Annotated in this window: 52 protein-coding genes; 21 read left to right on the top strand and 31 right to left on the bottom strand. The window is 71.8% G+C overall.

Translation table 11 applies throughout. The features are described 5' to 3' along the window. Both VFV89_RS06260 and VFV89_RS06265 read right to left on the bottom strand, forming a co-directional pair. A partial coding sequence (locus VFV89_RS06260) for a glutamine amidotransferase (protein ID WP_329705055.1) occupies positions 1-696 on the bottom strand: 696 nt, incomplete at its 3' end. Between the two features lies 1 nt (position 697). Beyond that, complete coding sequence (locus tag VFV89_RS06265; protein WP_329705056.1) at positions 698-1855, bottom strand: CaiB/BaiF CoA-transferase family protein; 1158 nt, start codon at positions 1853-1855, stop codon at positions 698-700. 344 nt (positions 1856-2199) lie between these two features. Between VFV89_RS06265 and VFV89_RS06270 the strand changes: the two genes are divergently transcribed. Further along, positions 2200-3396 carry a MalY/PatB family protein gene (locus VFV89_RS06270; RefSeq protein ID WP_329705057.1) on the top strand — a complete coding sequence of 399 codons (1197 nt, stop codon included), beginning with the start codon at positions 2200-2202 and terminating at the stop codon, positions 3394-3396. Here VFV89_RS06270 and VFV89_RS06275 read toward each other — a convergent pair. From VFV89_RS06275 to VFV89_RS06310, 8 genes are all read right to left on the bottom strand, one after another. After that, positions 3338-5038: a hypothetical protein gene (locus VFV89_RS06275; RefSeq protein WP_329705058.1), complete on the bottom strand. Its 1701-nt coding sequence runs from the start codon at positions 5036-5038 to the stop codon at positions 3338-3340. The genes VFV89_RS06270 and VFV89_RS06275 overlap by 59 nt on opposite strands. 35 nt (positions 5039-5073) lie before the next feature. After that, on the bottom strand, positions 5074-5808 hold the full coding sequence (locus VFV89_RS06280) for an amino acid ABC transporter ATP-binding protein (protein WP_414690351.1): 735 nt from the start codon (positions 5806-5808) through the stop codon (positions 5074-5076). Positions 5809-5813: 5 nt separating this feature from the next. Continuing rightward, positions 5814-6665, bottom strand: a complete 852-nt coding sequence (locus VFV89_RS06285; protein WP_329705060.1) for an amino acid ABC transporter permease — start codon at positions 6663-6665, stop codon at positions 5814-5816. After that, positions 6662-7570, bottom strand: a complete 909-nt coding sequence (locus VFV89_RS06290; protein WP_329705061.1) for an ABC transporter substrate-binding protein — start codon at positions 7568-7570, stop codon at positions 6662-6664. Before VFV89_RS06290 ends, VFV89_RS06285 begins: the two co-directional genes overlap by 4 nt. 277 nt (positions 7571-7847) lie before the next feature. Then, positions 7848-9479, bottom strand: coding sequence for a hypothetical protein (locus VFV89_RS06295; RefSeq protein ID WP_329705062.1), 1632 nt, complete (start codon positions 9477-9479; stop codon positions 7848-7850). Further along, positions 9479-10399 (bottom strand): hypothetical protein, encoded by a 921-nt coding sequence (locus VFV89_RS06300; protein WP_329705063.1) that lies wholly within the window; start codon positions 10397-10399, stop codon positions 9479-9481. Before VFV89_RS06300 ends, VFV89_RS06295 begins: the two co-directional genes overlap by 1 nt. 14 nt (positions 10400-10413) lie before the next feature. Next, on the bottom strand, positions 10414-11475 hold the full coding sequence (locus tag VFV89_RS06305) for a sulfotransferase family protein (RefSeq protein WP_329705064.1): 1062 nt from the start codon (positions 11473-11475) through the stop codon (positions 10414-10416). A gap of 199 nt (positions 11476-11674) precedes the next feature. Then, positions 11675-13018, bottom strand: a complete 1344-nt coding sequence (locus VFV89_RS06310; protein ID WP_329705065.1) for a GH1 family beta-glucosidase — start codon at positions 13016-13018, stop codon at positions 11675-11677. Between the two features lie 40 nt (positions 13019-13058). Between VFV89_RS06310 and VFV89_RS06315 the strand changes: the two genes are divergently transcribed. Continuing rightward, positions 13059-13715 carry a pirin family protein gene (locus VFV89_RS06315; RefSeq protein ID WP_329705066.1) on the top strand — a complete coding sequence of 219 codons (657 nt, stop codon included), beginning with the start codon at positions 13059-13061 and terminating at the stop codon, positions 13713-13715. 2 nt (positions 13716-13717) lie between these two features. Here the strand turns inward: VFV89_RS06315 and VFV89_RS06320 are convergent, their stop codons facing one another. From VFV89_RS06320 to VFV89_RS06330, 3 genes are read right to left on the bottom strand one after another with little or no spacing between them, the layout of a single operon-like run. Then, a complete protein-coding gene (locus VFV89_RS06320) occupies positions 13718-13852 on the bottom strand; it encodes a hypothetical protein (protein ID WP_329705067.1) in 135 nt (44 codons plus the stop codon). A gap of 10 nt (positions 13853-13862) precedes the next feature. Further along, positions 13863-14768: a diacylglycerol/lipid kinase family protein gene (locus VFV89_RS06325; RefSeq protein WP_329705068.1), complete on the bottom strand. Its 906-nt coding sequence runs from the start codon at positions 14766-14768 to the stop codon at positions 13863-13865. Further along, a complete protein-coding gene (locus tag VFV89_RS06330) occupies positions 14765-16363 on the bottom strand; it encodes an FAD-binding oxidoreductase (RefSeq protein ID WP_329705069.1) in 1599 nt (532 codons plus the stop codon). Before VFV89_RS06330 ends, VFV89_RS06325 begins: the two co-directional genes overlap by 4 nt. Before the next feature lie 17 nt (positions 16364-16380). Between VFV89_RS06330 and VFV89_RS06335 the strand changes: the two genes are divergently transcribed. The 11 genes from VFV89_RS06335 to VFV89_RS06385 all read left to right on the top strand — a co-directional run bounded on the left by VFV89_RS06335 (position 16381) and on the right by VFV89_RS06385 (position 28866). Then, a complete protein-coding gene (locus VFV89_RS06335) occupies positions 16381-16989 on the top strand; it encodes a helix-turn-helix domain-containing protein (protein WP_329705070.1) in 609 nt (202 codons plus the stop codon). Then, complete coding sequence (locus VFV89_RS06340; RefSeq protein ID WP_329705071.1) at positions 16986-18581, top strand: glycerol-3-phosphate dehydrogenase/oxidase; 1596 nt, start codon at positions 16986-16988, stop codon at positions 18579-18581. The genes VFV89_RS06335 and VFV89_RS06340 overlap by 4 nt, the downstream gene beginning before the upstream one ends. Positions 18582-18717: 136 nt before the next feature. After that, the gene (locus VFV89_RS06345; RefSeq protein WP_329705072.1) at positions 18718-19776 is read left to right on the top strand and encodes a sigma-70 family RNA polymerase sigma factor; all 1059 of its coding nucleotides are present in this window, start codon (positions 18718-18720) and stop codon (positions 19774-19776) included. Positions 19777-19780: 4 nt separating this feature from the next. Beyond that, positions 19781-20407 carry a TIGR03086 family metal-binding protein gene (locus VFV89_RS06350; RefSeq protein WP_329705073.1) on the top strand — a complete coding sequence of 209 codons (627 nt, stop codon included), beginning with the start codon at positions 19781-19783 and terminating at the stop codon, positions 20405-20407. Between the two features lie 792 nt (positions 20408-21199). Next, entirely contained in the window at positions 21200-21388 is a 189-nt protein-coding gene (locus VFV89_RS24830; RefSeq protein WP_414690352.1) for a helix-turn-helix domain-containing protein, read from the top strand. Between the two features lie 71 nt (positions 21389-21459). After that, on the top strand, positions 21460-22698 hold the full coding sequence (locus tag VFV89_RS06360) for a low temperature requirement protein A (RefSeq protein ID WP_329705075.1): 1239 nt from the start codon (positions 21460-21462) through the stop codon (positions 22696-22698). Positions 22699-22835: 137 nt separating this feature from the next. Then, on the top strand, positions 22836-25097 hold the full coding sequence (locus tag VFV89_RS06365) for a GAF domain-containing protein (RefSeq protein ID WP_329705076.1): 2262 nt from the start codon (positions 22836-22838) through the stop codon (positions 25095-25097). Then, the gene (locus VFV89_RS06370) at positions 25094-25486 is read left to right on the top strand and encodes a response regulator (RefSeq protein WP_329705077.1); all 393 of its coding nucleotides are present in this window, start codon (positions 25094-25096) and stop codon (positions 25484-25486) included. The genes VFV89_RS06365 and VFV89_RS06370 overlap by 4 nt, the downstream gene beginning before the upstream one ends. A gap of 5 nt (positions 25487-25491) precedes the next feature. Further along, positions 25492-26619: an adenylate/guanylate cyclase domain-containing protein gene (locus VFV89_RS06375; protein ID WP_329705138.1), complete on the top strand. Its 1128-nt coding sequence runs from the start codon at positions 25492-25494 to the stop codon at positions 26617-26619. Continuing rightward, entirely contained in the window at positions 26616-28202 is a 1587-nt protein-coding gene (locus tag VFV89_RS06380) for a peptide ligase PGM1-related protein (protein ID WP_329705078.1), read from the top strand. The genes VFV89_RS06375 and VFV89_RS06380 overlap by 4 nt, the downstream gene beginning before the upstream one ends. A gap of 4 nt (positions 28203-28206) precedes the next feature. Next, complete coding sequence (locus VFV89_RS06385) at positions 28207-28866, top strand: histone deacetylase (RefSeq protein WP_329705079.1); 660 nt, start codon at positions 28207-28209, stop codon at positions 28864-28866. On the opposite strand, the gene VFV89_RS06390 is transcribed toward VFV89_RS06385, so the two are convergent. The 6 genes from VFV89_RS06390 to VFV89_RS06415 form a co-directional block, all read right to left on the bottom strand. Further along, positions 28867-30192: an MFS transporter gene (locus VFV89_RS06390; protein ID WP_329705080.1), complete on the bottom strand. Its 1326-nt coding sequence runs from the start codon at positions 30190-30192 to the stop codon at positions 28867-28869. It abuts the gene before it with no gap. A 70-nt stretch (positions 30193-30262) separates the two neighbouring features. Further along, the gene (locus VFV89_RS06395; RefSeq protein WP_329705081.1) at positions 30263-31240 is read right to left on the bottom strand and encodes a zinc-binding dehydrogenase; all 978 of its coding nucleotides are present in this window, start codon (positions 31238-31240) and stop codon (positions 30263-30265) included. A 42-nt stretch (positions 31241-31282) separates the two neighbouring features. Continuing rightward, a complete protein-coding gene (locus tag VFV89_RS06400; protein ID WP_329705082.1) occupies positions 31283-32251 on the bottom strand; it encodes a DUF2332 domain-containing protein in 969 nt (322 codons plus the stop codon). A 124-nt stretch (positions 32252-32375) separates the two neighbouring features. Continuing rightward, the gene (locus VFV89_RS06405) at positions 32376-33830 is read right to left on the bottom strand and encodes an NAD-dependent succinate-semialdehyde dehydrogenase (RefSeq protein ID WP_329705083.1); all 1455 of its coding nucleotides are present in this window, start codon (positions 33828-33830) and stop codon (positions 32376-32378) included. A gap of 205 nt (positions 33831-34035) precedes the next feature. Further along, positions 34036-35931 (bottom strand): penicillin-binding transpeptidase domain-containing protein, encoded by a 1896-nt coding sequence (locus tag VFV89_RS06410; protein WP_329705084.1) that lies wholly within the window; start codon positions 35929-35931, stop codon positions 34036-34038. 236 nt (positions 35932-36167) lie between these two features. Then, positions 36168-37820 (bottom strand): DEAD/DEAH box helicase, encoded by a 1653-nt coding sequence (locus VFV89_RS06415; RefSeq protein ID WP_329705085.1) that lies wholly within the window; start codon positions 37818-37820, stop codon positions 36168-36170. Positions 37821-37899: 79 nt separating this feature from the next. On the opposite strand from VFV89_RS06415, the gene VFV89_RS06420 reads away from it, so the two are divergent. Further along, the gene (locus VFV89_RS06420) at positions 37900-38757 is read left to right on the top strand and encodes a phosphotransferase (RefSeq protein ID WP_329705086.1); all 858 of its coding nucleotides are present in this window, start codon (positions 37900-37902) and stop codon (positions 38755-38757) included. 56 nt (positions 38758-38813) lie between these two features. Next, positions 38814-39617: an SDR family oxidoreductase gene (locus VFV89_RS06425; RefSeq protein ID WP_329705087.1), complete on the top strand. Its 804-nt coding sequence runs from the start codon at positions 38814-38816 to the stop codon at positions 39615-39617. 135 nt (positions 39618-39752) lie between these two features. Here VFV89_RS06425 and glmS read toward each other — a convergent pair whose 3' ends face one another. Continuing rightward, a complete protein-coding gene (gene glmS, locus VFV89_RS06430; protein WP_329705088.1) occupies positions 39753-41594 on the bottom strand; it encodes a glutamine--fructose-6-phosphate transaminase (isomerizing) in 1842 nt (613 codons plus the stop codon). Between the two features lie 14 nt (positions 41595-41608). Beyond that, on the bottom strand, positions 41609-41881 hold the full coding sequence (locus VFV89_RS06435; protein ID WP_414690350.1) for a hypothetical protein: 273 nt from the start codon (positions 41879-41881) through the stop codon (positions 41609-41611). 206 nt (positions 41882-42087) lie between these two features. Here VFV89_RS06435 and VFV89_RS06440 point away from each other — a divergent pair, with 206 nt between their 5' ends. Continuing rightward, the gene (locus VFV89_RS06440; RefSeq protein WP_329705089.1) at positions 42088-42660 is read left to right on the top strand and encodes a YceI family protein; all 573 of its coding nucleotides are present in this window, start codon (positions 42088-42090) and stop codon (positions 42658-42660) included. 81 nt (positions 42661-42741) lie between these two features. Then, positions 42742-43635, top strand: coding sequence for a GNAT family N-acetyltransferase (locus tag VFV89_RS06445; RefSeq protein WP_329705090.1), 894 nt, complete (start codon positions 42742-42744; stop codon positions 43633-43635). A 116-nt stretch (positions 43636-43751) separates the two neighbouring features. Here VFV89_RS06445 and VFV89_RS06450 read toward each other — a convergent pair whose 3' ends face one another. Continuing rightward, positions 43752-45098 (bottom strand): FAD-binding oxidoreductase, encoded by a 1347-nt coding sequence (locus VFV89_RS06450; RefSeq protein ID WP_329705091.1) that lies wholly within the window; start codon positions 45096-45098, stop codon positions 43752-43754. Between the two features lie 192 nt (positions 45099-45290). Between VFV89_RS06450 and VFV89_RS06455 the strand changes: the two genes are divergently transcribed. The 3 genes from VFV89_RS06455 to VFV89_RS06465 all read left to right on the top strand — a co-directional run bounded on the left by VFV89_RS06455 (position 45291) and on the right by VFV89_RS06465 (position 47209). Next, positions 45291-46052, top strand: coding sequence for a sensor histidine kinase (locus VFV89_RS06455; RefSeq protein WP_329705092.1), 762 nt, complete (start codon positions 45291-45293; stop codon positions 46050-46052). Beyond that, positions 46049-46717 (top strand): response regulator transcription factor, encoded by a 669-nt coding sequence (locus VFV89_RS06460; RefSeq protein WP_329705093.1) that lies wholly within the window; start codon positions 46049-46051, stop codon positions 46715-46717. Before VFV89_RS06455 ends, VFV89_RS06460 begins: the two co-directional genes overlap by 4 nt. 66 nt (positions 46718-46783) lie before the next feature. Continuing rightward, positions 46784-47209: a hypothetical protein gene (locus VFV89_RS06465; protein ID WP_329705094.1), complete on the top strand. Its 426-nt coding sequence runs from the start codon at positions 46784-46786 to the stop codon at positions 47207-47209. Here the strand turns inward: VFV89_RS06465 and VFV89_RS06470 are convergent. From VFV89_RS06470 to VFV89_RS06480, 3 genes are all read right to left on the bottom strand, one after another. Then, positions 47172-48404: an acyl-CoA dehydrogenase family protein gene (locus tag VFV89_RS06470; protein WP_329705095.1), complete on the bottom strand. Its 1233-nt coding sequence runs from the start codon at positions 48402-48404 to the stop codon at positions 47172-47174. The genes VFV89_RS06465 and VFV89_RS06470 overlap by 38 nt on opposite strands. A gap of 183 nt (positions 48405-48587) precedes the next feature. Then, positions 48588-50219, bottom strand: coding sequence for a monocarboxylate uptake permease MctP (mctP, locus tag VFV89_RS06475; RefSeq protein ID WP_329705096.1), 1632 nt, complete (start codon positions 50217-50219; stop codon positions 48588-48590). Next, positions 50216-50458 (bottom strand): DUF3311 domain-containing protein, encoded by a 243-nt coding sequence (locus VFV89_RS06480; RefSeq protein WP_329705097.1) that lies wholly within the window; start codon positions 50456-50458, stop codon positions 50216-50218. Before VFV89_RS06480 ends, mctP begins: the two co-directional genes overlap by 4 nt. Positions 50459-50555: 97 nt before the next feature. Between VFV89_RS06480 and VFV89_RS06485 the strand changes: the two genes are divergently transcribed. Continuing rightward, positions 50556-51371 (top strand): hypothetical protein, encoded by an 816-nt coding sequence (locus VFV89_RS06485; RefSeq protein ID WP_329705098.1) that lies wholly within the window; start codon positions 50556-50558, stop codon positions 51369-51371. A gap of 63 nt (positions 51372-51434) precedes the next feature. Here VFV89_RS06485 and VFV89_RS06490 read toward each other — a convergent pair whose 3' ends face one another. The 6 genes from VFV89_RS06490 to VFV89_RS06515 all read right to left on the bottom strand — a co-directional run bounded on the left by VFV89_RS06490 (position 51435) and on the right by VFV89_RS06515 (position 57655). Further along, positions 51435-51863 (bottom strand): DUF1707 domain-containing protein, encoded by a 429-nt coding sequence (locus VFV89_RS06490; RefSeq protein WP_329705099.1) that lies wholly within the window; start codon positions 51861-51863, stop codon positions 51435-51437. Further along, positions 51860-52555, bottom strand: a complete 696-nt coding sequence (locus VFV89_RS06495; RefSeq protein ID WP_329705100.1) for a PadR family transcriptional regulator — start codon at positions 52553-52555, stop codon at positions 51860-51862. The genes VFV89_RS06490 and VFV89_RS06495 overlap by 4 nt, the downstream gene beginning before the upstream one ends. Positions 52556-52778: 223 nt before the next feature. Next, complete coding sequence (locus VFV89_RS06500) at positions 52779-54722, bottom strand: M3 family metallopeptidase (protein ID WP_329705101.1); 1944 nt, start codon at positions 54720-54722, stop codon at positions 52779-52781. A 228-nt stretch (positions 54723-54950) separates the two neighbouring features. Next, a complete protein-coding gene (locus tag VFV89_RS06505; protein WP_329705102.1) occupies positions 54951-55955 on the bottom strand; it encodes a vWA domain-containing protein in 1005 nt (334 codons plus the stop codon). A 108-nt stretch (positions 55956-56063) separates the two neighbouring features. Continuing rightward, entirely contained in the window at positions 56064-57302 is a 1239-nt protein-coding gene (locus VFV89_RS06510) for an RNA polymerase sigma factor (protein ID WP_414690353.1), read from the bottom strand. Further along, complete coding sequence (locus tag VFV89_RS06515) at positions 57302-57655, bottom strand: YciI family protein (RefSeq protein WP_329705104.1); 354 nt, start codon at positions 57653-57655, stop codon at positions 57302-57304. The genes VFV89_RS06510 and VFV89_RS06515 overlap by 1 nt, the downstream gene beginning before the upstream one ends. Positions 57656-57671: the final 16 nt, after the last annotated feature.

The raw sequence follows: 57671 nt of genomic DNA on the forward strand, positions 1-57671 counted from the left end.
GGGCGGGTGCTCGACGTGGCTGCGACGCGCCATCGCCTGGATCCGCTCGGCCTCCTCGGGCGGGTCGAAGTAGCCGTGGTGGCGGTAGATGTCGATGCGCAGGCAGATGCCCTCGACGTCCAGCTCGGGGTGGAACTGCGTGGCGTAGACGTTGCGGCCGATCCGGAAGCCCTGGACCGGGCAGGTGGCGGACGACGCCAGCAGCACCGCTCCGCGGGGCAGCCGGGAGACCGCCTCCTTGTGGCCGAGCAGGGCGGTGAAGCTGGCCGGCAGTACGCCGAAGAGCTGGTCGGCGCGGCCCTCGGCGCTGAGCTCGATCGTCATGGGACCGATCGGCTCGGAGTACTCCCGGTCGACCACACCGCCCGCCAGGGTGCCCAGGGTGCCGATGCCGTAGCACGCGCCCAGGAACGGGAAGTCGGCCTCGACCACCTGCAGGGCCAGCTCGCGCAGCCGGGTCTCACCGCGGCGCTGGGCCTCGTCCTTCAGCGGGTCGGGGTCGCTGATGTTCCACGGCCCGCCGCCGAGCACGATCCCCGACCAGTCGTCGAGGGAGACCGGGCCGAGCTCGTCGCGCTCCAGCCGTACCCGGCGCACGTCGCGCTCGTCGAGGCCGGCGCACCGCAGGACCGCGGCGTACTCGTCGTCCGCCGGCTCGTCGTGCGCACGGATGCCGAGGAACAGGAAGGGCCTCATCTCACACCTGGACGGCCACGCCTCGCTCGATCAGCGAGTCGACGTCGGAGATCCCCCACGCGGTCAGCGCCTCGCGGGTGTGCGTGCCCGCCTCGGGAGACGGAGGGAGCCCGAGCGTGGGCGGGGTCCGCGAGAAGCGGGGCGCGGGCTGCGGCTGCACGACTCCCGCGTGCTCGACGAACGTACGCCGCGCGACGAGGTGCGGATGCCCGGCGGCCTCGCTCACCGGGATGACTCCGGCTACGCACGCGTCGGTGCCCTCGAACAGCTCGACCCACTCGGCCTGGGTCCGCTGCCTGAACGTGTCGGTGAGCAGCGCGCGCAGCTCGTCGTAGCGGTCCAGCTCGTCCTGCCCGGGAGCGGTGTCCTCGATCCCGAGCGTCTCCAGCAGCACCCGGTAGAACTGCGGCTCGAGTGCACCCACCGAGACGTGCCGCCCGTCCGAGGTCTCGTAGACGTCGTAGAACGGGACGCCACCGTCGAGCAGGTTGGCACCCCGGCGTTCCTGGTAGCCGCCACCGGCCAGGAACGCCGAGGTCATCGCGTTGAGGTGCGCGGTGCCGTCGACGATCGCCGCGTCCACGACCTGGCCCAGACCGGAGACACGGGCCTCGAGCAGCCCGGCGAGGATGCCGATGACGAGGTAGGTCGACCCGCCGCCGAAGTCACCGACCAGGTTCGCCGGGAACTGGGGCCGGTCCGGCGTCTGGCCCATCCCGAACAGCGCACCGGCCACCGAGATGTAGTTGATGTCGTGGCCGGCCGCCTGCGCCAGCGGGCCGCCCTGGCCCCAGCCGGTCATCCGGCCGTAGACCAGCCGCGGGTTGACCTCGTGGCACTGCTCGGGCCCGATGCCGAGCCGCTCGGCCACCCCAGGCCGCATCCCCTCGACCAGCACGTCCGCGCCGCCGGCCAGCTCGAGCACGACGGCTGCCGCCTCGGGCCGCTTCAGGTCGAGGGCCACGCTGGGCCGGCCCCGGTTGAGCACCATGGTGGCGCCGCCGGAGAGGAGCTGGCCGCCAGGCCGCTCGACCCGGACCACGTCGGCGCCGAGGTCGGCCAGGATCATGCACGCGTGCGGTCCGGGGCCGATGCCCGCGATCTCGACGACCCTGACCCCGCGCAGGGGACCGGTGCCGCCGCCCAGCTCGATAGTCATTCCGGGCAGCATGGCAGACGATCGAGAGGTCCCCCCGGGCGTGTCCGAAAGTGCGCGAATCACCCGGTTTGAGGATGGTTGCGCATCCTCCGATCGGATAGTTTCCTGCTGTGATTCTGGGGGGACACCGGCCGTCACGGCCTGCTGAGGACGAGTCGTCGAGACCGAAGGGCGCGCGTCCTTCGTCGCCGGGCAAGCGCTGACACACGCAAGCGCCGCCCACGAGCCGGTCAGTGCTCGTGCCGTCCGGCATGCCCGCCCGCCGTCCCGGGGGTGAGTGATCGGCCCTGGGTCCAGGTCCACCCCGGCATCGTGCGTCTCCGCGCTCACGGTTGGATGACCGAGTGAGCCTGATCCGTGACCTGACCGACGAGGAGGCCCGCGCCGCCCTCGTCCTCAAGTGGGGCGAGACCGAGCCCGGAGTGCTGCCGGCCTGGGTGGCCGAGATGGACTACGCGATCGCGGAGCCCATCACCTCGGCTCTGCGCGACGCGGTTGACCGGGGCGAGGTGGGGTACCCGGCCTTCGTCCGGTCCGGCGGCAAGCTGGGGGAGGCGTACGCCGGTTTCGCCCTCCGTCATTTCGAGGCCGACGTGCCGCCGGACCGGGTGCTCCCCACCGCGGACGTGACCGTGGGCGTGCGGATCGCGCTCGAGGTGCTGAGCGAGCGGGCACCCATGGTGCTGCCGCTGCCGGCCTATGACCCGCAGCACGGGCTCGGCCGGATCACCGGGCGCGAGCAGTGGGACCTGCCGGTCGAGCCGGACGCCGACCGCTACGTCGTCGACCTCGACGAGCTGGACCGGCTGTTCGCGCGCGGCGCGCGGACGCTGCTGCTCACCCAGCCGCACAACCCGGCCGGCCACGTGCACACCAGGGAGGAGCTCGAGGGGATCCGTGACGTGGTCGTGCGCCACGGCGCCCGGGTGGTGAGCGACGAGATCCACGCCCCGCTCGTGCTGCCGGGCGCCGAGTTCGTGTCCTACCTCTCCCTGGAGGGGACCGCGGACCACGCGGTCGCGGTCGTGGCGGCGTCGAAGGCGTTCAACATCCCCGGGCTGAAGTGCGCGCAGATCGTGACCGGCGACGACGCGACCCGGGACCGGCTGGTCGAGATCCCGATGGCGCAGAACGACTCGTGGGGGTCGCTCGGCGTGGTCGCTGCGGTGGCGGCCTACACCGAGGGTGACCCGTGGCTCGCGGCGCTGGTCGAGCGGCTCGACCAGCAGCGCATGCTGCTCGGGCGGCTGTTGACCGAGAACCTCCCGCAGGCGCGGATGCGGCCGCTCGAGGCGACGTACATGGCCTGGCTCGACCTCCGCGCCTACGGCCACGACGACCCGGCCGAGGTCCTTCTGCGCGGCGGCGTCCGGGTCTCGCCCGGGCAGGCCTACTGGCCCGGCCTCGGCGGCCACGTGCGGCTCAACATCGCCACCTCACCGGAGCGGCTCACCGAGATCGTCCGGCGGATGGCCGCGGCGCTCACCGGTGGTCGCGGTGGTGGTGATGATGGTGGTGCTTCGGGCGCGCCACCCGCTTGAACTTGTAGCGCGCCGGTGAGCGGTCCTGGTTGCCGGCGGCGTCGACCGCCCGCACCAGCAGCCGGTGCTTGCCGACCTTGACCGAGTGGCGGAACGGCGAGTGGCAGCTGCGCCACGGCAGGTTGTCGAGCCTGCACTGGAACTTCGTGCCCGGCTCGGTGGAGACGAACTTGAACTTCACCTTGGCCTTGTGGAACCGCTTGGGCGGCTTCTTGGTGAACGCCGTGTCGGGTGCCTTGGTGTCGACGGTGAAGCCGGTCGTCGGCGGGTTCGGCTCGACGTTGAAGACCGCGTCGGTGGCCCGGACGCTGAACGTGTGCGGCCCGTCGGGAAGCGGCGTGGTGGTCGTCGGGCTGCTGCACGGCTGGAACGCGCCGGCGTCGAGGCGACACTCGAACCGGGCGCCGTGCTCGCTCCGGAACTGGAAGACGGGCGTGTTGTCGTTGGTCGCGGCCGGTGGGCGGGCCACGAAGGTCGTGACCGGTGGCTTGATGTCGCGCAGTTCGTAGGCGCCGAGGTCGGGGATCGGCGAGCCGTTGCCGTCACCGTCGAAGGCGCGCCCATCACCATTGCGGTCGTCGTTGGTGCTGGTCAGCGGGTCGCCCTTGTCGACGACCGGGGAGCCGGAACGCAGCGCGAGGTCGCCCCCGCCGGGGCCGCTGGACACCGGGTCGATGAACGCCGGGTCGACGTCCAGGTTGGCGCCGCCGTTCTGCGTCACCGAGCCGCTGTTGCTCTCGTCGGTTGTCTGGAAGTCGGTGTGGTGGACATTGACCGAGGCTGCCGCCCCGGCGGCCGCCACGGACACCGCCGGCCCCCACACGATGGAGTTGACCAGGCTGACCGCGGCCGCGGCGCCCGACGAGGTCGCGAGGACGCCACGCGAGCCACCGGTGCCACCCACCACGGTCAGGTGCCGCGCGTCGACGGTGGAGCCGGCCTCCGCACGCAGCCCGGTCTGGCCGCTCGTGTCGAGGTTGAGCACGGTGTTGTCGATCGCCAGGGCACCGCCGCCCGCGACCACGCCGGTGCCCGACGTGCGCACCGTCGCCCGGGAGACCTGCGCAGGGCCCGAGGCCTGGTCGACGCCGGTGTTGCCGGAGCCGCGGTAGAGATTGACGATCGAGTTGGTCACCTTGGCGCCGGTCTCGAGGCCGATGCCGACCGCGGTCGACGCGGGCGCCGCCGGGTCGTCGGCGACGATCACGTTCTGCGCGATCGAGCCCGCGCCGCGCAGCGCGATTCCCTGGGCGCCGGAGCCGCTGACCTCGACCCGGACGTTGCGGATCGTGACGTTGGTGCCGCTGACGTACGGCGCGGCGGCGCCGCCCTTCAGCAGGGTGGCGTTGGGTCCGGCGCCGTTGTTGGACCCTTGGATCGTCAGCGACGACGCCGAGCCGTCGAACACGTACGGTCCGTCGGTGTAGGTCCCCGGACCGATCCTGATGACACTGTCCAGGCCGTCCATCTGCGCGATCGACACCGCGGCGGGGATGGTCGCGGGCCGCTCCTGGCAGTCCGGGTCGCCGGGTCTGTTGACGCAGATGATGTACGGGTCGGCCGCGTCTGCCGGGGAGGCCAGCAGCACGGGGAGGGCAGGGGCGACGAGGGCTCCGAGGAGGAGTGCCGGACGAGGGCGCACCCGTCGAATGTACGTCGCGCCGGAGCCGGACCGGCTCAACCCGACGGAGGAAGCACGCGGCGCAGGAACTGCCGGGTGCGCTCCTGCTCGGGAGCCACCAGCAGCTCCCCGGGTGGGCCGTGCTCGAGGATCCGGCCACCGTCGAGGAAGCAGACGCTGGTGGCGACCTCCCGGGCGAAGCTCATCTCGTGGGTGGCCAGCACCATCGTCGTCCCGGCCTCGGCGAGGTCGCGGACGATGGTCAGCACGTCGCCCACGAGCTCCGGGTCGAGGGCCGCGGTGATCTCGTCGAGGAGCAGCAGCTCGGGCTCGGTGCAGAGGGCGCGGACCAGCGCGACCCGCTGCTGCTGGCCGCCGGAGAGCCGGTCGGGGTGCTTGGCGATCTGGTCGGCGAGGCCGAACCGGGACAGCAGCTCGGTGGCCCGGGCGACCGCCTCGGAGCGGGGGACGCCGTGCACCCGTACCGGCGCCAGCACGCAGTTGTCGAGCACGGTCAGGTGCGGGAACAGGTTGAAGGCCTGGAAGACCATGCCGATCCGCCGGCGTACCGAACGCGGGTCGACCCGCGGGTCGGAGATCTCGGCGCCGTCGAACCGGATCACACCGTCGTCGATCTGCTCGAGGAGGTTGAGGCAGCGCAGCAGCGTCGACTTCCCCGACCCCGACGAGCCGATCAGGCAGATGACGTCGTGCCGGTCGACGGTCAGGTCGATGTCGGCGAGGACGACCTTCTCGCCGTACGCCTTGCGCAGGTCGGAGACCTCGAGCAGCGCGCTCACAGGGCACCAGCCCGCTCGCGCTCCATCCAGCGCCGCTGCAGCCAGTCGCAGAGCCGAGCCAGCGGCACGGTGCAGACGATGAAGAAGCCCGCGACCACGACCAGCGGGGTGTAGTTGAAGTTGTAGTTCCCGTAGTCGCGGGCGCTGAAGAGCGCGTCGAAGAGACCCACCGAGGAGACCAGCGCGGTGTCCTTCTGCAAGGAGACGAAGTCGTTGAGGAGTGGGGGTACGACGCGGCGTACCGCCTGTGGCACGACCACGAACCGCATCGCCTGCCCCCGGCTCAGCCCGAGCGCCGAGGCGCTGTTGAGCTGCGAGGGGTGGATCGAGTCGATGCCGGCACGGAACACCTCGGCGACGTAGGCCCCGTAGGAGACGACCAGCGCCACCCCGGCCCAGAACAGCAGGCTGTTCGGGACGCCCTGCAGCCTCAGTGCCGGGAAGCCGAAGGCGAAGAGCACCACCAGCAGGATCGTCGGGATGCCGCGGACGACGTCGGTGTAGCCCACCGCGGCCAGGCGCAGCGGCGTGAGCCACGGCGAGCGCGAGCTGCGGGCCAGGGCGACCGCCAGGCCGAGGACGAGGATGCACGGCTCGCAGATGAGGAACAGCTTCACGTTGATCCAGAAGCCCTCCAGGATCGCGTGGAAGGACGCGCGCGCATGATGACCGCTGAAGAAGAGCGCGTGCACGCTCGGCCAGCCCGGCGAGGCCAGGATCGCGGCGACGATGGCACCGAAGACCACGACGGTCACCGCCGTCGCGATCAGGGTCGACCTGATCCGCTGCGAGCGCCGCAGCGCCCGGCGTTCGAGCTCGTGCGCGCTCGGGGTCCAGCCGTCCGTCACTGCAGCACGGGCACGGCCTGGTAGTCGGCCAGCCACTGGGCCTGGAGGGCGTCGATGGTGCCGTCGGACGTCATCGCCGCCAGCGCCGAGTTGACGCAGGAGACCAGCGGGTTGCCCTTCGCGAACAGCATTCCGAACTGGTCGGGACCGATCTTCGGGTCGATGAACTGGCCGACCACAGTGCTGTTCTTGATCTCGGCTTCACTGATGAAGACCGCCGTCGGCAGGTCGGCGACGATCGCGTCGACCTGGCCGTTGACCAGCGCCTGCTTGGCGGCGTTGGTGTCCTCGAACACCATCGGGTCGGACACGATGTCGCGCGCCGCGGAGAGCGAGGTCGTCCCGGTCTGGGCACCCAGCTTGAACGAGGCCAGGTCGTCGACCGAGGTGGCCTTCGCGACGTCGGAGTCCTTCATGGCGATGATGCCCTGGCTGCCGTCGTAGTAGCTGTCGGAGAAGTCGACCACCTCGGCACGCTCCGGCGTGATCGTGATCTGGTTGATGTCGAAGTCGAAGTCCTTGTCCCCCGGCTTGTACGAGGTGTTGAACGGGACCTTCACCCACGTCACCTGGTCGGCACCGAAGCCGAGCCGCTTCGCCACCTCGTAGGCGACCGCCGACTCATAGCCCTTGCCGTTGGACGGGTCGTTGCCCTTGAACCACGGGTCGTAGGCCGGTGAGTCGGTGCCGACGGTCAGCTGCCCGGCGGTCTTGAGGTTCAGCTGGTCGGTCGCGCACGCGTCGACCGGCGAGGCCGAGGTGGTCGTGCCCGCGCTCTCGGTCGCGGTCGGCGCGCTCGAGGTCTCGTCGGTGGCGCTGCTGCCGCTGTCGTCGTCCTGCGGCGCACAGGCCACGAGCGGGACGAGGACGAGAGGCAGGACGGCCAGACCGGTACGCACGCGCATGAGCGAGATCGTAGGGCGCTCTCCGGCCCCCTGGCATGACCCGTCCACGGTATTCCTACTGAGCCGGTCTACTTACTGCGCGTGTCCCACCTACCAACGGCCGCTGCAACATCCGGGACCCGCGCGGCCACACCCTGACCCGGCAGAACTCTCGAGCACGACGCGCTGCCAGCGGGGGGAACCGGCAGGTCGACGCGCGACCGGGGTAGTCCGTGACAAATTGGCTGTGGAGAACGGTGTTCGGGCAGCCACTTCGTCACGGACTACCGCGATTGGGTCAGAGCTCCATCAGCCGACCGGGCCGGAAGCCGGGCCAGGTCTCGGCGGCCCTATCGCGCAGGTCGCCGAGGTCGGCCTGCCAGGTGTGGCCGGAGTCGGTGCGGCGCAGCATGTAGCCCAGGCCGTGCGACCGGTAGATCTCGCCGCCGGCGACCCGGACCGCGTGGATCAGCTGGGCGTCGACGTGGCGGCGTACGCGCCGGAAGCCGCCGACCTCGTGCAGCAGCCCGCGCTCGACCAGCATCGTGCCGCCGGCGACGAACCCGCGGTAGACCTCGCTGGGCGCGCCGAGCCGCACGGTCAGGTCCAACGGCTCGAGGTAGTAGACGTCGTCGGGCATGCCGACCAGCTCGGCGCCGCTGTAGGCGCGGGCCAGCAGCAGGTCGGCCGCGAAGTCCGGTGCGTACCAGTCGTCGTCGTCCATCTTGAGGACGACGTCGCCCCCGGCCGCGGCGGCGGCGGCGTGGAGGACGTCGCCGAAGAACGTCTCGGCCGGTTGCGGCACCAGCTGCACGAGTACGTCGCCGGCCAGCTCGCGGACCAGTCCGGCGTCCGGCTCGAAGCCGTGCGGCGCCAGCACCAGCTCCAGCTGCTCGACGCCGCGCTGCCGGGCCACATGCCCCAGCGCGTGCTCGAGCAGGTCGGGACGGCGGGTCGCCATCACCACTGAGACCGACGGCTGGTGGTGCACCCGGACACCGGTCAGCTCACCGAGCCGGCGTCGCCACGCGGTGACCGAGAACTCCGAGAGCGCCGCCCGGCGCAGCACGACGCTGTGCTCCTCCCGGGCCTGCGGCTCGGTGAGGTCCACCGGCGCGGTCAGCGCGGCGGCAACCCGCTCGCCGAGCAGCGCGGCCACCTCGGGGTCGAGCTGCGAGGCGGTGATCGGGACGCCGGCCATGGCGAGCCCGGCGATCGCGCGGGCCTCGGGCTGGGCGGGTGCCTGCGACGGCTCGGCGCGTACGCCGAGCGCCGGCCGGAGCCGCCGCACCATCGCCTCGGTCGGGCCGCGGCCCCAGTCCAGCTCGTCCAGCTCGACCACCTGGCCGGTCGCCGCCGGGTCGAAGCCCGTCGGGTTGAGGATCCGCTCGTCCAGCGGGCCGAGGGCGAGCGGACCCGACCGATCGCGCTGGGTGACGACCAGCGGCTCGCGGCCGGTGATGTCGACGTCGGCCTCGTCACGGCTCTCCACCCAGTCGACGAGCAGCACGTCGCGGGGGACCTTGTCGCTGGTGAAGAAGTCGGTGACCAGGCCCCGGTCGCCGACCCGGTCCGGCCAGACCGACTGCCGGCCCAGCTCGAGGACCACCCGGTTGACCGGGGCCGGCGACTCGAAGCGCAGCACGGTCAGCCACCCGCCGTCGACGGCCCGGGATCGGATCAGCTGCAGCGCCGGCCACTCCGGCCGGGGCGTGAACGACAGCGCCGAGGTGGCCTCGTCGAGCCAGACGGCGAGCGCCGCCGTACGGACGCCGGGCCGGATCCGCAGCGCCCGGAGCTCGCCCCGGTCGCGCACGGTGACCGCCACGCGGTCGTAGCGCCCGGCGTCCACGTGGCCGTCCGGACCGATCACGGCCTGCGACCGTGGGGCCTCGTCGAGGAAGGCGTTGAGCGCCGGGCCGGGACCCATCAGGTCTCCTGGAGCTCGAGCCGCAGCGTGAGCGGTCGTGGTTCGAGCTGCATCCAGTGCTTGGTCACGTGGTCGACGACGTGCACGCCGGCGGGCGCCTCGATCCGCTTCAGCCCCTCGATCTCGTGGCCGCGGCCCTCGTGGAGCGCCTTCATGACCTCCATCTCGCGGGCCTTGCGCGGCGTGCGGACCGGGTCGAACGCGGTGTCGCTCCAGTGCGCGAACTCGTCCTGGTCGAGCCACTTCAGCTCGACGCACATGCCCTCCGGCGCGACGATCCGCTCGCTGGTCGCCGGGAACTCACGGACCTCCCACTCGAAGGCCTTCACGAAGGTGAACTCCGGCCCCATCGGGTAGATCCACGGTTCGAGGAACCGGTAGCCGAGGTCGAGCCACGCCACCGACTCGCTCTCCACCGACATCGGGTGGCGCGGGATCGCGACCACGGCGTTGGAGTCCTCGAGCTGCCACGACAGGTCGCGCAGCAGCTCGACGCCCTCGGCGGTGAGGACCATGTCGCCGTCCCACTTCATCGAGTACGACGTGCGCACGTGCGAGAACGACCAGTTGTAGAAGTAGGTCAGCGAGTGGACCGAGTCGGGCGGGGTGTTCAGGTGCTCGGTGCCCGCGCGCGCCACCGTGAACGGGTAGCGCTCGAGCGTGAACCGGTCCGTCGCCCGGTGCTCGTCCGCCACCTGCTGGGCGAGCTCGGCGGTGCCGTCGCCGGAGCCGTTGTCCACGAGGACGACGTGGTCGACGGCGTCGAACATCGGCGGCAGCACCCAGGGCAGGTTGCGCGCCTCGTTCTTGACCCGGAAGACGCAGGTCAGCCCGGGCGTGAGCGGCCCGTCCTCCCAGGCCCAGTGGATCGGGAAGTCGGCGGGGTCGGCCCCACCGCCGGTCGAGCTCGTCGAGACCACCGCAGCGTCCGCGCCTACTTGCCCAGCGTCCTGCGGATCCGACGCTTCGCCCGGACCGTGAAGGCACTCGGGTGCGGCGGCCGCTCGGCGAGCGCCTGCTCCCGGCCCTGCTCCTGTCCCTGGCGCCGGGCGGCGATCACGCTCGACTGCGCCACGGCCTCGGCCTCGTCGTAGAACGCGACGTACGCCTCGCGCACCTCGTCGAGCAGCGCGTGCACGTCGGGGGTGTCCCCGCCGGGCTCGGCGAGCTTGCTCAACCCCGTCCACGTCTCCTCGGCCAGCTCGCGGAGCCGGGCCGGGACCTGGACGTCGTCCCACGTGGTCTCCACCCGCTTGAGGTCGGGGTCGATGAACTGGTGCACGGCACGGATGGTGTTGGCGCTGGCACCCTTGACCGCCTCGAGGTCGAGCTCCTGGCCGAGGCGGAACACCGGGACCGTCCAGTCCGTCAGCAGGTCGTCGTACCGCACGAAGGCCCGCCTGCCGGACCGGGTGGCGCGCTCGGTGTGCAGCATCATGTTCACCCAGGCCGCGGTCCGCTGGACCTCGCTGAACGCGCTGCCGGTCTGGCCGGGTGCGTAGTAGCGCTTCTTGCTGCCGACCACCTCGGTGACGTGGCGGAGCATCGTGACGTACGACGCCTGCGCGTCGCAGCGCAGCGCCGCTGACTTCCACAGGCCAAGGAACCACGCCAGCCGCGGGTCCTTGATCACGAGCTCGTCGATGGCGGGCTCCTCGCCGACCGCCTCCTTGAACTGAGGGCCGAGCCACTCGGTCAGCCGGGCCCGGGTGATGCCCGAGGCACTGGCCTTGCCCGTCTCGTACCACGCGGAGGGCCGCGAGTCGGAGACCTGCACGTGGCACCGCTGCAGCAGCTCGTGGTGGAGGTCGACGACCCACTTGGACTCCGCGAACCCTTTCGGGTTGGTCTCGTCGGCGCGCACCTCGGGCTGCGGGACGTGCATGCCGAGCGCCTGCAGCGCCCCGGCCATCGTCGACGTACCGCTGCGTCCCGAGCCGACCACGAAGACCACGCGGCGTTTCGACTGGGTGGTCAACGGAACGGTCTCGAACACGCACGGCAGCCTAACGGCGCACCCCGGAGGCTCGCCGAGCCCATCGATCGATCGGTGGACCCCTCGTCCGATCGACTGATCGGAGGGGACCCGGTCCGATCGACTGATCGGTGGGGCCGGCACCCGATCGACTGATCAGAGGGGATCCGGTGCGATCGACTGATCGGTGGGGAGCCGGCCCGATCGATCGATCGGTGGGTCAGTCGACTCGCTCGGACTGGGTCGCGATGAACTGGCGATACCAGTCGAAGGACCGCTTGGGCGTGCGCTTCTGGGTCTCGAAGTCGACGTGCACGAGGCCGAACCGCTTGGTGTAGCCCTCGGCCCACTCGAAGTTGTCCATCAGCGACCAGCAGTAGTAGCCGCGGACGTCGACGCCCCGGTCGATGGCCTTGGCCACCGCGTCGAGGTGCGACTCGAGGTAGTCGATCCGGGGCTGGTCGTCGACCACGCCGTTCTCGTCCGGGCCCATGTTGTAGGCGCAGCCGGACTCGGTGATCATCAGCGGGGGCAGGGCGGCGCGGAAGCGCGCGCGGGCCATGACCAGCCACTCCCGGAGCGCATCGGGCACGACCGGCCAGCCGAAGTCGGTGACCGGGTAGCCGACGATCTGGCGGAACTCGAAGGGGAGCTCGGAGTCCTCCTCGGTGGCCGCGATCCGCATCGGGTTGTAGTAGTTGACGCCGTAGAAGTCGAGCGGCTGGCGGATCGTGGTGAGGTCGCCGTCCTGGATCGCGTCCTCGACCAGGGGCAGGCAGTCCTCGGGGTAGCGGCCGAGGAGCATCGGCTCCATGAACAGCCCGTTCCAGAGGCCGTCGAACAGCTTGGTGGCGCCCACGTCGGCCTCGTCGTCGCTGGCCGGCCACATCGGTGCGTGGTTGTTGGCGCAGCCGATGCTCGGGATCCGCCCGCGCACCGACTCGCGGAGCGCGATCGAGGCCCGGCCGTGCGCGACCAGCAGGTGGTGCGCCACGGGGAGCGCCTCGAACATCAGCGCCCGGCCGGGGGCGTGCATCCCGATCGCGTAGCCCATGATCGTGACGACGTTCGGCTCGTTGACCGGCACCCAGTGCTCGACGCGGTCGCCGAACCGCTCGCCCACGATCGCGGCGTAGTCGGCGAACGCGTCGATGGTCGCCCGGTTGAGCCAGCCGCCGTCGTCCTCGAGCGCCTGCGGCAGGTCCCAGTGGTAGAGCGTCGTCATCGGTTGCACGCCGTGCTCGAGGCACGCGTCGATGAGCCGGTCGTAGAACGCCAGCCCCTTGGGGCTCGGCCGGCCCTTGCCCGAGGGCTGGATCCGCGGCCAGGAGATCGAGAACCGGTAGCCGTTGGCGCCCAGCTCGCCCATCAGCGCGACGTCCTCGGGGTAGCGGTGGTAGTGGTCGCACGCCTGCGCACCCGACGAGCCGTCGATGATCGCGCCCGGCTTCGCCGTGAAGGTGTCCCAGATCGAGGGGCCCTTGCCGTCGCTCGAGACGGCGCCCTCGATCTGGTACGCCGCGGTGCTGGTGCCGAATCTGAACCCGGGCGGGAACGGGCGCATGGCGTCAGGATGTGACTCCCCCACAGGCACAATCTGTCATGTGTCCGTCGCGATCCGCCGGGGAACCGACCGATTCGTGGACCGGTCGCCGGGCCGGCTCACCGCGCACGCGTTCTCGTTCGGCGAGCACTACGACGCCGATCACGTGCGGTTCGGCCCGATGGTCTGCCACGACGACCACCTCCTCCGCATGGGGGAAGGCTTCCCGCCGCACGACCACGCTGGTCTGGTCATCGTCAGCTGGGTGCTGAGCGGAGCGCTCGACCACGAGGGCCCGTCGGGACCCCAGCGCGTCGGGCCGGGCCAGGTGGCGGTCCTGCGCACGGGCGCCGGCGTCACCCACGCCGAGGTCGCTGCCGCGCCGCAGACCAGGTTCGTCCAGGTCTGGCTGGACGCGCCGGGAGCCCACGAGCCGTCGTACGCGGTCGCGACACCGGACCCGGCCACGGGCGAGCTGGTGCGGGTGGCCGAGCCGCTGCCGGGTGCGGTCCTCTCGGTGGCGCGCCTGGACGCGAACCAGGCGCTGACCGTCCCCAGCGGTCCGCTGACGCACATCTTCGTCGGCCGCGGCGCACTCCTCCGCTCGTCGCTGGCCGAGCCACTGCAGGTCGGCGATGCGTTCCTGTTCACCGACGAACCCGCGCACGAGGTCATCGCCGGCGTCCCGACCGAGCTGCTGGTCTGGCAGTTCGCCTGACGTCAGCCGGGCGTCGCGGGCAGCGGCCCGTGCCGCATCGCGAACAGCCCGGCCGCGGCGCGGTTGTCGGCCCCGGTCACCGAGGCAGCGATCGAGGCGGCGATGCAGCCGCAGTGACCACCCGGGGTGCCGACCACCGGGCCATGCTCAGCAGACGACGTCGAGCGCCCCGGGCCGCACCTCCACGACGGCGGGCTCGTCGGCCAGCCCGGGAAGCCGGCCGAGGGGCTCGCCGTCGCCACCGACCGGCACCGGCCGCGCCGAATCGGCCCCGAGCTCGACCCGCTTGCCGGTGAGCAGGGTGACCTCCGGCAGGTCGACGTGGCCGCCGTCGTACACCTTGGGCAGCGACCGCATCAGCGCCAGCCTCGAGGCGGCCTCGATGACGACCACGTCGAGCACGCCGTCACTGACCAGTGCCGCCGGTGCGATCTTCATCCCGGAGCCGTAGAACGCCGAGTTGGCGACGACGACGCTGGCCGCGGCGTAGTCGCGCTCGACGCCGTCGACCGAGACGCGGAAGTGCGCCGGGGAGTAGGTCGCGAGCGCGCGGAGGGCGGCGTATGGGTACTGCGCCCTCCGCGGCAGGCGGTGGGCCTTGTCCACGATCTCGCCGGCCCGCGCGTCGACGCCGGCGTAGACCGAGCCCGCAACCACCCGAGCCTGGGCACCCGGCAGCGTCAGCGAGACGAGGTCGACCGATCGCACCTCTCCCTCGAGCAGCCGCGCGGCCACGGCCGCCGGGTCGGTCGGGAGCCCGAGCATGCGCGCGAAGTCGTTGCCGCGGCCGGCCGGTACGACGCCCAGCGTGCCGCCCGCCGCCGAGACCAGCCCGGCCAGCGAGGAGAGCATCCCGTCACCGCCGACGGAGACCACGACGTCGCCGCGCGACACCGCCTCCTCGACCAGTGCCTCCATCGCGAGCGGCCCCGGTGAGTAGGTGACGTCGACGGACGCACCGGCTACCCGCAGGTGCCGCGCGACCGGGACGACCGCGGCCGGTGCCGCGCCGCCCCCGGACGTGGGGTTGACCAGGAAGGTGAAGGTCCTCACGGGACCAGCACCCCCGGATTGAGCACCCCGGCCGGGTCGAGGTCGGCCTTCACCGCGCGCAGCACCGAGACACCGAGGTCGCCGATCTCGTGGTGCAGCCAGGGCCTGTGGTCGGTGCCGACCGCGTGGTGGTGGGTGATGGTGGCACCGGCGGCGACGATCGCGTCGTTGGCGGCGGCCTTGGCCGCCAGCCACTGCGCGAGCGGGTCGCCGGACTGCTTGGCCGCGACCGTGAAGTAGAGCGAGCAGCCGGTCTCGTAGACGTGCGAGATGTGGCAGAGCACAAGAGTCCCGACACCGAGCGCGCCCTCGAGCGCGGACTTCACGGCGGTGTAGAGGCGCTCGCGGCTGGACCAGAACGTCGCCGTCTCGAGCGTCTCGACCAGGACCCCGACGTCGAGCATCGAGTCGCGGAGGTACGGCGCGTCGAACCGGCCGTGGGCCCAGGCCTCGCCCGGCCCCTCTCCCGCCGGGGTCCCGCCCAGCTCGGCGAGGAGCCGCGAGACCGCGACCCGCTTCGCCTCGACGGCACCCGGGGCGCCCTCGTAGCCGGCGATCATCAGGCACCCGCCGGACGACTCACCCCCGATCTCCTCGGGACGGGCGAGGTTGATCGCGGTCTCGGCCTCGTCCGAGAGCCGGAGCACCGTGGGCAGCAGGCCGGCCTGGGCCACGGTGCGGATCGCGTCGGCGCCGGCAGCGAACGACTCCCAACGCCAGCCCTCGTAGACCTTCGTCTCCGGCAGCCTGCGAACCCGGACGGTCACCTCGGTGATGACGCCGAAGGCGCCCTCGGAGCCGAGGAACAGCTGGCGCAGGTCCGGACCGGCGGCGCTCATCGGCGCCGAGCCGAGCCGGAGCTCACCACGCGGGGTGGCGACGCGGAGGCCGACCACCAGTGAGTCGAAGCGGCCGTAACCGGCACTGGACTGGCCCGACGAGCGAGTGGCCGCGAACCCGCCGATCGTGGCGAACTCGAACGACTGCGGGTAGTGGCCGAGGAGCACCCCCTCGCCCGCGAGCAGGGTCTCGGCCTCCGGACCCCGCAGGCCGGGCTCGAGCACGGCGGTCATCGACTCGTGGTCGACGGAGACCAGCCGCTTCATGCGCACCAGGTCGAGCGAGACGAGCCCGGCGAAGCCGTCCCGCCGCGCCGCGAGCCCGCCGGTGACACAGGTGCCGCCGCCGAACGGGACCACGGCCACGTGGTGGTCCACCGCCCAGGCGAGGACCGCCGCCACGTCGTCGTGCGTACCGGGGCGTACGACGACGTCGGGCGCGTCGGACAGGTCGCCGGCGCGCGCCCTGAGCAGGTCCGGCGTCGACTTGCCACGGGTCCGCAGCCGCCGGGTCTCGTCGTCGGTGAGGACGTGCTCGCCACCGACGACCTCCCGCAGCGAGTCGAGCAGCGCGGTCGGGAGACCCGGCGGCGGGAGGACCACGTCCGCGACGGCCGGCGTCTCGGCGTGGCCGAAGGCCAGCTCGACCAGGCCGCGGGCCGACTCCGGCAGCTCCGTGGCCGATGCCGGGTCGCCCCAGCGCTGGGGGTGCATCTCGACCTGCGCGGTGACGGTCGGACGCGGCAGCTCACTCATGCGTTACACTGTGACATATGACGTCACTTCGTCACAACACCTCCGAGCGACCGGCCTCGGTGGACCGGGAGCCGCGCGACGGCTACCTCGACGCGGCCCGGGACTGCATCCTCGACGTGGGCTGGCGGCGTACGACGCTGACCGAGGTCGCCCGCCGGGCGGGGGTGTCCCGGATGACGATCTACCGCACCTGGCCCGACATGCCGACGCTGCTCGGGGACCTGATGACCCGCGAGTGGGCCGGGGTCGTCACCGACCACGTCAGCGCCGAGGGGCCGGCCATCGACCGGATCACCGACGGCGTCGTCGGGACGGTCCGCCAGCTGCGCCACAACGAGCTTTTCGTCCGGATCGTCGAGCTCGACCCCGAGCTGATCCTTCCCTACCTGTTCTCGCGGCGGGGCCGGTCGCAGGAGCTGATCCTGCAGCTCACCGCCGAGGCGGTGGCGGCCGGCCAGCGCGCCGAGGAGGTGCGGCCGGGCAACCCGGTCGCGATCGCGCGTGCGCTGCTGCTGGCCGCGCACGGCTTCGTCCTGTCGGTGCACACGATGGTCGACGACGAGGTGTCCGAGGACGACCTCGACGCCGAGCTGGCCCTCCTGATCCGGCGGACGCTCGCGCCATGACCGCCATCACGCCCGGGCTCGCGGGTGCGCCCACCGACGTCGACGTCGTGGTCATCGGCCTCGGCATCACCGGCACCGGCGTCGCCCTCGACGCGGTGACCAGGGGGCTGTCGGTCCTCGCTGTCGACGCGCACGACCTCGCGTTCGGGACTTCACGCTGGTCGTCCAAGCTGGTGCACGGCGGGCTGCGCTACCTGGCGGCCGGACAGGTCGGGGTCGCCCACGAGAGCGCGGTCGAGCGAGGGATCCTGATGGAGGTCACGGCGCCCCACCTCACCCACGCCATCGGCACGCTCATCCCCATCACCGACGCCGTCACCAGGCGGCAGACCACCGTGATCCGCGGCGGTCTGCTCGGCGGCGACCTGCTCCGCCGCGGCGCCCGCACCAGCAAGGACATCCTGCCCAGGCCCCGCCGCATCACGGCCGCCGAGGCGCTGCAGCTGGCGCCGCCGCTGCGCACGGCCGGGCTGCGTGGAGCGATGCTCGGCTGGGACGGCCAGCTCGAGGACGACGCCCGGCTGGTGGCGACCGTGGCCCGCACCGCGGCCTTCCACGGCGCGCGCGTTCGCACCCACGCGCGGGTGCTGAAGACCACGGGCACCTCCGTCGACCTCCGCGACGAGCTGACCGGCGGCTCCCTCCGCGTGACCGCCCGGACCGTCGTCAACGCGACCGGCGTGTGGGCCGCCGGCCTGGTCGACGAGATCAGGCTGCGCCCCAGCCGCGGCACCCACCTGGTGCTGCGGGAGGAGTCGGTGCCGGGGCTGCGCGCCTCGGTCTACGCACCGGTCCCCGGCCAGACCAACAGGTTCGTGCTGGTGCTCCCCCAGCCCGACGGCACGGCGTACGTCGGCCTGACCGACGAGCCCGTCGAGGGCCCCGTGCCCGACGTCCCCGAGCCGACCGAGCCCGAGATCGGGTTCCTGCTCGACGTCGTGTCGGCGGCCTTCGAGCGGCCCCTGCACCGCTCCGACGTCGTCGGGGCGTACGCCGGGCTCCGGCCGCTGCTCGACGCCGGCCCGGGAGAGACAGCGGACATCTCGCGCAAGCACGCGACGCTGGTCAGCCGGACCGGCGTGGTCACGATCGTGGGCGGCAAGCTCACGACGTACCGCCGGATGGCCGAGGACGCCGTCGACGCCGCGGTCGCCCACGCGCAGCTCGACGCCGGGCCGTGCCGGACCCGCACGCTCCCTCTCCTCGGCGCCGCCGACCGAGCCACGCTGGCCGCGCTGGAGCTGCCGCGCCGCCTGGTCCGCAAGTACGGCACCGACGCCGCGCTGGTCCTCGACACCGCGCGGTCGGTGGGGCTGAGCGACGAGGAGGCGCTGGCGCCCGTCGCCGACGGCGTCCCGGTCACCCTTGCCGAGCTGGTCTTCGGCGTGACCCACGAGGGCGCCGCAGACGTCGACGACCTGCTCGACCGGCGGACCCGGGTCGGGCTGGTTCCCGCCGACCGGGCGCTCGCCGTACCGGCTGCCGAGCGGGCGCTTCGGTTGAGTCGGGAGTTCCGCCGGTCGAGTCCGGAGTTCCGCCGGTCGAGTCCGGAGTTCCGCCGGTCGAGTCCGGACTCCTCGCGGCGGAACTGACGAATCGACCGGCGGAACTCCCGAATCAACCCCGACCGATGAGTTTCCGCCTCGACCCATGTCGGTACGCAGAGGCAGACTGGCGAGAGGCAGGGCGACCCCCATGTCGACGGTGACGACGGTGCAGGAGCGCAGCTTGACCACCCACGAGCAGCACGACCCGACCCTCGAGCTCGAGGACTTCCCGAAGCTCACCGAGAAGTACCAACGCGAGCTGCTCGCCCACTGTTATCGCATGAGCGGGTCGGTCCACGAGGCCGAGGACCTCGTGCAGGAGACGTTCCTGCGCGCCTGGAAGGCCTCGGCGAGCTTCCAGGGGCGCTCGTCGGTGCGCACCTGGCTCTACCGCATCGCCACCAACGTCTGCCTCACCAACCTGGAGAACAAGCCGCGCCGCCCCCTCCCCGCAGGGCTCGGCACGCCCGACCAGATCGCCGGCGACGCGCTCGAGGAGAACCACGAGATCGCGTGGCTCGAGCCGATGCCCGACGCCGCCGTCGCGGTCGCCGAGCGCGACTCGATCCGGCTGGCCTTCGTAGCCGCGCTGCAGCACCTCCCCGCCCGGCAGCGCGCGGTCCTGATCCTGCGCGACGTGCTCCGCTGGTCGGCCGCCGAGGTGGCCGAGGCGCTCGACACCACCGTGGCGGCCGTCAACTCCGCGCTGCAGCGCGCGCACGCGCAGATGGCCGAGCGGGGGCTGACCGAGGACACCGTCGAGGAGGAGCTCGACGGTGGCCAGCGGATCCTCCTCGACCAGTACGTCGACGCCTTCTGGCGCAAGGACATCGACGCGATCGTCACGCTGCTCAGGGCCGAGGCCATCTGGGAGATGCCGCCGTTCACCAGCTGGTACCTCGGCAACGAGAACATCGGCCGGCTGATCGCGACCCAGTGCCCAGGCGGGATCAACGACATGCCGATGATCGAGACCCGGGCCAACGGCCAGCCGGCGTTCGGTCTCTACATGCGCAGCCGCGAGGGCGGGTTCGAGCCTTTCCACCTCCAGGTGCTCGACATCCGCGACGGCAAGGTCGCGCATGTCGGTGCGTTCTTCGACCCGGCGCTGTTCGCGACGTTCGGGCTGCCCGCCCGGCTGCCCGAGGGCTACCGCCCCGGCGACCCCGTCCCGGACGGTCCGGTCGCGAGCGGCGACCACGTCCCGATGGGCCACGAGTCGGTCGCCTCGGACCGCTGACGAGATGACCACTGCGCTCGTCGGCGCGGTTGAGCTCCTCGAGCGCTCCTTGGCCTACACACGGGGCACGCTCGCCGGCGTCCGGCCCGAGTTGCTGGACGCGCCGACGCCCTGCGCCGGATGGACGCTCGGCCGCTTGCTGGCCCACATGGAGGACGCGCTCGACGCGTTCACCGAGGCGGCCTCGGGCCGGGTGCGGGTCGACCCGGTCCCCGAGACGACCACCCGGGTCGAGGCGCTCCGCGAGAAGGCCTGCGTGCTGCTCGGCGCCTGGGCGGCGGCGCAGCCGACAGTGGAGCAGATCGCGGTCGACGACCTCGGCCTCGACGCGCCGCTGCTGGTGGCCACCGCCGCGCTCGAGATCACGGTGCACGGGTGGGACGTCGGACAGGCCACGGGCGCCCGGACCCGCATCCCCGACGACCTGGCCCGCGGGCTGCTCGGCGTCGCGGGCCACGTGATCGGACCCCTGGACCGAGGCCCCCGGTTCGCCTGCGCGCGGCCGGTGCCGCCGCACGCGTCCTACGACGTCCGGCTGCTGGCATGGACCGGACGTGCCGCTCCTCACATGACTGAACCACTTCTGTGTAATCCCCCCGAACCCCCGTCGCAGCGGGGCCGCGCTTCCTAGGCTCTTCCCATGGCTGGGGTCCCGTCGCTCGACAGCGCCATCGCGCGCGTGCGCGCCGGCGCCCTCAGCGAGGGGCTGGAGCAGCTCCTGGCGCTGCACGCCACGCACGGCCCGGACTCCTCCGAGCCGCTGCCGGACGTCGAGCTCGCCACACTGCTCGCGGCACTCGTCGACTGCCGGCTGGCCCGCGGCGACCTGGCGAACGCGATGACGCTCGGCGAGGAGCTGACCCCCCTCCTCTCCGGCACCGGTCTCTCGGCGGCGCTTGCACACCAGGCGAAGGGCGAGGTCTGTGCGGCCCTCGGGGACGCCGAGGCTGCGGTCGCGCACTTCGTGACGGCCGGCCAGCTCGCCCCCGACGCGGACGTCGACACCCTGCCCTGGCGGGCCGGCGCCGCGCTGGCGCACCTGCGCACCGGCAACGCACGCGCGGCGCGGTCCCTGGCCCAGGAGCACGTGGAGCTCGCGCGCCAGGACGGGTCGCCGTACGCCATGGCCGGCGCGTTGCGCACCCTGGCCGCGGTCGACGCCGGCCCGGACCGCATCCAGCACCTGCTCCGCGCCCGCGCCGTCCTGGCCGGGACCGAGGCGGAGCGGCTGGCGGCCCAGATCGACACCGACCTGGCCGGGCTGCTGCTGCTCACCCACGTGCCGGACGCCGAGCGGGCACTGGCCCTGCTCCGCTCGGCCGAGGACCACGCCGGTCGTCAGGAGCTGTGGCCGCTGCAAGGGCGCGTACGCCGGCTGCTCGACCGGCTCGGCGAGCAGCCGCGGAAGGTGCAGACCGAGGCCATGGCCGCTCTCACCGTCTCCGAGCGCCGCGTGGCCCGGATGGCCGCGGACGGCCTGACCAACCGCCAGATCGCCTCCGAGCTCGTGGTCACCGTCAAGGCCGTCGAGTGGCACCTCTCGCACGTCTACCGCAAGCTCGGGATCTCCTCGCGGGGCAGCCTGTCCGAGACGCTCGGCGCGTCGGCCTGACCGGGGACCCGCAGGCGGACCCGGCCCAGCCACGGCCGGCCCACGAGGCGCGCCCTTCCTAGACTCTCCGCATGCCGGAGGCGCTGATGCACACCGTGCGCCGGATGGTCGGGCGCGACCCGCGCGAGCCCGGCCGCGCGTCGACCCCGCTCGAGCTGCTCTTCGACCTGACCTTCGTCATCGCGTTCGGGGCGGCCTCCGACGAGCTCGCGCACGCGGTGGCCGAGGACCACGTGGCCGAGGGCGTGCTGGCCTTCTGCCTGGCGACGTTCGCGGTGACGTGGGCGTGGATCAACTTCACCTGGTTCGCCTCGGCCTACGACACCGACGACTGGCCGTTCCGACTCACCACGATGGTGCAGATGCTCGGCGTGCTCATCCTCGCCCTCGGCGTGCCCGACATGTTCGCCTCGGTGATCGAGCACGACGGCCACCTCGACCTGCGGCTCATCGCGGTCGGCTACGTGATCATGCGGCTGCCGATGGTCGCGCAGTGGCTGCGGGCCGGACGCTCGGACCCGGCCCGCCGGGCCCTGTGCTCCAAGATGGTCTGGACGCTCGTGGCCGCCCAGGCCGGCTGGATCCTGCTGGTCGTCCTCAACCCGTCGATGAGGTTCACCGTGGTCGCCGTGGTGGTGCTCGTCGGCGTCGAGGTGCTTGGACCGGTGCTCGCCGAGACCATGCACGGCGGATCGCCCTGGCACGGGCACCACGTCGCGGAGCGCTACGGCCTGATGGTCATCATCGCCCTCGGCGAGGGGCTCCTCGGCACGACGGCCGCACTCGGTGCCCTGGTCGAGGACGGGTGGACGGTGGACGCCGCGATCCTCGGCCTGGCCGGCACCGCACTCACCTTCGGCGTCTGGTGGACCTACTTCGTGGTCCCGTGGGGCCACCTGCTCACGGCGTACCGCCACCGCTCGTTCGGCTGGGGCTACGGCCACATCCCGATGTTCGGTGCGATCGTCGCGATCGGCGCCGGGCTGCACGTCGCGGCCTACTACCTCGACGACGAGTCGCACCTCGACGCCACCGGCACGGTTCTCGCCGTGGCGCTCCCGCTCGCGGTCTACGCCGCGTGCCTCTACCTGCTCTACGCCCAGATCACCCGCACCCTCGACCCGTTCCACATGGTGCTGATCGCAGGCACCGCCGCCCTGGTGGTGATCCCGGTGGTGCTGGCGACCGCCGGCGTCGACATGGTGTGGTGCCTCGCCGTCCTGGCGCTGTCGCCGTGGGTGACCGTCGTCGGTTACGAGACCGTCGGCCACCGCCACAACGCGAGGGTGCTCGCGGCGATCGACGGCTGATCCGGGACGTCATGAGGGCCGTCACCGTCGCGGCGGCGTGAGCGCGCACCGCCTGATCGGGCCATGCGGCACTGGCCCACCTGCGTCGTTGTCAGCCACTTCCGGCAGGGGCAGACTGCCAAGGTCAGGGAGGCAGCGTGGTCGACCCGGTCGAGACCATGGGGACCGTCAGCGCCGAGGAGCACGAGAGACTTCGACGCAGCCACACCGCGCTCCAGGAGCAGCTCGACGCGGTCACCGAGGTGCTCGGTGCGATCGGCAGGTCGGGGGGCGACCCGGAGGCGGTGCTCACCACGATCGTGGAGAGCGCCCGCCGGCTGTGCCGCTCCGACGCGGTCCAGCTCTACACGATCGAGGGCGGTCTCTACCAGCTGGTCAAGGGGCTCGGGCTGTCCGACGAGACGATCGCCTACATCGCCGATCACCCGATGCCGATGAACCGCGACACGATGATCGGACGGGTCGGCCTCGACCGCACGGCCCACCAGATCCCCGACGTCACGGTCGACTCCGAGTACGGCCGGCTCGACCTCCAGCGCATCGCCGGCTTCCGCACCACGATGGGCGCACCCCTGATCCTCGAGGACGAGGTCGTGGGCGCACTGGGTGTCTGGCGCAACGATGTCAAGCCGTTCGACGAGCGGGAGATCTCGATCATCACCGCCTTCGCCGGGCAGGCGGCGATGGCGATCAACGGGGTCAAGCTCGTCCAGGAGCTGCAGAGGCGGCGCACCGAGCTCGCCAGGAAGGTGGACGAGCTCGAGGCGCTCCGGAGCGTCGGGGAGACTGTGAGCTCGACCCTGGACCTCGACGAGGTCCTCGCCACGATCGCCACGCACGCCGTCGAGCTGTCGGGGACCGACGGCGGCTCGATCATGGAGTACGACGAGCAGGAGCGGCGCTTCCTGGTGCGCAGCGTCTACCGGACCTCCGCCGAGGTGGTCGCGCGGCTGCAGGACGCCCGCATCGGCATCGACGCGACGCTCGTCGGCCGGGCCGCGGAGGAGCGTCGCCCGATCGCCGTACCCGACCTCGGCGCGGTCGCTCTCGACCCGCACCTGCAGGTCCTCTTCGACGACGGGTGGCGGTCGCTGGTCGCGGTGCCGATGCTGCGCGAGGACCGGATCGTCGGGTCGCTGATCGTGCGGCGCAGGGCGACCGGCGACTTCAGCGAGGAGGTCGTCGACCTGCTCGAGACCTTCGCCAGCCAGTCCGCACTGGCGCTGCTCAACGCCCAGCTCTTCCGCGCGCTGGAGGAGCGCAGCGATCAGCTCGAGGTCGCCAGCCGGCACAAGTCGGAGTTCCTGGCCAGCATGTCGCACGAGCTGCGGACCCCGCTCAACGCCGTGCTCGGCTTCTCCGAGGTCCTCCTCGAGCGGATGTTCGGGGAGATCAACGAGAAGCAGGAGGACTACCTCCGCGACATCCACAGCTCGGGCAAGCACCTGCTGGAGCTGCTCAACGAGATCCTCGATCTCTCGAAGGTCGAGGCCGGCCAGATGGAGCTCGAGTACGCCCAGGTCGACGTACCGGCCGTGCTGGAGTACGCCGCCTCGATGCTGCGCGAGCGTGCCTCCGCGCACTCGGTCGAGCTGCGGGTGGATGTCGGCGCCGAGGTCGGAGCGGCCGAGCTCGACGAGCTCCGCTTCAAGCAGGTCGTGCTCAACCTGGTGAGCAACGCGGTGAAGTTCACCCCGGACGGCGGCCGCGTCGTGCTGCGCGCACGCGAGGCCGGCGACGAGCTGCAGGTCTCGGTCGAGGACTCCGGCGTGGGCATCCCGGAGGCCGACCGCGAGCGGATCTTCGAGTCCTTCCAGCAGGGTGGTCGCGGGGCCTCCCGGGAGGAGGGCACCGGCCTCGGCCTGACCCTGTCGCGCCGGATCGTCGAGCTGCTCGGTGGCCGGATGTGGCTGGAGAGCGAGGTCGGGCACGGCAGCACGTTCGGGTTCGCGGTCCCGGTCCGCCGGGCCCGCGCCGAGCCCTCCGCGGCCGGTCCGGACGGTGCCACGTCCATCGTCGTGATCGAGGACGACCGGCCCTCCCTCGACCTCCTGACCGCCTACCTCTCGGGCGCGGCGATCAGGGTCGTGGCCGCGCGCGACGGGCACGCGGGCCTCGAGGCGGTCCGGCGTGAGCAGCCCTCCGCCGTACTGCTCGACATCCGGATGCCCGGCATCGACGGGTGGGAGGTGCTCGGGACCCTGAAGGACGACCCGCAGACCGCGCACATCCCGGTGGTCGTGGTCTCGATCGTCGACGAGCGGTCCCGTGGCGCCGAGCTCGGTGCCGCCGGCTACCTCGTGAAGCCGGTCAGCCGCGACGACCTGGTGAGCGCCCTGAAGGCCATCGGTCTCCCGGTCGCCGCCTCGGTGCCCGTGGCAGGAGGGCAGAAGTCATGACGGCCCCCCGCATCCTCGTCGTCGAGGACAACCCCAAGAACATGAAGCTGGTCCGCGACGTCCTGGAGTACGCCGGCTACGAGGTGATCGAGGCGACATCGGGCGAGGACGGCGTCCGGCTCGCCGAGCTCGAGCGGCCGCAGCTGATCCTCATGGACCTCCAGCTGCCCGGCATGGACGGGACCGAGGCGCTGCGCCGGATCCGGGTCGGGCGCGATGGTCGCGACGGCCAGGACACCCCGGTCGTGGCGGTGACCGCCTTGGCCATGGACGAGGACCGGGCCCGGGCCCTCGCGTCCGGGTTCGACGGGTATGTCGAGAAGCCGATCAACGTGCGCCGCTTCCGCGAGCAGGTGGAGGGCTTCCTGGCCGGAAGGAGCCGACAGTGACCGAGATGCACGAGCCGGCCCGGGTGCTGCTCGTCGACGACCAGCCGACGAACCTCAAGCTGCTCGACGCGACGCTGTCGCCACGCGGCTACGCCGTGCGCACCGCGGCGTCCGGCGAGGAGGCGCTCGCGGTGCTGGCTGAAGGCGGGACAGACCTGGTGCTTCTCGACATCGTCATGCCCGGCATCGACGGCTACGAGGTGTGCCGGCGGATCCGGCAGGACCCCGCGACGGCGTTCCTCCCGGTCGTGATGGTGACCGCCAGCGGCGAGCAGCAGAAGATCCAGGCCCTCGAGGCGGGCGCCGACGACTTCCTGACCAAGCCCGTCGACCGGGCCGAGCTGCTCGCGCGAGTGGCCTCGTTGTCTCGGATCAAGCGCTACCACGACACCATCGCGCGGCAGGCAGCAGAGCTCTCCTCTTGGAACCGCGAGCTCGAGGACCGGGTCCAGGCCCAGGTGGGCGAGCTCGAGCGCATGGCCAAGCTGCGGCGCTTCCTGTCCCCGCAGCTGGCCGAGCTGATCGTGGACTCCGGCGACGAGTCCTTCCTCGACAGCCACCGGCGGGAGATCGTCGTGGTCTTCTGCGACCTCCGCGGTTTCACCCCGTTCGCGGAGGCGAGCGAGCCCGAGGAGGTGATGGGCGTGCTGGCCGACTACCACCAGGCGCTGGGCGACCTCATCTTCCGGTTCGAGGGGACCCTCGAGCGGTTCGCCGGGGACGGGCTCATGGTCTTCTTCAACGACCCGGTGCCCTGCGCCGACGGGGCGCTGCGTGCCATCCGGATGAGCGTCGCGATGCGCACCCGGGTCCAGGCCCTCGCCGAGACGTGGCGGCGCCAGGGCCACGACCTGGCGCTGGGGATCGGGATCGCCCAGGGCTACGCCACCCTCGGCAAGATCGGCTTCGACGGGAGGTTCGACTACGCGGCCATCGGCAGCGTGACCAACCTGGCCTCCCGTCTCTGCTCGGACGCAGAGCCCTGGCAGATCCTCACGACCGAGCGCGTCTTCGCGGCGGCCGGGCCCGCCGTGGTCGGCGCGCACGCCGGTGACCGCACGCTCCGCGGCTTCAGCCGGTCGGTCCGGGCCTTCGACATCAAGGGCCTCGACGCATCAGCGGTCGCATCGTGAACCGGCACGTCCTGGCCTCGGACGCCGTCCAGCACGACGTGCTGTCGACGCTGAGCGAGGAGGACCGCTACCGGCGCTTCGACGACCTGCAGTCGCGGATGGGCGAGGTCTGGGACGCGTGGAACCTCAACTACGACGACGAGTCCGTGGTCGTGGTGCCGAGCATCACCCTGGACCGGGCCGTGGCGGCCAGCGGCACCATGACCCAGGCCATGGAGGAGCGGTTCCTCTTCATGCTGATGCTGCTCCGCCAGCCCCGGCTCCGGATGATCTACGTGACCTCGCTGCCGATCGCGGCCGAGATCGTGGAGTACTACCTGGCCCTGCTGCCCGGCGTGATCCCGAGCCACGCGAAGTCGCGGCTGACGATGGTGTCGCTCAACGACGCCTCCCCGAGGTCCTTGAGCGAGAAGCTGCTCGACCGCCCGCGCGTCATGGCCCGGATCGCGGCCGCGATCCCCAACCGGGCCCGGTCGCACCTCATGCCCTACAACACCACCGAGCTCGAGCGCGACGTGGCGCTGAGCCTCGGCATCCCCATGTACGCAGCGGACCCGCGCCTCGCGGTGCTCGGGTCCAAGACCGGCTGCCGGAGGCTCTTCGCCGAGCTCGGCGTGCCGCACCCGCTGGGGGTCGAGGACCTGCACAGCCTCGACGAGGTAGCGGCCGCGATCGTCACGATGCGCGCCCAGCGGCCGACCATGCGCAGCGTCATCGTCAAGCTCAACGAGGGCGTCTCGGGCGCGGGCAACGCACTGGTGCGGCTGATCGACCTTCCTGAGCCGGGGGCGCCCGGCGAGCGCGACGCGGTCCTCGACCGACTGGCGCAGATGGAGCTCGAGGACGAGAACACGCCGTACGACGTCTACGTCGCGAAGTTCGCGGAGAACGGCGGCATCGTCGAGGAGCGGATCGAGGGGGACGAGCTGCTCAGCCCGAGCGTCCAGCTCCGGACCCTGCCGAACGGCGAGGTCGAGCTGCTGTCGACCCACGACCAGCTCCTCGGCGGCGCCAGCGGACAGAAGTACCTCGGCTGCGTCTTCCCCGCGTCGAGGGAGTACGCCGTGGCGATCACCGAGCAGGCGGCGGTCATCGGTCGCAGGCTGACACAGCTCGGGGCGCTCGGCCGGTTCGCCGTGGACTTCGTCGTCGTCCGCGACGGCGCCGGCTGGACGCCGTACGCGATCGAGCTCAACCTCCGCAAGGGCGGCACCACGCACCCGTTCCTGACGCTGCAGTACCTGACCGACGGGCGCTACGACCCCGCGACGGCGCTCTTCCTCACGCCCACCGGCCGGGAGAAGCACCTGGTCGCCACCGACCACCTGGAGTCCGAGCTGCTGCGCGGCCTGGTGCCGCTTGACCTGTTCGACATCGTCGCCCGGCACGGCCTGCACTTCGACCAGTCCCGCCAGACCGGCATCGTCTTCCACATGATCAGCTGCCTGACCGAGCACGGGCGGGTCGGGATGACGGCCGTCGGTGACTCCCCGGAGGAGGCCGAGCGCCGCTACCACGACGCCGAGCGCGTCCTGCTCGACGAGGCCCGGGCGTCGTTCGAGGAGGCGCCCCTCCCGGGCTGACCTCATGGCGCACGAGCCGACGCACGACGCGGAGCGGGTCTGGTACGTCGGCTACGCCTCCAACCTCGGGGTGGACCGGTTCCGGTGCTACCTCGCGGGCGGACGTCCCGAGGGTGGCCTGCGGACCTACCCGGGCTGCCGCGACGGCTCCGACCCCGCGGCGTGGTTCAGCTTCGAGCACCCCGGCGGCCTGGTGTTCGCGGGCACGTCGGGGGTCTGGGGTGGGGGCATGGCGTTCTTCGACCCGGACCGCCCTGGCGCTGTGGCCTGCCGGGCCTACCTCGTGACCGTCGAGCAGTTCGGCGACGTCGTCGCGCAGGAGATGCGGCATCCACCGGGTGGTGACTTCGCCCGGGCGCTGGCAGCGGTGGTGCCCGAGGTCGGCGAGCTGCACACCCTGGGTCCCGGACGCTACGAGACGGTGCTCCGCCTCGGCGCCCGGGACGGCGTACCGATGCTGACCGTCACCAGTAGCGACGTCGACGCCGTGGAGCACAACGCTCCGAGCGCGGCGTACCTCCGGTCGATCGCCACCGGGCTGCGCGAGTCGCACGGCTGGGACGACGGCAGGATCACCGACTACCTCGTGGCTGCGGCACGACTCGACGGGGTGTGGACTCCCGCCCGGGTCGCCGCCGCCATCTCGAACGGCGCGGCTAGATGATCAGCTGACGGCGACGGCCAGCTCGGGCGCCTCGTCGTCGTCACGGAGCGGGTGCGCGAGCTCGTCCTCGGGCAGCCGCGCCCACAGCACGGCGACGACCGCGAACACGACCGGGGCGACACCCGCGATCGCGAACGTCGTGCGCAGCCCGATCGCCTCCGAGACCGGGCCCGCGACCGCCATCGAGACCGGCATCAGGCTCACCGAGACGAAGAAGTCGAGCGAGGCCACCCGCCCGAGCATGTGGGCCGGCACCCGGCGCTGGAGCAGCGTGCCCCAGATGACCATTGCGGCGTCGAAGATGACGCCGATCACGAACGCGGCCGCGACGACCTGCCAGACCGCGCCGGCGAACCCGATCACCAGGAACGGCAGGCAGCCGACGCCCCACATGAGGTTCATGACCGACAGGTAGCGGCGGGGCAGGCGGAACGACGCCATCGCGATGGAGCCGACCGCGGCGCCGACACCGAACGCCGCCAGCACCAGGGCGTGGTCGCTCGGGCCGCCGCCCAGCCGGTCCTTGATCAGGAACGGGATCAGCACCTCGAACGGGCCCATGATGACGAGGACCATGAGCGAGGCGAACAGCAGCGTGGACAGCAGCCACGGCGTCCGGACCATGAAGCCGAACCCCTCGCGGACGTCGACGAGCGCCGAGACGACCGGGTGCCTCGGCTCGCCCTCGGCGGCGAAGTCGCGGCGGACCGGGGTGAGCGGCACCGAGGTCAGCGCCAGCAGGCCCAGCAGCGACGACGCGGCCGCGACCGTGACGGCGGCACCCGGGGAGAGTGCGCCGACGACCGCACCGGCCACGGCCGGGCCGATCGCCTGGCCCACGGCGGGCCGGACCATGCCCTCGAACCCGTTGACCGCGAGCAGGTCGGACTGGGGCACCAGCGCCGGAAGCCACGCCGAGTAGGCCGGGTAGTAGAACGCCATGCCCATCCCGGTCACGAACGAGACGGCGGCAAGGTGCCAGAGCTCGGTGTGATCGGTGAGCGAGAGCGTGGCGACGAGGGCCATGCCGGTCAGCTCGACCGTGGCGACCACGACGAGGATCAGCTTCTGCGGGATGCGGTCGGCCACGACACCGCCGAGCAGCGCGGGCAGCAGCACGCCCACGGCGCTCGCCGTGGACACCAGGGACAGCTCGGCCGGGCCACCGTCGAGCCGGATGACCTCCCAGACCAGCGCCACCAGCCAGACACCGGAGGCGAACATCGAGAGCGTGAGCGCGACCGCCAGGCGGCGGTAGGCGGGGTGCCGGAACGGCGTCAGCGCACGCGGCAGCCGACGGCCCGTCGCGGTCCTCGTCTCGGCCATCTCTCCTCCCCTCTCCTCCTGTGCTGGGCGAGCCAATTCTGCCGGTGTGGACCGACAGTCTCGACCGAATTCACCGGTGCTCGGCCAGCAGCACGACCTTTCCGAGCGCCCGGCGTCCCTCGAGGGCTGCATGGGCCCGGGCCGCCTCGCCGAGCGGGAACGTCGTGACCAGGGGTCGCCATTCCCCGGCCGCAACCTTGTCCAACGCCCGGGCGGCCAGCCCCGGGATGCCGCCGGGGAGGGCAGCCATCCGCGGGCCGAGGGACCAGCCGGCCGAGATCCCGCGTCCCACCAGGTCGGCGGTGGTGACCTCGGTCGGCGTGCCCGAGGAGAAGCCGAACATCACCAGGCGGCCACCCGGCCGGAGCAGCTCCAGTGCGGCGCGTCCCACGACACCGCCCACGCCGTCGTGGACCAGCGTCACACCGCCCAGCTCGTCGCGGACCCGCTTGTCCCAGCCCGGCTCCCCGTAGTCGACGACGAGGTGCGCACCGAGCTCGCTCAGGACCTCGGTCCGCGACCCCCGCGCGGCGGCCACGACCCTCGCGCCCGCGGCCAGCGCCGACTGCACCAGGAGCCACCCGAGTCCCCCGGCGGCCGAGGGCACCAGCACCACGTCGTCCGGGCCCGCCGGCTCGAGCTCGACGACCCCCAGGGCCGTGCGCCCGGTCCCGACCGCGGCCACCGCGTCGGGGAACGTGACGTGGTCGGGGACGGCGAACAGCCGGTCGACCTCGGTGACCGCCTGCTCGGCGTACCCACCCGGCACGGCTCCGAGGTGCGCGACCACCTGCCGCCCCAGCCAGGACCGGTCGGTGTCGGGGCCGACGACGTCCACGACGCCTGCGACCTCGCGGCCCGGCACCGTGGGCAGCTCGGGCGGCGGCAGCGGCCCCGGCTCGCCGCGCCGGATGGCGGTGTCGAGGAGGTGCACGCCACTCGCCTCGACCGCGATCCGGACCTGGCCCGGCGCGGGCCCGAGGTCAGGGAGCTCGTCGAGGACGAGGTTCTCGGGCGGGCCGAAGGCATGGAGGCGGATGGCTTTCACCACCCCATGCGACAACTTCAAGTGAACTCGAGGTCAACTCCGTTACAGCCAGGTCAGCTCGTGGCCGTGCCCGTGCGTGAAGCCGACGGCCGTGCCGTCGACGGTCAGCTGGAACCGCCACGACGGCGGCTCCGGCGCGGCGAGCTCCGGGAAGACGCCGACGGCCTCGTTGCTGACCCAGTGGCACGTCCGGTCGGCCACGAGTCCCAGCAGCATCTCGCGCATGCGGGCGCGGTCCTCGGTGGTGAGGTAGGCCGCGACCGCGCTGTGGAAGACCAGCACCTCGCCGTACGACGCCGCCTCCGCCACGAGAGCGGGAAGCTCGTCGAGCAGGTTGCCCCGCACCAGCCGCGGCGGATCGCGGCGCGCGATCTCGACCGCGTGCCGCAGCCGCTCCCGGCGGTCGTCCTCCTCGGGCCAGACGAGCAGCTCCAGCCAGGCCACGTCGTCCGGGTCGGTCACCGAGAGCGGGTTGAGGTCGATGCCGCCGCGCCAGCCGACCTCGGGCAGCGTGGTGGGCAGCGGCGCGTCGCCCACCACCAGGCAGCCGAGCCGGGGCTCGGGTCCCAGGGTCCTCGGCCCGGCGGAGGTGGACCACTCGTAGCCCCAGCGGTCGGGGTAGAGGTTGAGCCCGGCGCTGGCCCCCACCTCGAGGAGCGCGACCGGGCCCGCCGGGACAGCCAACGCGAACGCCGGCAGCAGCGTGGCCAGCCGGCCGGCCTCGTTGGTCTGTGTCGACCGGGCCATGATCGTGGCCCGGATCGAGCCGTCGTCGCCGAGCAGCGCCTCCCGCAGGCCGGCGTACGGTCCGGGCGCCGGCACCCCGTGGAAGCGGGCAGCGGCGAAGACCAGGTTGGGCTGCTTCTTCAGCCCCGGCAGCGCGTCGACCCAGGCGAGCACCTCCGGGTCACCGGCAACGCCGAACCCCCACTCGGCGAAGCAGGGTGAGGCGTCACCCGCCTCCTCGGCGAAGGCGGTGTACTGGCTCACCACGCCGTCGTACGGTTCCACGCTCCTCCTCCCGCCGCTCGCTCGCTTGTAACTCTGTGTTACGTCAACTGGATCGGTGTTCCAACACCGTCCTGGTGGACGTAACACGGAGTTACATGCGGTGACGGTTACATGCGGTGACGGCTCAGAGCGCGAGCGCGACGTAGGTCGTCTCGAGGTACTCCTCGATGCCCTCGAAGCCGCCCTCGCGGCCGAAGCCACTCGCCTTGACCCCACCGAACGGCGCGGCCGGGTTTGAGACCAGGCCGGTGTTGACGCCGACCATGCCGAAGTCGAGCGACTCCGCCAGCCGGATCGTCCGCTTGAGGTCGCGGGTGTAGACGTAGGACGAGAGGCCGTACTCGGTGTCGTTGGCCTTCGCCACAGCCTCCTCCTCGGTCTCGAACGTCGTGATCGGCGCGACCGGGCCGAAGATCTCCTCGCGGTTGATCTCGGCGTCGTGGGGGACGTCGGTGAGCACCGTCGGCGGGTAGAAGAAGCCCGGGCCGCCGTGCGCCTGGCCGCCGACCACGAGCGAGGCGCCGGCCTTGACCGCGCCGTCGACCAGCTGGGTGACGCTCTCGACCGCCTTGTCGTCGATGAGGGGGCCGACGTCCGTGCCGTCGTCCTGGCCGCGGCCGAGGGTCAGGGAACCCATCCGGTCGGCCAGCTTCTTGGCGAACTCGTCCGACACGCTCGAGTGCACCAGGAACCGGTTGGCGGCCGTGCACGCCTCGCCCATGTTGCGCATCTTGGCGAGCATCGCGCCCTCGACCGCCGCGTCGATGTCGGCGTCCTCGAAGACGAGGAACGGCGCGTTGCCGCCGAGCTCCATGCTCACCCGCTGCAACTGGTCCGCGGACTGCTTCACCAGCACCTTGCCCACGCCGGTGGAGCCGGTGAAGCTCAGCTTGCGCAGCCTCGGGTCGGCCATGATCGCAGAGCTGACCTCACCGGAGCTGTGGGTGGTCACGACGTTGAGCACGCCGTCCGGCAGCCCGGCCTCTGCGAACGTCGCGGCCAACGCCAGCATCGTCAGCGGCGTCTGCTGCGCCGGCTTGACCACGATCGTGCAGCCGGCGGCCACGGCCGGCCCGATCTTGCGGGTGCCCATGGCCAGCGGGAAGTTCCACGGCGTCACGAACAGGCACGGGCCCACGGGCTTCTTGATCGTGAGCAGCCGGCTGCCCCCGGCGGGGGCCTGCATCCAGCGGCCGTGGATCCGGACCGCCTCCTCGGAGAACCAGCGCAGGAACTCGTTGCCGTAGGCGACCTCGCCCGCGGCCTCCTTGAGGGTCTTGCCCATCTCGAGGCTCATCAGCTCGGCGAACTCATCGCTGCGCGCGGCCACCAGCTCGAAGGTCCTCCGCAGGATCTCCCCCCGGTCGCGGGGGTTGGTCCGTGCCCAGTCGTCCTGGACGCCGACCGCGGCCTCGAGGGCGCGCTTGCCGTCCGTGACGGTGGCGTCGGCCACCTGGCACAGCACCGACCCGTCCGCCGGGTCGAGAACGTCGAAGGTCCCGCCGCCCTCGGCGTCGGTCCACTGGCCGCCGATGAACAAGCGGCGCTGCTCCGCCGGGAGGAAGTCCAGACCAGTCATGGCGCCACTCTGTCACTCACGGCGAAGCGGGTGCCACGGTGTCTCCCGGACCGGGTGTCCGGCTCGGGAGAGGACATGACAGGCCGGACGGGGTGTGCTTTCCTTTTCATGTCGACTTCGGAGGGAGCACTGCGAATTCGGCAAGGGCCCCTCGTTGACCCCATGCAACGGGGGGTCCGTCACATTTGGCGTGCCGCCGCCCGGGTCAGCCGGCCTGCGCCGCCCTCAGGAACGCCTCGAGGATCGGGCCGGCGGTGCCGCTGCCGGAGTCGCCGACGTCGACGAAGACGCAGGCCGCGAGGTCGCCCTGGGCGGCGATCATCCACGCGTGGGTCTGGAGGCTGTCGCCGGTGCCGAACTCCGCCGTACCGGTCTTCGCGATCACCGGCGGGCCGGGCACGTCGGCCAGGCCGCGGCCGCTGCCGTCGGTGACCACCGCGCGCAGCATCGAGCGCAGGGATGACGCCTCGCTCTCGGAGAGCGGGGCGGCACCGTCGGGAGGGGTGTCCTGGTGGCCGTCGACCAGCCAGGGCACGACCAGCGAGCCCTGCTGCACCGAGGAGATCACGGTGGCCATCACCATCGGCGAGGCCAGGATCGTGCCCTGCCCGATCAGCTGCGCGGCCGCGCCGGTCTCGCTCGACGGGTCCGGCTCGGTCTTGCCGAAGAACGCCGGGAAGCCGAGGTCGTGGTCGAGGCCGATGCCGAGCGAGACCCCGGCGTCGAAGAGATTCGTCCCGGACAGCTTCGGCGCCTGGGAGATGAAGGCGGTGTTGCAGGAGTTGGCCACCGCGGTCCTGAGCGGGATGTTGCCGAGCGCGCTGCTCGGGTAGTCGCTGTAGTTCTTGAACCGTTTGCCGTCCACGGTGATGGTCGGCGTGCACGGCACCACGGTGCCGGGGGTCAGCCCGGCCCGCAGCAGTGCCAGGCTGCTGACGGTCTTGAACGTCGACCCCGGCGCGAACTGGCCGAACGTCGCGAGGTTCTGCCCGCCGTTCCCGGGACCGTTCGCAGCGGCGAGGATCTCGCCGGTGCTGGGTCGCATCGCGACCAGCGCGCTGGCCGGGCCCACGCCGGCCAGCAGCTGCTCGGCCTTGGTCTGGAGGCCGACGTCGAGGGAGAGCACCAGCGGGTCGCCCGGGGTCGCCTCGGTGCGGAACAGCTCGCGCGGGTTGCCCTTCTCCGGCACCGCCTGGACCAGCACGCCGGGCGTGCCGCGCAGCTGCTCGTCGTAGCGCGCCTCGAGGCCCGAGAGGCCGGCGGTGTCGCCGGGGTGGTACTCCGGGTGCTCCTTGATGATGTCCGCGGTCACCTGGCCGACCCGGCCGAGCAGCGGGGCGGCGAAGTCGCGGGTGGGCGCGAGCGGCAGGGTGCCGGCGACGACCCGTCCGCCCGGGATCGCGCCGACACCGCTGCTGACCTCGGCGGAGAGCTCCTCCCGGCGGAAGACGATCGCCTCGACGAAGGCCTGGTCGCCGGCCGCCTTCACCGCCTTGACGTACGGCGCCACGTCGACCCCGACCAGCCGGGCCATTGCCCGCGCCGACTGGGCCGGATCGGCGCCGTCGAGCCGGGTCTTGTCGATGCCGACCCGCGAGACCTCCCGTTCGGTGACGATCGGCTGGCCTCCGGCGCCGAGGATGTCGCCCCGGTCGGCCAGCACCGACGAGACGTCGAGGTTCTCCCCCTCCTCCAGCGTCGGCTCGACGACCGAGGGCGCCCACGCCACCTGCCAGGCGTCGTCGACCAGCGTCATCTGCACCTTCGAGTCGTACGCCCAGGTCGCCGCGCTCAGGTCCCACGTCCAGTGCAGCGTCGCGACCGCCGACGACCCGGTCTGCTTCACCCCTGCGGTGTCGACCGCCAGCCCTTCGGAGCCCATCTCCTGCGTGATGCGGTCGTAGGACGCCTGGGCGGCGGTCGCGGTGTCCGGGGTGAAGGTGACCTTCGACAGGTCCTTCGCGGCCAGCCCCGAGGCCAGCGCGGTCGCGGCCTGCTGCGGGTCCGGCTGGTCGGGCTCACCGTCGCCGGACCCGCCGCTGCAGCCGGCGGCTCCGAGGACGAGGGCGAGCGATAGCGCGACGGCCCTGGGTCGGAGCATGCCGTCATTTGTACAGGCCCGACCCTGACCGAGCCGGTCCGAGGTGCGCACAGCCGTCATGTCCACGTGCATGGGGTTGGTGACGCAGCCGACCGCGTGTTGGTTACCCGCTGACCGGTGTTGCGGTCACCGGATATCAGGTGACCCATCCGCTTCTGTGCCGAGATCTCGGTACAGAAGCTCAGGGGTCCCCGGATATCCGGTGACCCCGACAGCCCGATCCGGACCACCCACCATCAACCCTTCTTGTGCCGAGGCTTCCTCGGGCCGGACCCGGAGTGCGGACGGCCAGGACGGCCGGCGTCCTTGCGCAGCTTGATCGGGCGGCCGCCGATCCGGGTGTCCTTGAGCCCGTCCCAGGTCGTGCGGGACAGGTCGGCCGGTAGCTCGACGAGCGAGAAGTCCGAGCGGATGGTGATCGCGCCGAAGTCCCGGCGGCTGAGGCCGCCCTCGTTGGCCAGCGCGCCGACGATCTGGCGAGGCTCGACACGGTGCCTGCGGCCCACGTCGATGCGGTACGTCGCGAAGCCGGCGGCCGGCCTGGGGTCGCGGTCCCGCGGCGTGCGGACCGGCTCGGGCTCGGGCTCGAGCAGCAGCGGCTCGTCACCCTGGGCGACCACGGCGAGGGCCGCGGCGACGTCGACCTCCGGGACGTCGTACTCCTGCACGTAGTGGGCGATGATCTCGCGGAAGCCCTCGATCCGGGACCGCGCCTCGAGCGCCTGGGTGATCTGGTCGTCGAACCTCGCCAGTCGGGTGATGTTCACGTCCTCCACGCTGGGCAGCCCCATCTGCTCGAGCGCGACGCCGTTCGCCTTCTCGAGGTGGCGCAACAGGTAGCGCTCGCGCGGGGTCACGAACGAGATCGCGTCCCCGCTGCGCCCGGCCCGGCCGGTGCGACCGATCCGGTGCACGTAGGACTCGGTGTCGGTGGGGATGTCGTAGTTGACCACGTGGCTGACCCTCTGGACGTCGAGCCCGCGCGCGGCCACGTCGGTGGCGACGAGCACGTCGAGCTCGGCGTTCTTGAGCTGGTTCACCGTCCGCTCGCGGACCGGCTGCGGCACGTCGCCGTTGATGGCCTGGGCGCTGAACCCGCGGGCCCGCAGCTTCTCCGCCAGGGTCTCGGTCTCGTTCTTGGTGCGGACGAAGACGATCATCCCCTCGAAGTTCTCGACCTCGAGGATCCGGGTGAGGGCGTCGACCTTCTGCGGGTAGGAGACGACGAGGTAGCGCTGCCGGATGTTGGCGGCCGTCGCGGTCCGCGACTCGACCTTGACCTCGACCGGGTCGTGCAGGTACTTCGCCGAGAGCCGGCGGATCTGCTTCGGCATCGTCGCCGAGAACAGCGCGACCTGCTTCTCCTCGGGGGTCTCGGCGAGGATCGTCTCGACGTCCTCGGCGAACCCCATGTTCAACATCTCGTCGGCCTCGTCGAGGACGAGGTGGCGCAGCCGGCCGAGGTCGAGGGTGCCCTTGTCGAGGTGGTCCATGATCCGGCCGGGCGTGCCGACGACCACGTGCACGCCACGCCGCAGCGCGGACAGCTGGACGCCGTACCCCTGGCCGCCGTAGATCGGCAGCACGTGCACGCCGGGCATCGACTCGGCGTACCGCTCGAAGGCCTCGGCGACCTGGACCGCGAGCTCCCGCGTCGGGGCGAGCACCAGCGCCTGCGGCTCGCGCTGGTCGAGGTCGAGCCGCGAGAGGATGGGCAGAGCGAACGCCGCGGTCTTGCCGGTCCCGGTCTGCGCGAGGCCGACCACGTCGCGGCCGGCCAGCAGCGGCGGGATGGTCGCGGCCTGGATCGGGGAGGGTGCCTCGTAGCCGACGCTCGCCAGCGCGGCCAGCACCGGTTCGGCCAGACCCAGCTCGGCGAAGGTGTCCACCGGCCAACGGTAGTGGCCGCGCGAGCAGCCGCCCCATTTCTGGTCGCGGGCGCTTGTTCACGTGGGCAGACTCGATGGCATGTCGGTACGCCGGGTCCAGGACGCGCTGGAGGCCGTCCTCGGCCCTGACGCCCACGTCGAGCACCGCTTCAACCACACCGGCGCCGACAAGATGTCGTTCGCGGTCCGGGTCGGGGAGCGGCGACTCTGGGCCAAGGTCGCCGCCGGCGCCGACGACGAGGAGTCGCTGGAGACCTGGGCCGAGCTGGCCGGCCTGCTGTCCGAGCGGCACGCCGCTCCGGAGCTGCTCGACGTGCTGACCGTCGACGGCCGGACCGCGCTGCTCTTCCCCTACCTCGACGCGCGGCCGGCCACTCGGTCCACGCTGCACGAGCGCTACGCCGAGGCGACCGAGCTCCTGGCCGGGCTGCACGCCGACCGCGAGCTGGCCGAGCGGCTCGGCGAGCCCACCACGTCGGCGGCGTGCTTCCGCGCGGTGTGGCTGGATCGGTTCGAGGGCGACCTCGACGTGGTCGAGGGCTACCTCACCAAGGACCTGCACGCCTACCTCGAGGACCAGGTCGGCCAGCTCGCCGCCCTGGTCGACACCCTCGACGACGAGGTGCACGTGGCGGTGCACGGCGACCCGTGGCACGAGAACTTCCTGATCGGGCCGGAGCGCGTCTGGCTGCTCGACTGGGAGGACCTCGCGGTCGGCGACCCGGTCGTCGACCACGCGATCCTCCGCCACGACGCGTGCTCGGATCCCCGCCACTGGCCCGACGAGCCGGCGTACGCCGTCGCGCGCCGGGCGCTCATGCTCGACGAGGTGGTCGACGTCGCCGCGGACTGGGTGGAGAACACCGACCCGCTGGTCCGCCGCCAGAAGGAGGCGGCCTACCTCGCCGGGCTGGAGGCCTACCGCTCGGCGTTCTGAACGAGGTGGCCGATTCCCGCCAGCGCCACGGTCCGCCTCCGACCACCATGGTGGGCATGGATCTCGAGCTGAACGACAAGGTCGCCGTGGTGACCGGAGCATCGCAGGGGATCGGGCTGGCCACCGCACTCACGTTGCGGGCCGAGGGCGCTCGGGTCGCGGCGGTGTCGCGCACGACGTCGCCCCGCCTGGAAGCCGCGCTCGACGAGTCGCTGGTGCACGTGAGTGCCGACCTCGCCACCGCGGAGGGACCGGGACGCGCTGTCGACGCGGCGGTGGCACGGTTCGGCCGGCTCGACATCCTGGTCAACAACGCGGGCGGCCCGCCACCTGGCGTGACGATGCCGCGCTTCTCCTTCGACCACCTCGGCGACGCGGACTGGACGGCGATGCTGGAGTTCAACCTGCTCAGCGCGGTGCGGGCGGTCCGGGCGGCGCTGCCGCACCTCCTCGAGCACGGCGGGAGCATCGTCAACGTCTCGTCGACGCACGCGCACGTGCCCAGCGGCGTGAACGTCGACTACGGCGTGGCCAAGGCAGGCATCAACAACCTCACCCAGGCGCTGTCGGAGGAGTTCGGCCCGCGCGGCGTCCGGGTCAACACGGTCAGCCCGGGGCCGGTCCGCACTCCGTGGTGGACCAAGGACGGCGGAGCGGCGGACGTGCTGGCGCAGGCCACCGGGACCGACCGCGACACGGTGCTCGACCGGTCCGCGGCCGAGATGATGAACCTGACGACCGGCCGGCTGATCGACCCGCAGGAGGTCGCCGACGTGATCGTCCTGCTGGCCTCGCCGCGGTCGGCGAGCACCACCGGCTCCGACGTCGTCGTCGACGCCGGGCTGCGCAAGGCGGTCTGACCGCGCCCCCAGCCCGGCCGATGGTCGTTGGCGATGTGGCTGACCTCGGTCGGGTAGAGCGACGGTACGGCGGCGAGCGGCTCGGCGAGCGGAGTAGCGGTCACCCGAGGACGCTGGTCGGCGCGGCCGGTTGGGTCACTCGACGGTCACCGACTTCGCCAGGTTGCGCGGCTTGTCGATGTCGAGGCCGAGCGACTGTGCGGCGTGGTAGGCGAGGATCTGGAGCACGACCGTCATCAGGATCGGGTCGAGCTCACGCTCGCTGCGGGGGACGTCGACGCGGTGCACCGACGCCTGGGACGGCAGGTCGCCGAGGTCGACCGAGGCGTGGGTGACCACGACGAGCGGGCCGCCGCGGGCGGCCACCTCGTGCAGCGCGCCCACGTTGCGCTCGGTGAGCTCGTCGTCGGGCACGATCGCGACGGTCGGCACCGACGGCTCGATGAGCGCCAGCGGCCCGTGCTTGAGCTCGGAGGTCTGGTAGGCCTCCGCGTGCCGGTAGGTGATCTCCTTGAACTTCTGAGCACCCTCGCGGGCCACCGGGAATCCCCGGACCCGGCCGATGAAGAACAGGCTGTGCGACTCGGCCAGCCTGGCTGCCAGCCCCGTGAGCTCCGGCTCCAGCGCCAGCACCTCGCCGATCTGTGCGGGCAGCGCCTGGAGCGCCGCAACCAGGCGGCGCCCGTCGGCGATGGACAGGTCGCGGACCCGGCCGAGCTGGAGGGCGAGCAGCGCGAAGCCGAGGAACATGTTCGTGAGCGCCTTGGTGGACGCGACCGCGACCTCGGGACCGGCGTGCAGGTAGATCCCGCGGCCGCACTCGCGGGCGATGGCCGAGCCCACCACGTTGACCAGCCCCACGACCTGGCCGCCCTTGCGCCGGATCTCCTGGACCGCCAGCAGGGTGTCGATGGTCTCGCCGGACTGGCTCACCACGACGTACAGCGTCTCCGGCTCGATGATCGGGTTGCGGTAGCGGAACTCGCTGGCCGCCTCCGCGTCCGCCGGGATCCGGGCGAGCTCCTCGATCAGCCCTGCGCCCATCTGGCCGACGTAGTAGGCCGACCCGCAGCCGAGGATCTTCACCCGGCGGATCGCGCGGAGCTCTCGCGGGTCCAGGTCGAGGCCGCCGAGGTGGGAGGTCCCGAACCGCTCGTCGAGCCGGCCGCGGAGGACCCGCTCGGCCACCTCGGGCTGCTCGAGCAGCTCCTTGCGCATGAACGACTCGTGCTCGCCGGCGTCGTAGGCCGTCGGGTCCAGCTCGAGGTCGGTCGCGCTCCGGGGCACCGAGGTCAGGTCGTGCCGGTAGGTCGAGAACCCGTCCGCGGTCAAGGTGGCCAGCTCGCCGTCGTCGAGGTGCGCGACCCGCGTCGTGTAGCGGACGAGTGCGGCCAGGTCGGACGCGACGAACATCTCGTGGTCGCCGATACCGATGATCAGCGGGCTGCCGTTGCGGGCGACCACGATCCGGTCCGGGTACGCCGCGTGGAGCACGGCGAGGCCATAGGTGCCCTCGATCCGGGCCAGCGCCTCGGCCACCTTGCCCTCGAGGGTCTGGGCCTCGGAGCGGCCGATCAGGTGGGCGAGGACCTCGGTGTCGGTGTCGGAGACGAGGTCGACGCCGGCATCGGCCAGGTCGGCCCTCAGCGCCGCCGCGTTGTCGATGATCCCGTTGTGGACGATGGCGACGTCGCCCTTGGTGTCGACGTGCGGGTGCGCGTTGACGTCGTTGGCCGGCCCGTGCGTCGCCCACCGTGTGTGGCCGACGCCCACCTTGCCCGAGAAGCGCTTGGGCAGCTCGTCGGCGAGGTCACGGACCCGGCCCGCCTTCTTGGCCACCCGGACCCGGCTCTCCTTGCCCGGCCCGAGGACGGCGATGCCGGCCGAGTCGTAGCCGCGGTGCTCGAGCCGGCCGAGCCCCTCCAACAGCAGCGGTGCCGCCTGCTGCGGCCCGACGTACCCCACGATCCCGCACATACCTGACTGCTCCCCTATCCGTAGACGATCCGGCGCAGCTGCCGCTCGCTGAGCGCGGGGGCGGCGACCACGCGGTGGACGAGCTCCTCGGCGAGACGCGCGAAGATCTCGGAGTTGCGGGCGCCGTAGGTCTTCAGCTCCGCATGCCGGCGCCGGACGTAGGCCTCGACCGGTTCGGCGTGGAAGGCCAGCACGTCCTCCACGACCCGCTCCGCCTCGGCCTCGGTCAGCTCGGTGGTCGACACGAGGTGGTCGACGAGTGAGCGGTCGGCGGGCACGGCGTCCACGGTGGGACTTTCGCGGCCGAAATGCAACTTCCTGCCCGCCATCGGGCAGATCTACCCAGATTTGGTCGGCTCTGACGGTTCATGGTTGGTGGCTGGCCACCCGGAGAAATCTTTCTCAGGGTCCGGAATAGAAGCGGACTGCAGTCCGTTATTGGTCATTGAAAGTTGCATGACAACTTCCACCGACACCATCCGAGGAGCCCCGCATGACCAACATCGACTTCGACCCCGCCACCGCCGTGCTCGAGGACATCGCCGGCGACTACACCATCGACCCGGCCCACACCCGGCTCGGCTTCAGCGCCCGCCACGCGATGGTGGCCACGGTCCGCGGGCAGTTCACCGACTTCACCGGCACCGCCCACGTCGACACCGCCAACCCGGCCGACTCCAAGGTCGAGCTCAGCATCGTCGCCAACAGCATCAACACCGGCCAGCAGCAGCGCGACGACCACCTCCGCTCCGGCGACTTCTTCGAGAGCGAGCAGTACCCGAACATCACCTTCACCTCGACCGACGTCACCCGCGACGGCGACGACTGGACGATCACCGGCGACCTGACCATCAAGGGCGTCACCCACTCGATCTCGGTCCCGTTCGAGTACACCGGCTCGGCCCAGGACCCGTTCGGCAACACCCGGATCGGCTTCGAGGGGGCGGCCACCCTGAACCGCAAGGACTGGGGGCTGAGCTGGAACGCCGCGCTCGAGACCGGCGGCGTGCTCGTCTCGGACAAGATCAAGCTCCAGTTCGACGTCTCGGCGATCAAGAACGCCTGATCCTCAGCACTCGCCTACGACGGGGCCGCTCCTGCAAAAGGAGCGGCCCCGTTCTCCATTTGTGTGGTTGGGTTCGGCCTCGTGGAGCTGCCCGAAGGACTCTCGACCCGCCCGCTGACTCGCGACGACGCATCAGCCGTCTACGAGGTGATGGCCGCCCAGGAGGCGGCCGACCTCGACGAGGTCATGATCGAGGAGGCGGACATCGTCAGCGACTGGAGCCGCGCGTCCTTCGACGTCGAGGGCTCGACGATCGGCGTCTTCGACGGCGACCGCCTCGTGGCCTACGGCGAGGTCGGGACGGCCGGGCGGTGCGACGCCGCCGTCGACCCGGCGTACCGCGGCCGCGGCATCGGCACCGCCGTCGCGCACTGGATGCAGGACAACGCCCGTAGCCGGGGCATCGCGGAGATCGGGATGCCGGTCCCGCAGGGCTCCCCCGGCGACCGGCTCCTCGAGGCGCTGGGCTACCGGGTCCGGTGGGAGAGCTGGGGACTCGCGCTGCCCGACGGGACCATGGTCCCGGTGCGCGACGTGCCGGAGGGGTACGTCGTCCGGGAGGCGGACCCGTCGGAGTACGAGCAGGTCTGGGCCGTCCAGGAGGACGCCTTCCTCGAGTGGTCGGACCGCGACCGCGAGACCTTCGAGGACTGGCACGCGTCGGTGACCGGCCGGCCCGGCTTCGAGCCGTGGCACCTGCGGGTGGTGGTGGACCCCGCCGGTGCCGTGGTGGCGATGGCCTGGGTGCAGTTCGGCATGGAGACGGCGTTCATCTCGAGGCTGGCCACGAAGAAGGAGGAGCGCGGCCGTGGCCTGGCCCAGGCCCTGCTCGTCGACTCATTCGCGGCCGGCCGCGCGCGCGGCGCGAGGAAGTCCGAGCTCTCCACCGACTCCCGGACCGGCGCCCTCTCGCTCTACGAGAAGGTCGGCATGGTCGTCACCTCGACGTGGGTCAACCGCGGGCTGGTGCTCTGACTCGGCCCTGACCCGTCCGCCGGCCGCGCATGTAACTCCGTGTTCGTGCCACTAGGACAGAGTCAGAACACCGTCCTAGTGGTCGTAACACGGAGTTACATGCGTCTCGGGCGCCTTCAGGCCGCCGGCCCCTCGACATCCTCGGCGCTCGCGGGCTCGACGTTGTGGTTGAGCGCGAACACGTTGGTGGGGTCATAGCTCCGCTTCACCTCGGCCAGCCGGGCGTACGTCGCCGGCGGGTAGGCCTTCGCGACGTCCTCGGGCGTGGCCGAGCCCTGGAAGTTGACGTAGGTGCCGCTGCCGAGCGCCGCCACGTCGCGCCAGAGCGTGAGCGCACCCTCGACCTCGGCGGCGCCGAGCTGCTCGGGCAGCACGAGGCCTCCGACCACCATCGCCTCCGCGTCGCGGTGTGCGAACGCCGTCGCGCCGGCCGCGACCCGGGCCACCGCGCCACCGAGGCTGCGCAGCGCGATCATCGAGGGCGTCGGGCCGCCGTGCATGCGCTCGATCGCGCCGATCACCTCGTCGTCCAGCGCGCGCACCAGGGTGTTGCGCATGATCAGCCGCAGCCCGGGCGGCAGCGACTGCGCCTCCTCCAGCACGTCGGCGTACCGGCGCTCGGTGATGCTCGCCTTGCCCACCTGGCCCAGCTCGAGCAGGGGCTCGATGGCCGCGTCCGCCTGCTCCACCGGGGTGCCGGGGTCGCCCGCGTAGCAGAGGAGCAGCATCGCCTGCCGCGGCCCCTCGCCCATCGGGGGCATCAGGGCCAGGGTGCTGGACAGCTCCTCGGGAGCGGCCTGCATGGCGTCGCGCCACCGGCGGACCAGGTCGCCCACGCCGTCGAGCTGGTAGGCCACGGTCCCGTAGTGCACGCTCGCGACCTGCTGGGCTACGAACTCGAGCTCGACCACCACGCCGAAGTTGCCGCCGCCACCGCGCAGCGCCCAGAAGAGGTCCGGGTTCTCCTCGGCCGAGGCGGTCACGAGCCTGCCGTCCGCGGTCACGACCCGCGCGGCGACCAGGTTGTCGATAGCCAGGCCGTGCTTGCGGACCATCCAGCCGATCCCGCCGCCGAGGGTCAGGCCGCCGACGCCCACGTCCTTGGTGTCGCCGGAGGTCAGGCCGAGGTCGTGGGGGTCGAGCGCCGCTGCGACCTGGCCCCACGTGGCGCCGCCTCCGACGCGGACCCGACGGCCGTCGAGCACCTCGACGGCGTCGAGGTGGGCGAGGTCGATCACCATCCCGTCGGTGTTGGTGCTGTGCCCGACGGCGCTGTGGCCGCCGGAGCGCACCGAGAGCGCGAGCCCGTCGCGGGCGGCCTGCCGTACCGCGGCGGCCACCTCGTCCGCGTCCCGCGGCCGGACCACCAGGGCCGGCCGGCCGGTCGCGAAGAACACCCGCGCCGCCTCGTCGTACCCCTCGTCGCCGGGGCGCAGGACCTCACCGGTCTCCAGAACTGTCATCACTGTCTCCTCGTCTCGTCTGTGGAGCCTCGATGGTGCGTCGGCAGCGGCACGGACCGCGTCGCCCCACGGGCGTCTCTTCTGGCTACCTGACGAGATGGCCACCCGGTTTGTGAGGACGACGCCGGGAGTAGCCGGCAGCTACTCCTCCCGTACGACGTGCCGGCGGCCCGTTGCTCCTAGGCTCGATGCATGCGGACCTACCGATGGCGGAGGTTGAAAGCAACGGGCTGGCTGGTCTCGGCGGCGTTCGGCGTCGTCGCGTCGGTGCAGTGGCACGCGCGTATGAAGGAGGTGGAGCGCCGGGCCGAGGAGGCCGAACGCACCCGGGACGAGGTCGCTCGCCGCCGTGCTGTGGAGGAGCGGCTCCGCATCGCCCGCGAGCTCCACGACTCGCTGACCCACAGCATCTCGGTGATCAAGGTGCAGGCCGGCGTGGCCACCCACCTCGCGCGCAAGAACGGCGACGAGCCGTCGTCGGCACTGCTCGCGATCCAGGAGGCGAGCACCGACGCCGCGCGCGAGCTGCGCTCGACCCTCGAGGTCCTGCGCCGGGAGGACGACGGCGGCGGGAACGGCCTCGACCGGGTGCCGGCGCTGGTCGAGCGGGCCCGGTCGTCGGGGCTGCCCACCCACCTGACCGTGCGCGGCGAGGTGCGGCCGCTGCCGCCGGACGTCGACCAGGCGGCGTACCGCGTCGTCCAGGAGGCCCTCACCAACGCCAGCAGGCACGCGGCCGGCGCGACGGCGACGGTCGAGATCACCTACGCGCACGGCTCGCTGACGGTGCGCGTCGACGACGACGGCACCGGTCCGCGGCACGCACCGGTGCCCGGCTTCGGGCTGATCGGGATGCGCGAGCGCGTCACCGCGCTGGGCGGCCGGCTCACCGCGCGTCCCGGTGAGACCCGGGGGTTCTCGGTGCTCGCGGAGCTGCCCGCGGCCGCGTCGTGATCCGCGTGGTCCTGGCCGACGACCAGGCCCTGATCCGCAGCGGGATCCGGGCGCTGCTCGACGCTGAGGACGACATCGAGGTGGTGGCCGAGGCGGCCGACGGTGAGGAGGCCGTGGAGCGAGCGGTCGCCCACCGCCCCGACATCGTGCTGATGGACGTGCAGATGCCCGAGCTGGACGGCATCGAGGCGACCCGCCGGATCGCGGACGACGAGCGGCTGGCGGGCGTGCACGTCGTGATGCTGACCAACTACGGGCTGGACGAGTACGTCTTCAACGCCCTGCGCGCCGGCGCCTCCGGCTTCGTCGTGAAGGACACCGAGCCGGCCGACCTGCTGCAGGCGCTCCGGGTCACCGTGCGCGGCGACGCGCTGCTCTCGCCCGCGGTGACCCGGCAGCTGATCAGCGAGTTCGTGGCCCGGCCGGCCGACGTCCTGCCCGCGGCCGACCTCGACCAGCTGACCAACCGGGAGCGGGAGGTCGTCGCCCTGGTGGCGCACGGGCTCAGCAACGACGAGATCGCCGAGCGGATGGTGCTCAGCCCGATGACCGCGAAGACCCACGTGAGCCGGGCCATGACGAAGCTGGGGGCGCGGGACCGCGCCCAGCTCGTCGTGTTCGCCTACCAGTCCGGGCTCGTAGCACCACGCTCGGTCCGGGAATGACGCCGAGGCTAAGTGATCACTCAGGTCGCGCTGTTCAGCCGGGCGGCAGGGGCAGATGATCCGGCCATGATCTCGATGTCGACCACGTCCCCGCGCGGCGTGAGCCAGGTCCGCACCACCGAGCGCTGGCTCGCCGTACTCGCGCTGCTCGTCACCGGTGGCATCCACCTCGCGCTCGTGCCCGAGCACTTCGAGGAGGCCACGTACGCCGGGTGGCTGTTCCTCGTCGACGGCCTGGCGGCACTGGCCCTGGCGGCGGTGCTCCTGGTCAGCGACCGGCGGTGGGTCTGGGTGGCGTCCGGCCTGGTGGCCGGCGCGACCGTGGCGGCCTACGTGCTGTCCCGCACCGCGGGGCTGCCACAGCTCGGTGACGACGTCGGCAGCTGGACCGACCCGCTGTCCTTCCCTGCGCTCGCCGCCGAGGTCACCGTCGTGGTCGTGGCGATCTCGCGGCTCAGCGGATCTGCATCCCGGAGATCGCGCGGGCGATGACGAGCCGCTGGATCTCCGAGGTGCCCTCGAAGATCGTGTAGATGCGGGCGTCGCGGGCCATCCGCTCGACCGGGTAGTCGCGGGTGTAGCCGTTGCCGCCGAGGATCTGCATCGCCTGCCCGGTGACCCGCACCGCGGTCTCGCCGGCGTACAGCTTCGACATCGAGCCCTCGGCCGAGTCGAACGGCTTGCCCTGCTTGGCCATCCAGGCCGCGCGCCACACCAGCAGCCGGCTGGCGTCGATGCCGGTCTTCATGTCGACCAGCGCGAAGGCGATGGCCTGGTTGTCGATGATCGGGCGCCCGAACTGCTCACGGGTCCTGGCGTAGTCGAGGGCGATCTCGTAGGCCGCCCGGGCGATGCCGATCGCCTGGGCGCCGACCGCGGGCCGGGTGCGCTCGAAGGTGGCCATCGAGGCGTTGGCGCCGCTCGAGCCGCCCTCGCGGGCCCGGGCCAGCCGAGCCTCGAGCCTGTCCTTGCCGCCGAGCAGGCACGAGCCGGGGACCCGGACGCGGTCGAGGACGACCTCCGCGGTGTGCGAGGCGCGGATGCCGTGCTTGGCGAACTTCTGCCCCTGGCTGAGCCCCGGCGTGCCCGGCGGCACCACGAACGAGGCCTGGCCCCGGGCACGCAGCTCCGGGTCGACGACCGCGGTCACGACGTGGACGTCGGCGAGCCCGCCGTTGGTCGCCCAGGTCTTGGTGCCGTTGAGCTCCCACTCGTCCTTGGCCTCGTCGTAGGTCGCCCGGGTGCGCATCGCTCCGACGTCGCTGCCGGCGTCGGGCTCGGAGGAGCAGAACGCCGCCACCTTGAGGTCGCCGGGTGTGCCGAACATCTGCGGCGCCCACTCGCCGATCTGCTCCGGCGTCCCGTTCGCAGCGACCGCCGCCGCCGCGAGCGAGGAGCCCACGATGGCCAGCCCGATGCCGGCGTCGCCCCAGAACAGCTCCTCCATCGTCAGCGGCAGCCCGAGCCCGGTCTCGTCGAAGCTCTGGGTGGCGAAGAAGTCGAGGGAGTAGAGGCCGATCCGGGCGGCCTCCTCGACCACCGGCCACGGGAACTCCTCGCGCTCGTCCCACTCGGCCGCGGCCGGGCGTACGACGTCCTCGGCGAAGGTGTGCACCCACTTCTGCAGCTCGACGTGGTCCGGGCCGAGCTCGAAGCTCGGTGTGGTGGGGGTGGCCGAGTCGCTCACGCCTCGAGGCTACCGACGGGTCACGCTCACCCGCCCGCGCACTTGTAACTGACTGTTCAGCACACTGTCATGCGCGAGTTCGCGCAGGGTGGATGGCAGAACAGTCAGTTACAAGCGTGCGTCAGCCAGCGACGACGTCGATCACACCCGCCGTGGCGCGCGGCATTGCCCATCGTGGCGGAGTCAGCGCGTCGCGCCCTCCGGGTCCAGCTCGGGCTGTACGTCGACGTCGCCCGCATCGGCGGTGTAGTCCGACGGCCGGGTCTGGTCGGCACCGGTCGCGACGCCGGCGGCCCGCAGGATCGGGGTGAGCACCAGCACCACGATCACGTTCAGCGCGAACGCGAGGACCGCGATGTAGACCTTCGTGGTGTCCGACCACGGCAGGTTCACCAGTGGTCCGCCGAAGTGGTCCTGGGTGGGCGACTTGACTCCGTAGGCCAGCCAGGTCCCCCAGGCCATGCCCGCCGCCCAGCCGGCGAACAGCGCCCATCGGTGGAACCACCGCGTGTAGAGGCCGCCGACGATCGCCGGCAGCGTCTGCAGGATCCACACGCCCCCCAGCAGCTGCAGGTTGATGGCGAAGTCCTTCGACAGCGCGAGCACGAAGACCAGCGCACCGAACTTGACCAGCAGCGAGACCACCTTCGACTGCCTGGCCTCCTGCTCGTGGGTGGGAGCGCGGTTGATGAAGGCCCGGTAGATGTTGCGGGTCCAGAGGTTCGCGGCGGCGATCGACATGATCGCGGCCGGCACCAGCGCGCCGATGACGATGGCGGCGTACGCGACCCCGGCGAACCACGCCGGGAACTGGTCCTCGAACAGCTGAGGCACCGACTGCTGCGGGTTGGTCACCTTGACCCCCGCGGCGACCGCGACGAAGCCGAGCAGGGCGAGCAGCCCGAGCAGGAAGGAGTACGCCGGCAGCAGCGACGCGTTGCGGCGGATGACCGACCGGCTGCGGGTCGAGAGGACGCCGGTGACCGAGTGCGGATACATGAACAGCGCCAGCGCCGAGCCGAGCGCCAGCGTCCAGTAGGCGTGGTGCAGCAGGTCTGACGGCATCGTCGCCTTGGGCGAGGCCTGACCGGCCGCGATCGCATCGGCGTTCTGGGTGTTGAAGTCGGAGAACGACTGCTCGACCGTGTCGAAGATGTGTCCCCAGCCGCCGATCTGGTGCGGGATGTAGATCACCGCGACGATGATGACGAGGTAGATCAGCGTGTCCTTCACGAACGCGATCAGCGCCGGGGCGCGGAGCCCGCTGGAGTAGGTGTAGGCCGCCAGCACCGCGAACGCGATGAACAGCGGCAGGTCCTTGACGTACCAGCTGTCACTGTCGCTGCCGATCCCCATCACCTGGAGCACCACCTGCATGCCGACCAGCTGCAGCGCGATGTAGGGCATCGTCGCGAGGATGCCGGTGAGGGCCACGGCCGTGGCGAGGGGCCGGCTCTCGTAGCGGCCCTCGACGAAGTCGGCCGGTGTCACGTAGCCGTGCCGGTGGCTGACCGACCAGAGCCTGGGCAGGAACAGGAAGATGATCGGGTAGACGACGATCGTGTACGGCACCGCGAAGAAGCCGACCGCGCTGCCGGCGTAGAGCGTCGCTGGCACCGCGATGAAGGTGTACGCCGTGTAGATGTCGCCGCCGATCAGGAACCAGGCGATGAAGGTGCCGAAGCCGCGCCCGCCCAGCCCCCACTCGTCGAGGCTGTTCAGGTCCTTGGCCCTGCGCCACCGCGCAGCGGCGAAGCCGAGGACCGTGACCAGCAGGAACAGGAAGATGAAGACGCCGAACGCGACGCCGTTCATCGCAGGGTCTCCACCGGGTCGTTCTCGTTCTCCGGGGGCCGCGGATCACTCTTGGTGAGCTGGTAGGCGGCGGTGGTGAGCAGCGCCGCGACCGGGATCAGCAGGAACTGGAACCAGAAGAAGAACGGGAAGCCCCAGAGATCGGGCTCGCTGCGGGCGTAGATCCCGACCAGCAGCGGCAGCACGATGGCCGGCAGGAGCAGGACGACCACGATGGTCCAGCGGGTTGACGACGACATGGAACACCTCCGAGAAGAGCGATGAGCCTCGCCGCCCCGCCCGGTCCCCACGTGCGGTCGGTCACAAACCTTCGAGGAGGTAGCAGACTCTCTCGGCGTGACGGATCTTTCCCGCTACGCCGACTGGACCTCCTGGCTCACCACGCAGGCCGAGGGGGACGACGACGTTCACTGCGTGTGGGTGGGCGGCTCCGCGGCGACCGGCGGGTACGACGAGTGGTCCGACCTCGACCTCGACGTGCTCTGCAGCCCGGGGACGTCGACCGCGGTCTACACCCGGTGGCTCGAGCAGGCCCGCGAGGACTTCGACATCCGGCACTTCTGGGCGGTCCCCGAGCACGTGTGGCCGGACGGCCGGCAGTGCTTCCTCGGCCTCCAGGACCGGCCCGGACTGCTGCTCGAGCCGACGCGGATCATCGACCTGCACGTCTCGGACCTGTCCGACAAGCACTCGCACCTCGACGTACGCCGGCACGGCACGCCGATCGTGCTGTACGACCCGGATGGGCTCATCCTCCTCGAGGAGGAGGACGTCGGCGCCTCGCTCGAGCAAGCGGTCGACCAGGCCAGGCAGCGCCGGTCCTTCGACGAGTGGCTCGTGAACCGCGCTCTCGCCCGCGGCCATGTGGCCGAGGCGGTCGACTTCTACCTGCGCTTCGCGCTCGGCTCGCTGGTGCAGCTCGTCCGCGCGCAGCACTGCCCGTGGCGCCACGACTTCAGGCTGCGATACCTCCGCGAGGACCTCCCCGCCGAGGTTGCCGACCGGATCGAGGAGCTGGTGCCCGGGGCGTCCACGGCGTCGCTGGAGGAGCTGTCGCTTCGGTGCTTCGCATGGCTTGACGAGCTGCTCGCCGGCGAAGGTCAGGCGCGGACCTCGCTCGGGCTGCGTGAGCCTGGATCCAGGCTGAGCTGAGTGGCGCTGACCCGCCAGAAGTCTTATGGCGGGTCAGCCGGGGAGGGCGGTCGGAGAGGACGCTCAGCGCCAGCGCGGGTGGCGGTCCCAGCGCTGCGTGGCGTACGCGCGGCGCGGGCCGCGGTGCCGGAGCACCACGAACCAGAACACCGCGAAGCCGAGCAGGAAGAGCGGGAAGTGGGCGATCGCCGAGAGGACGATCAGCACGGCCAGCACCACCAGGAGCGGGCCCGGAACCCCACGGCGAAACGGACGGACCCCGGCGTTCCAGTAGCGCTCGTCCGGCGGAGGTGTGGTCGAGACGGCGGCGTAGGGGCTGGGCAGGTCGCGGAAGATCGGCGCAACCTCGCCGCGGGTCTTGGCCGCCCAGACCTGCTCGAGCCGTTCGGCGTGCTCGTCGGCGGTGAGCCGGCCCTGGGCGAAGTGCTCACCCAGGTCGGCGGCGGCGGCCTCGCGCTCGGCGTCGCTGAGCCGGATCGACTGGTCGCTCATCGCTCCTCCTCCTCGTCGTCCTCCTCGTCATCGGTGACGCCGTCGGCGAGGATGCCGTAGAGCTTGCGCCGGGTCTCGACGAGCACGTCGATCGCCGCGCGCTGCTGAGACTCGGAGCCCGCGGTGACGATCTGCCACACCGCGCCCATGACCTGGCCGATCTCGGGCTTGAGCCCGGAGAACGTCGACTCGTCGCTGGCCGACCGGTCGAAGGGTCGCCACACCTGGGCGAGCTCGTCGGCGTGGTCGGCGACGTACTGGCGTCCCTCCTCGGTGAGCGTCAGCGTCTTGCGGCCGCGTCCGTCATCGGTCTCGAGGAGCCCCTCGTCCTGCAGCTGCTGGATCGTCGGGTAGACCGAGCCGGGGCTCGGCCGCCACGCGCCGTCGCTGCGCTCGGCGATCTGCTGGATGACCTGGTAGCCGTTGACCTGCTCGCCGCTGGCCTCGGCGACGCGCACGACGTCGAGGATCGCGGTGCGCACGTCGCCCCGGCGGACCCGGGGGCCGCGCCGCTGCGCGTGCATCGGGTCGAGGTTGAACAGCCCGGCCACCCACGGCGGCGGACCCTGTCGGCCGGGGCCGTCCCAGCCGCCGAAGTCGCCCCACGGGCCGCGGCGGCCTCCGCCGCGGCGCTGGCGACGTCCGGGCTCGTCGGGGCGAGCCCACTGTCTGTTGAAGCCTTGGTGTCCCATCGTCGGAACTCCTTCTCGTCGTATCTTGAAGAATGTCTGTGGTCTATCGCGGTTGTATCGCGATATATCGCAACCGTACGCCGATCGATCTGGTTGCGCAAGTGGATGGGTCACCGGATATCCGGCGACCCATCCGCTTCTATAGCGAGATCTCGGTACAGAAGCTCAGGGGTCCCCGGATATCCGGTGACCCCTTCACCCCGGGGCCGCTCAAGCGCACCAGCTACCGCGCCAGCCACTCCGCGTAGGCGTCGAAGGTGTAGGGCCGGCCGAGGAAGTCGGCGACCAGGTCGGCGGCGTCCTTGGTGCCGCCCGCGGCCAGGATCGAGTCGCGGTAGCGGCCGGCGACCTCGGCGTCGAACATGTCGTCCGGGTCGAAGGCGGAGAACAGGTCCTTGGCGATCACCAGCGACCACATGTAGGTGTAGTAGGCCGACGAGTAGCCGCCGAGGTGCCCGAAGTTGGCGTAGAAGTGGGTGCCGTCGAGGTAGCGCAGCGGCGAGTACTTCTCCTGCAGCTCGATCTGCCTCGCGGTCAGGTCTGCCGGACGCTCGGTGTGGAAGTAGTAGGACACCGCGGCGTAGAACATCTGCTGCCTGGCGAAGATCCCCTTGCCGAAGTCGTCGGCCGCGCGCATCCGGGCCACCAGGTCGGCGGGGATCGGCTCACCGTCCGCGTTGGTGGCGAAGGTCTGGAGCACGTCGGCGTCCCACGCCCACTCCTCGAGCATCTGGCTCGGGGCCTCGACGAAGTCCCACTCGGTCGCGACCCCGGCGAACCGCGTCCAGCCCACGTGCCCGCCGAGCACGTGGTGGAGCAGGTGGCCGAACTCGTGGAACAGCGTGACCACGTGGTCGTGCTCCATCAGGCCACGGCTGAAGTTGCACAGCAGCGCACCCTCCGGCAGCTGCCGGCCGGCCACGCCCTCGGTGATCGTGAACTGCGCGGCGTGCTTGAACTTGCCCTCGCGCGGGTGCAGGTCGAGGTAGATGCGGCCCAGGCTCTCACCGGCGTCCCCGCTCGCACTGTCGGCGGAGGTCGAATAGACGTCGTAGGCGGTCACGTCCTCGTGCCACGGGACGGCGTCCGTGGCCGACTCGTAGCGCAGCCCGAACAGCCGCTCGGTCACGTCGAGCAGCCCCTGCACGACCTTGTCGTAGGCGAAGTAGGTGCGCACCAGCTGGGCGTCGACGTCGTGCTGCTCCTTGCGGACCAGCTCCTCGTAGTACGTCGAGTCGGCCGCGTCGACCGGCCCGGCGTCCGGCCGGTCCTGCCGCACCCGCTCCATCACGACCGCGAGGTCGCGCTCCATGGGTGCCTGCGCCGCCTGCGCGATCCGGTCGATGAACTCCGGGATCGCCGGGCCCTTCTCGATCATCTTGACCGCGGCGTCGTAGGACGCCCAGTCGGAGTAGCCGACGAGGTTGGCGTACTCGTGGCGCAGGTCGAACAGCTCCTTGAGCAGCGGCTCGTTGGCGGGGTAGCCGCGCTCCAGTGACGCGACGGTGACCTGGCGGCGGATGTCGGCGTCGTTGACGAACATCCGGGCCGGCACCGAGTCGGGGTAGTCGGTGGTCACCGTGACGAGGCCGTCCTCGTCGGCCGGGTGTGCGGCCAGCCAGTCCTCCGGCATGCCCGCGAGCTGCTCAGGCGTCGCCTGCACGGTGCGTACGTCGTCGCGGATGTTGCGGCTGAACTCCTGGTCGATCGCGGTGATCCGCTCGCTGATCTCGGCCAGCCTGGCGCGGGTCGCGTCGTCCTGGTCCACGCCGGCTCGCCGGAACTCCTCCAGTGTCTTCTCCAGCAGGCGCGCCGCGGTCGGGTCGAGACCGGCCGGGTCGAGCGCGGCGAACACGTCGTAGAGGGCGCGGTCCTGGCGCAGCTCGGTGACCAGCTTGTCGACCTCGATCTCCGCCTCCTCGCACGCGGTCCGCACCTCGAGATCGGGGTGCGCGTTGGAGAGCAGGCCGCTGATCGCGCCGACGTTGCTGAGCTCGAGCGTCACCTCGTCCCATCGGCGCAGGACCTCCTCCGGCTCCGCAGGCGGGGCGGCACGCAGGCGGGCCACCAGGTCGCTCGCCGTGGTCAGCCCGGTCGAGGTGCGCTCGCGGACCCAGGCGAGGGCCTCGTCGGCGGTGGGCAGCAGCAGCGGGGACGGAGGCGTCATGCGACCAGCCTAGGAGCAGGCCGCGGCACCGCGCCCGGCCATCCACAACGATTCGGCGCGGGCCGGATCACGGAGATCCTGCGGGCGGTCCGGGTCCATCGGGCCGGCCCACCATCGTCCCAGCGTGCACGCCGGCAGGCCGACCCGTGAGGGCCGGCCTGCCACCTTCGAACGATCACCGCCAGCCCCGAGCCGGCTGCGGACCGGACCGGCTGGTTCAGGTGCTCGCTAGTGCTTGTGCTTGCTCTGGCTCACCTGGGTGGTGAGGGTGACCTTCGGCGCGCCCGATCCGATGTGGGTCGCCTTGACCTTGAAGTGCAGCTGGCCCGCGACGAGCCTGCTCACCTTGACCACGATGAACGTCGAGCCCTTGGTGATCTTGACCTTGAGATGGTGCACACCCCTGGCAGCCACGACGTGGCCGCCCTTGGTGATCTTCAGGCCGCTGATCTTGAACTTGTCCAGCGGGCTCGTCCACGTGAGCGCGAGCTGAGCGGTCTTCGACCTCTTCGAGATCGGGACCGTGTGCTGCTTGGACTTGCCCTGCTTGAGGTTGTCGGTGAACGTCTTCGGTGCCGACTGGCAGGTGAGCTGGGTCTCGATCTGGTTCATCACCGACTGCAGCGCCGAGGAGTCCGGGAGCGGGTAGTAGGTTCCGCCGGTGTCGGACGCGATCTGCTGAAGCCTGGCCTGGTCCTCGGGGAGCGTCAGCCCGGCGCTGAACCCGATGACGTAGGTCGGGGTCTGCGGCGGCGCAGGGTTGAGGTGGGCGTTGTTGTATGCCCCGGCGTTGTGGCCGCCGTCGGTCAGGAAGATCCGTGCCTGGGCACTCGGGTTCGCCGAGCGGGCGGTCCCGAAGGCGAGGTTGTAGTCCGTGCTCCCGTTGTCGGCCTGGACCAGGGTGTCGAGAGCGGTCTTCATGGCGGCGGCGTTGGGGCCGACCGCTTCGGCGGGGAAGACGACGTCCGCCGTCGTGCCGAACTCGATCGCGCCGAGGGTGGTCCCGTCGTCGAGCGCGTTGATGAGCAGATCCATCGCCTGGACGCGCAGCCGGTTCGGGTCGGTGGAGAACATCGATCCCGAGTCGTCGATGATCGCCTCGATGTTGGTCGCCGGGGTGCACGGCGCCGCGGCGGCCGAGGCACCCGCCGGACTGGTCACCGCCGGGACGACGAGTGCGGCGGAGACGAGTCCCCCCGCGACGAGAGCTGCGCCACGCGCGACTGGACTCATGACGGTCCCCCTGACTCGGCCAAGGCTGGCCACTCCCGCATCGTCCCGAGAGGCCTCGGCAGGTTCATCGCCCGAATGCGGTACTACCCCGAACGGTTCGGCCGGCGGTCAGCCCAGCTGCCCCCTCCTCCTCGTCAGGTAGGCCCGCTCGGCCTCGTTCTCGGTGAGGGCCAGCGCTGCGTCGTACGCCGCCCGCGACTCATCCGACCGGCCGAGCCGGCGGAGCAGGTCGGCGCGGGTCGCGTGCCAGGCGTGGTAGCCCTCGAGCGGGAGCCGGTCCACCTCGGCCAGCGCGACCTCGGGCCCGTCGAGCTCGGCCACGGCGACCGCGCGGTTGAGCGCGACGATCGGAGTCGGCGCGAGGGCGTAGAGCTGCGCGTACAGCGCCGAGATCTGCGCCCAGTCGGTGTCGGCGGCGGTCGGCGCGTCGGTGTGCACCGCGTTGATGGCCGCGAGCAGCTGGTAGTGGCCCGGCCTCGCCCCTCCCGATGCATGGAGTGCCAGGCACTCGCGGACCAGGGCATGGCCCTCGGCGATGAGCGCTCGGTCCCAGCCGCCGCGGTCCTGCTCGTGGAGGGGGACCAGCTCGCCGTCGGCCACCCGGACCGAGCGGCGGGCCTCGGTGAGCAGCATCAGCGCCAGCAGCCCGGTCACCTCCGGGACGTCGGGGAGCAGGGTGCGCAGGATCCGGCCGAGCCGGATCGCCTCGGCGGTCAGCTCGTCGCGGATGGGGGACGCGTCCGCCGACGTGGACAGGTAGCCCTCGTTGAAGACCAGGTAGAGGACCGCGAGCACCCCGCTGACCCGGTCGGCGAGGTCCCCCGCCGATGGCACCCGGTAGGGGATCTTCGCGACCGCGATCTTCTTCTTCGCGCGCGTGATCCGTTGGGCCATCGTCGTCTCCGGGACCAGGAACGCCTGCGCGATCTCGGCGACCGTGAGACCGCCCAGCAACCGCAGAGTCAGAGCCACGCGGGCCTCGGGCGCGAGGGCCGGGTGGCAGCAGGTGAAGATCAGCCGCAGCCGGTCGTCCTCGACGATTCCGACCGGCTCGTGGGGGGTGTCGTCAGCGATCATGAACGCCGCCTTGTGCTTGGCGTCGCGGTGGGACTCGCGGCGGATCCGGTCGATCGCCCGGTTGCCTGCCGTGGTGGTGAGCCAGCCTCCGGGGTTCGGCGGGACGCCGTCCTTGGGCCAGCGCTCGACGGCCGCGAGCAGCGCCTCCGCCGCGGCGTCCTCGGCGATGTCGATGCTGCCGAAGCGCCGCGTCAGCGAGGCCACGATGCGGCCGTACTCCTCGCGGTAGATCCGCTCGATGCCGGCCTGGGTGGAGTCCTCCTCCGCGATCACGCAGGCATGTCCTCGAACGGCCTGACCTCCACCGCGCCGACGCACGCCTTGGACGCCTCGGTCGCCCACTGCAGCGCGGCGTCGAGGTCGGGCAGCTCGAAGACCCAGAAGCCGCCCAGCCACTCCTTGGTCTCGAGGTAGGGGCCGTCGGTGACGACGGGCGCGTCGCCGGTGTTGTCGACGACGGTGGCGAGGTCACCGGGCTGGAGCCCGCCGGCGAACACCCAGATGCCGGCGTCGCGCGCCTTCTGGTTGAAGGCGTCGACGGCGTCGAACATCGGCTGGATCTCTTCCGGGGAGCGGGCGTAGTCCGCGGGGCCGCTGTGCACGCTGAGCAGGTACTGGGTCATCTCGGTCTCCTCGTCA

This window comes from Nocardioides sp. (assembly GCF_036274455.1).
Taxonomy (GTDB): Bacteria; Actinomycetota; Actinomycetes; order Propionibacteriales; family Nocardioidaceae; genus Nocardioides.

What these genes read in the sequence shown, in the direction of transcription:
- VFV89_RS06265 (WP_329705056.1), bottom strand. Translation starts at nt 1,855, where the DNA reads ATGACTATCGAGCTGGGCGGCGGCACCGGTCCCCTGCGCGGGGTCAGG.
- VFV89_RS06290 (WP_329705061.1), bottom strand. Translation starts at nt 7,570, where the DNA reads ATGCGCGTGCGTACCGGTCTGGCCGTCCTGCCTCTCGTCCTCGTCCCG.
- VFV89_RS06295 (WP_329705062.1), bottom strand. Translation starts at nt 9,479, where the DNA reads ATGGGTCCCGGCCCGGCGCTCAACGCCTTCCTCGACGAGGCCCCACGG.
- VFV89_RS06310 (WP_329705065.1), bottom strand. Translation starts at nt 13,018, where the DNA reads ATGCGCCCGTTCCCGCCCGGGTTCAGATTCGGCACCAGCACCGCGGCG.
- VFV89_RS06330 (WP_329705069.1), bottom strand. Translation starts at nt 16,363, where the DNA reads ATGAGTGAGCTGCCGCGTCCGACCGTCACCGCGCAGGTCGAGATGCAC.
- VFV89_RS06335 (WP_329705070.1), top strand. Translation starts at nt 16,381, where the DNA reads ATGACGTCACTTCGTCACAACACCTCCGAGCGACCGGCCTCGGTGGAC.
- VFV89_RS06340 (WP_329705071.1), top strand. Translation starts at nt 16,986, where the DNA reads ATGACCGCCATCACGCCCGGGCTCGCGGGTGCGCCCACCGACGTCGAC.
- VFV89_RS06350 (WP_329705073.1), top strand. Translation starts at nt 19,781, where the DNA reads ATGACCACTGCGCTCGTCGGCGCGGTTGAGCTCCTCGAGCGCTCCTTG.
- VFV89_RS24830 (WP_414690352.1), top strand. Translation starts at nt 21,200, where the DNA reads ATGGCCGCTCTCACCGTCTCCGAGCGCCGCGTGGCCCGGATGGCCGCG.
- VFV89_RS06360 (WP_329705075.1), top strand. Translation starts at nt 21,460, where the DNA reads ATGCCGGAGGCGCTGATGCACACCGTGCGCCGGATGGTCGGGCGCGAC.
- VFV89_RS06370 (WP_329705077.1), top strand. Translation starts at nt 25,094, where the DNA reads ATGACGGCCCCCCGCATCCTCGTCGTCGAGGACAACCCCAAGAACATG.
- VFV89_RS06375 (WP_329705138.1), top strand. Translation starts at nt 25,492, where the DNA reads ATGCACGAGCCGGCCCGGGTGCTGCTCGTCGACGACCAGCCGACGAAC.
- VFV89_RS06385 (WP_329705079.1), top strand. Translation starts at nt 28,207, where the DNA reads ATGGCGCACGAGCCGACGCACGACGCGGAGCGGGTCTGGTACGTCGGC.
- VFV89_RS06390 (WP_329705080.1), bottom strand. Translation starts at nt 30,192, where the DNA reads ATGGCCGAGACGAGGACCGCGACGGGCCGTCGGCTGCCGCGTGCGCTG.
- VFV89_RS06405 (WP_329705083.1), bottom strand. Translation starts at nt 33,830, where the DNA reads ATGACTGGTCTGGACTTCCTCCCGGCGGAGCAGCGCCGCTTGTTCATC.
- VFV89_RS06410 (WP_329705084.1), bottom strand. Translation starts at nt 35,931, where the DNA reads ATGCTCCGACCCAGGGCCGTCGCGCTATCGCTCGCCCTCGTCCTCGGA.
- VFV89_RS06420 (WP_329705086.1), top strand. Translation starts at nt 37,900, where the DNA reads ATGTCGGTACGCCGGGTCCAGGACGCGCTGGAGGCCGTCCTCGGCCCT.
- VFV89_RS06425 (WP_329705087.1), top strand. Translation starts at nt 38,814, where the DNA reads ATGGATCTCGAGCTGAACGACAAGGTCGCCGTGGTGACCGGAGCATCG.
- glmS (WP_329705088.1), bottom strand. Translation starts at nt 41,594, where the DNA reads ATGTGCGGGATCGTGGGGTACGTCGGGCCGCAGCAGGCGGCACCGCTG.
- VFV89_RS06440 (WP_329705089.1), top strand. Translation starts at nt 42,088, where the DNA reads ATGACCAACATCGACTTCGACCCCGCCACCGCCGTGCTCGAGGACATC.
- VFV89_RS06450 (WP_329705091.1), bottom strand. Translation starts at nt 45,098, where the DNA reads ATGACAGTTCTGGAGACCGGTGAGGTCCTGCGCCCCGGCGACGAGGGG.
- VFV89_RS06455 (WP_329705092.1), top strand. Translation starts at nt 45,291, where the DNA reads ATGCGGACCTACCGATGGCGGAGGTTGAAAGCAACGGGCTGGCTGGTC.
- VFV89_RS06465 (WP_329705094.1), top strand. Translation starts at nt 46,784, where the DNA reads ATGATCTCGATGTCGACCACGTCCCCGCGCGGCGTGAGCCAGGTCCGC.
- mctP (WP_329705096.1), bottom strand. Translation starts at nt 50,219, where the DNA reads ATGAACGGCGTCGCGTTCGGCGTCTTCATCTTCCTGTTCCTGCTGGTC.
- VFV89_RS06480 (WP_329705097.1), bottom strand. Translation starts at nt 50,458, where the DNA reads ATGTCGTCGTCAACCCGCTGGACCATCGTGGTCGTCCTGCTCCTGCCG.
- VFV89_RS06490 (WP_329705099.1), bottom strand. Translation starts at nt 51,863, where the DNA reads ATGAGCGACCAGTCGATCCGGCTCAGCGACGCCGAGCGCGAGGCCGCC.
- VFV89_RS06495 (WP_329705100.1), bottom strand. Translation starts at nt 52,555, where the DNA reads ATGGGACACCAAGGCTTCAACAGACAGTGGGCTCGCCCCGACGAGCCC.
- VFV89_RS06500 (WP_329705101.1), bottom strand. Translation starts at nt 54,722, where the DNA reads ATGACGCCTCCGTCCCCGCTGCTGCTGCCCACCGCCGACGAGGCCCTC.
- VFV89_RS06505 (WP_329705102.1), bottom strand. Translation starts at nt 55,955, where the DNA reads ATGAGTCCAGTCGCGCGTGGCGCAGCTCTCGTCGCGGGGGGACTCGTC.
- VFV89_RS06515 (WP_329705104.1), bottom strand. Translation starts at nt 57,655, where the DNA reads ATGACCCAGTACCTGCTCAGCGTGCACAGCGGCCCCGCGGACTACGCC.